The sequence below is a fragment of the Pseudofrankia coriaricola genome, assembly GCF_032027725.1.
Classification (GTDB): Bacteria; Actinomycetota; Actinomycetes; order Frankiales; family Frankiaceae; genus Pseudofrankia.
On record NZ_JASNFO010000024.1, the window covers coordinates 1 to 57,671 of the forward strand.

A 57,671-nucleotide genomic window follows, 5' to 3' on the forward strand; every position below is an offset into this window, starting at 1 on the left:
CCCCCGGCCCCCCCCGGGGGGCCGCCGGCCCGGGCCCCCCCCCGCGGGGGGGGGGGGGGGGCCCCGGCCCGGCGGGGCCCCGCGCCTGGCCACCGCCGGCTCCGGTGCCCACCAGGCCCGGCCAGCACGGGCCCGGCACGCTCGGGAGCGACGGCGACCAGGTGCTGTCCGTCGGGAGGATCTCCATAGACCTGCGGGCGCGGGAGGTCACCGTCGCCGGGCGGGAGACCGCGCTCACCCGCAAGGAGTTCAACCTGCTCGCCCAGCTCGCGGGCGCCCCGGGCGTGGTGTTCCGGCGCGAGCAGATATTCGCCGAGGTGTGGGGATACAGCTCGGAAGGCGCCTCGCACACATTGGAGGTCCATATTGCGTCACTGCGCGCAAAGCTAGGACTGCCCGGGGTGATCGAAACCGTCCGCGGTATCGGCTACCGGCTGAGCACAAAGGCCGTCGGCTAAACGCACAGGCCGTCGTTTACATATCGGTAATCTTTCCGTCCGGCCTTCGGCCCGGCCTCGGCCCATGCCCGCGCACAACCGCGCCGCCTGACGTTCCCGGACGTCGGCGTGCGAGGATAAAGCATGAGAGTCACCGTGGGCCGGGCGCGCCCGTCCGGCCTGCCGCCGTGGCGTCGACTGGTCGTGCTGGCCGTCGTTCCGGCGGTTGTTCTGGTGACGGCCGGGGTGCTCGCCTGGATTCGGTTCGACGGCGGCGGCCCGCAATATCGACGGGGACCCGTCACGGTCTTCACCGGAGGCACCGGGGGCATCTACTACCGGTACGGCACGGCGCTGTCGGCCTCGATCAACGGCTCGCTGCCGGGGGTAAGGGCGACGACCATGATCACGGGCGCCGCGGTGGACAACCTGCGGAGGGTAGCCGCCGAGCCGAACACCTTCGGCTTCTCGACGATGGACGCGGCGACGGCCGCGGTGCGCGGACAGGACCCCTTCAAGAAGGCCGCCCTGCCCGTCCGGGCTGTCGCGCGGATCTACGACGAGTACATCCACCTCGTCGTGCCGCGCGACTCCCCCGTCCGGACCCTCGCGGACCTGCGCGGCCGGCGGGTCTCGACCGGCGCCCCCGGCTCGGGCACCGACCTGGTCGCCACCCGGCTGTTCACCGTCGACCCGGCGATCGACCTGGCCGACGTGACCCAGCGGAGGCTCGGTGTCGACGAGTCGGCGAAGGCGCTGGCCGACGGCACCATCGACGCGTTCTTCTGGCAGGGCGGGCTGCCCACCATCACGGTCGCGGACCTGGCCAGCCGGTTCCCCGTCTGGTTCGTCCCTCTCGACGGGCTGGTGGGCAGGCTGGACGACGTCCAGGAGTGGGGCGCCGAGTACCGGCGCGGCGTCATCCCCGACGGCGCCTACGCCGGCGTCGGCGCGACCCCGACCGTGGCGATGGCCGACCTGCTCGTCACCAGCGTCGACACCGACCCGGGACTCGTCCGCGAGGTGACCCGGATTCTCTTCGACGCGCGGGAGACGATCGCCCGGGTGGTGCCGGTCGCGTACTCGCTGGACCCGCGCAGCGCCGTCGCGACCGGGCCGGTGCCGCTGCACGAGGGGGCGGCCAGGTACTACCGGGCAACCAAGGTCTAGGGCCGTCACCGGCCTGGTCCACCCGCCGTAGGCCGCTCAGGGCGAGTGCCACGCCACGGAGAGTGGGAATGTTGGTTCGCCGCCGCGCAGGGTAGGGCAAGGTCGTCAGATCTTGGAGGGCCAGCGGCGGGGTCACCCGCCCCGACCCCGCGCCGGCCCCGCCGCTCGGGCCACGCCACGAAGGGAGACCGATGAGTACCACGATCAAGGACCGGCTCTCGCACGTCACCGAGGCCGTCCCGGTGAGCGGGATTCCCGACGCGGCCCGCACCGCCGCCGACCGCGCCGGGCACGCCGTCGCCGACGCCACGGCCAAGGCCAGCCATGGGGTGGCCCAGGCGGGGCACACCGCCGCGACCGCCACCCGGGACGCCGGCAGCGCGCTGGCCAGCAAGGTGGCCGAAGCCTCGAGCGCCGGCGCCGACTCGGTCAGCCGGCAGGCCGGCAAGGTGGCGAAGGTCCCGGCCCGGACGGCATCCAGGGCCGCGGCCGTCTCCGGTCGCGCCGGCCGGCGGATCGAGAAGGCGCGCGGCGCGGCGGAGCTCTCGGCTGAGCGCGCCCGCGCGACCACCGAGCTGCGGATCGAGAAGGCCCGGTCCGGCCGCGCCGTCCGGTCCGAGCGCAAGGCCCGGCAGCGGGCCGACAGGGCCCAGCTGGTGCTGGAGAACCGGCTCGCGAAGGCCGAGCGGAAGCTGGCCCGGGCGCACCAGCGCCGCCGCCGCGGCATGGTCACCGTGCTGCTGCTGGGCGGCGGCGCGGCGGCGACCGTCGCGGCCCGCAAGTACCTGCCCGGCTCCGGCCAGCAGGGCAAGGCGGACACGCTGGCGGGCGGCGGTCGCGACGAGGACCTGACCGGCTCGACACCGACGCCGCCGGTGACCGCCAGCGCGGGGACACCGGCCGGAGCCGAAACTGGGACGTCCGGTCGTCCGTCGTCGGCCTCGTCCACGCCCGCCACCGGCTTCCCGGCGTCGATGAACGAGGAGATGGCCTCGGAGGCCACCGCTGGCCGGCTGGAGGAGATGCCCGGCCTCGACTCCACGCCACGCCGCTTCTGACCACACGCCTCTGACGAGGTGACGTCCGCCGGCCACGGCGACTGGGCACGCCCGACCGGCCGGGTGCACGCGCACCCGGCCGGTCGTTTCGCGTTCGAAGCCGCGCGACGACGCACCCCTATGGCTTGACGCGCCGGGCTGAGCCGCCCGCCGCCGTCGCTCACGCACCCGCGGTCCTGGGCGTGAGGGTGCCGTTACCAGCGGCCACCTGTTCAGGCGTGGCTACGGCGTGCTGCCGCTGTCGGCCTGCGCCGCCGAGATCGAGGCGAAGCGGCTGCGTCACGCGCCGCTGCGGGAGCCGGCTCTCACCCAGCAGCTGGGCACCGCCGTCACCGGGCATCTCGAACTGCCGCGTGGCTTCGCGATCAGAGTCAGCGAGATCATCCGGGAGGAGGCCGTGCGGCTGGTCGAGTCCGGTGTCTGGAACGCGCGGCTGTGCCCGCCACGCCGCGGCAGCTACGTCGCCGCCCCTGGCGAGCTCGGGCTGGCCGGAGGCAGCCGCAGCGTCACCACGAGGCCGGCCGGCTCGCCAAGCGCGTAGCGGATGTCGCCGCCCGAGGCGGCCAGCAGGGTCGTCGCGATGCTGAGCCCGAGGCCGGAGCCGCCGATGTTGACGTTGCGCCGGCTGCGCCAGAAACGGCGCCCGATGCTCGCCAGCTCGTCGACGGTGACTCCGGGTCCCTGGTCGCTCACCCGGATGAACACGTCACCCGCCGGCTCACCCAGGTGACGCGCCACGGGGCGGGTGGCGGCGACGGTGGGGAGGTGGGCGGCGAGCAAGGTGGCGTCGCGGGCGGTCTGGCCGCCGCCGTCGCGCGCGGCGTCCGGGCCGGGTGCGTCACCGGCGGCGCCCGGCCCGCCGGGACCGTCGGGACCGTCGGGACCGTCGGGACCCAGGCTCACGGTCACTGTGACGGTCGAGTCCAGCGGGGAGAACTTCAGCGCGTTGTCGAGTACCGCGTCCAGCGCGCCCTCAAGGGCGTCGACGTCGGTCACCGCCGACACGCTGGTCAGCCCGGTCACGTCGACGCTGACGCCGCGGGCGTCGCCCATCGGCCGCCACGCGGCGACCCGCTCGTCGACGACGGCACGGACGTCGATCTTCTCCGGGCGCGCCACGTGGTGCTCGGCCCTGGCCAGCGCGAGCATCTCGTCGAGGACCCGGACCAGCCGGCGCGCCTCCACCCGGGTCTCCCCCACCTCCTCCTGCCACTGGTCCGGCAGGTCCATCGCGAGGTTCTCGATCCGCAGCAGCAGCGCCGACAGCGGGTTGCGCAGCTGGTGGGAGGCGTCCGCGACGAACGCGCGCTGCGCCTCGACGGCGTCCTCCACGTGGCCGGCCATCTCGTTGAACGACAGGGTCAGCCGGCGCAGCTCCAGCGGCCCGGCGCTGCCCAGCACCCGGGCCGAGAGCCGGCCCGTCGCGATCTCGTGGGTGACCAGGCCCAGGTCGTGCACCGGGCGCAGCACCCAGCGCGTCAGCCGCACGGCGGCTCCCACCCACAGGCAGGTGACGACGACGGCGGCGGCCAGCAGCCACAGCCACCAGCGCAGGATCCGGCCGGACAGCCGGCCCGTCGGGGAGATCGTCACCGCCGCGCCGACGACGTCCCTGCCGGAGACGACCGGTTCGGCCACCACCAGCGGGCGGTCCTGCCAGGGCCAGATCTGGCCGGGGTCGCTGGACCGGCGGCCTCGCAGGGCGCCCTGCAGAGCGGGGCGCAGCTCCTCCACGCGCGCGTCGACTCCCGGGCTCGACGCGGCGCGCACGTCCTCGTTCAGGTCGACGACCACCGCGGCGATCCCGTACAGCTGCTCGTAGTGGGTCAGCTCGTCCCGCAGCTCCTGGTCCCCGTCGCCCGCCGGCGCCTGGCCGGCGATGCCCGCGAACCGCGAGGTGTCCGCGAGCCGGTCGACGAACATCTGCTGCTGCTGGCTCTGCGCGACGCTGCGCCCGAGGGGCACACCCAGCGCGGCCAGCGTCGCCGTCATGAACGCGAGCAGGATCGTGAGCAGCCTCGTGCGCATGCTGGTGCCCTGGCCTTCTGTCAGTGCCCCGCGGCGGCCCCGGGGCCTAGTCCGGTCAACGGGCCGCGGGGCGAGCGCCGGTGACGCCTCGGGCGGTCAGGGCGGTACGCAGCTCGCGGACGGCGACGTGGTGGCGCGACTTGACCGTGCCGGTCGGGATGCCGAGCGCGGCGGCGACCTCCGCGTGGGAGCGGTCGAGCCAGTGCAGGTGCACCAGGGTCGCCCGCTGCGGCGCGGACAGCGTCTCGAGCGCGGTGGCGAGGATGTGGCGCAGCAGCACCGCCTCGAGCTGGTCCTGCCCGGCCGGATCGGACAGGACGGGCAGGTTGTCGGTCAGTTCGAGCGGGCGGGTGGCCCGCCGGCGCAGCCAGTCGACGGCCACGTTGTGGGCGACGCGGAACAGCCAGCGCCGCAGCTCCTCGTCGCAGGTCAGGCCGGTGAGCAGGTCGGCGTGCCGCCAGGCGCGCAGGAACGTCTCCTGGACGATGTCCTCGGTGCGCCCCGGGTCGCCCGGCAGCAGCCGGGACACATAGCGCTCCAGGGCGGGGCCGCAGTCACGGACCAGGTGCTCGCCGAAGTGCCGCCGCCGGGCCGCGTCGGCCCGTTCTGGAGCGGGCGCGGGCACGCTCGTCATGGGCAGTCCCTCCGCCGGGCGTCCGGTGTCAACGGTGGCCGAGCTGACGCCACGTCAGGCTACGGTCACGCCGCCGGGCGCGGACCGATTTGAGAGGGATTTGAAGCTCTTACGCCGAATATTTACCTGTTGGCCAAGAGAGGGCCCGGCCAGCAGCGCGTCGGCCGGTGAAGAGCCGGCCAGCGGCGCCTGTCAGTTCGACGGGACGTCGTCGGAGACGAGCCGCAGCAGGTCGTCGGTGCTCGGGTCCGTCAGGTCCGCGACCCGCTGGGCCTGGATCTCGGTCATCCGCTGGAACACCTGCCTGGCGAGCCGGCCGTTGCCGAAGCCGCGTACCCGAGGGACCCGGGAAAAGTACTCGACGACCGCCGCGCGCGCCGGCTCGGTCAGCTCGTACTCGTGCTGGGCGCACTGCGCCGTGACGATGCCGGTCAGCTCCTCGTCGGCGTAGTCGTCGAAGGTGATCGTGCGGGTGAACCGGGACGCGAGACCCGGGTTCGAGTCGATGAACCCGGACATCTCGCCGGGATAGCCGGCGACGATGACGACGGCCCTGTCACGGTGGTCCTCCATCAGCTTCACCAGGGTGGCGACCGCCTCCTGGCCGAAGTCGTTGCCCACCCCCGGCGGGACCAGCGCGTAGGCCTCGTCGATGAACAGCACCCCGCCGAGGGCCCGGCGGAACACCGCCGTCGTCTTCGGCGCCGTGTGGCCGATGTACTCGCCGACCATCGCCGACCGGTCGGCCTCGACGAGGTGGCCGCGCTCGAGCATCCCGAGCGCGGTCAGCAGCCGGCCGTAGAGGCGGGCCACGGTCGTCTTGCCGGTGCCCGGGTTGCCCGCGAAGATCAGGTTTCGGGACAGCGGCGGCGCGGCGAGCCCGGCCTCCTGCCTGCGGCGCACCGTCTGCATGAGCTTCACCTGCGCGCCGACGTCCCGCTTCACGCGCTCCAGGCCGACCAGGCCGGCGAGCTCCGCCAGCAGGTCGTCGAGCGACTCGACCGGGGGCGCGTCCGGCAGGTCGTCCGCCTCTCCGTCGGCCCCGGTGCCGCCCCGGCCACCCGCCGCGGCCGTCGCCGGCCCCGTCCCGCCAGGGCCCTCGGCCGCGCCGTCCCGGCCGGACGCGGGGATGTTGACGGTCCGCACCCGGGTGACCGTGCAGCGCTCGAACGTCGGCGCGCCGCCGTCGGCGAGGCTCAGGTCGGTGTCCGTGTCGTGGATACGCAGGCCGGCGACGCGGGGCGTGGCCCGGGCGCCGACGTGCAGCGCGGGGAACGCGGCCGCCGTGATCTCGCCACCCTCGAACGCGCCGGCGGCGTCGTCGCCGACGAAGACGCCGTTCTTGCCGGTGCGCGCCACCCGCAGGCCGCTGACGGTCGGGGCGGCCGCGCGCCAGACAACCAGGCCGGAGCCGGTCGCGTCCGCGATCTGGCAGTCGGTGATCTGGGCCTCGCCGCGCTCGGCGACCACCACACCGGCGGCGCCGGTGCGCTCGACCCGGCATCCGGTGAGCGTCGCCTTCGCGCCCGAGCCGATCCGGATGCCCACGTCGGCGCTGTCGGTGACGACGCAGCCGGTCGCCGTCGCGGTGGCCGGCGCCGCCGCGTTCGCGCTGATCCCGACGCCGTTGCCGGCCAGCTCACAGCCGTGCGCGGTCAGCGTCGCGTCCTGCTCGGCGTGCAGCGCCGACATGGCCGCGCCGCTGACCCGGCCACCCTCGACGCGGACCGCGGCCCGGCCGACCGCGTGCACCCCGTGCTCGGGAGTGGTCCGCAGGTGCGCGTCGACGAGGGTGACCGACGAGGCGCCGGCCGCGTGGACCGCGCTGTAGCCGGCCTCCTCGATGGCCAGGCCGCGAAGGGTGGCCAGGCCCGCGTCGGCGACGAACACCCCGTTGGCCGCCGGCCGGAACACCCGGCCGCCGTCGGCCGTGATGACCGCCGAGCCGCGCGCCACCAGGGCGGAGGTGCCGACGCGCTCCAGCACGCAGCCGGTGAGCGTCACGACGGACGCCCCGGCCGCGACGACGCCGGCGCGGGCGGGCGAGCGCAGCCGGCAGCCGGACAGTGTCACCGTCGCGGCGCCCTCGACGAGCAGCCCGTCCGTGCCGACAGCCTCCAGCTCGCAGTCGTCGGCGACCACCTCGGGCCCCGGCCGCGCGGCGGTGCCATCCGTCTCTCCGGAGCCGTTCGCGTCTCCTCGGCCATGGACGTCCCCTGAGCCGCTCCCGCCGGTGGTGGGGCCGGGGGCGGCGGCCGCGGCGCTCGCGCCCGCCGCCGCGCCCACGCCGGGCGCGCCGGGGAGCCCCGGCGAGGAGCCGAGAACGCGGACGCCCTCGGTACCGGCGCCGCGCACGGAGCAGCCGCGCAGCCGGACCGTCGCCGTGTCCTCGACGAGCACGCCGCTGCGGCCGGTCCCGGTGATCTCGCAGCCGTCGGCGCTCGCGGTGGCCTGGCCGCGGGCGCGCAGGCCGGAACCGGTGGTCCGGGAGATCCGGCAGCCCCGCAGGGTGACGGCCGCGCCGGCGCTGGCGACGACACCGGTGCCGTCCACGTCAGTGACGACGCAGCCTTCCAGGGTGGGCCCGCCGGTGCCCGCGGCATGCGCGCCGGCCAGCTGGGCGCCGCTGATCCGGCAGTCGCGCAGCGTCGGCGAGGCGTCGCCGACGATCTCCACCCGGCCGTTGACGATCTCGCACCCTCGCAGGGTCGGCGCTCCCCCGTCGATGACGACCGCGGGCAGCGACGGGTCGGTGCCCACGATGACCAGACCGGACAGCACCGCCGAGCCGCGCAGGACGAGCGGGCCTCCGCCCGCGAGCCACACGGTGCCGCCGCCGGCCGCCGCGGCGAGCGTGACATCCCCGTCGATCAGGAGGTTCTCGGCGTAGCGGCCAGGCGGGAGCGTCACGGTCTGGCCGGGCGCGGCCGCCTCGAGCGCGGCGGACAGAGGCCCCGACACAGGCCCCGGCCCCGGTACAGGCCCCGGCACGGGCACGGGCGGCGGGCCGAACGGGGCTGGCGCCGCCCATCCGCCGGCTCCCGCCGGGGGAGCCTGCGGGGGGCTCGCCGCCGGCGCCGCCTGCTGTCGTGGCCTTCGCATCCTGTGGTCCGCTGTCCTTCCGCGTATCCGCGGCCGTCGCGTCGTCCGCGTGCCGCCTACTGGGTGCCGACCGGGAGTTCAGGCCCTTCGCCGAGCGCCGGGCCATAACCGCCTGAACCTCATTGTGGTCCCCGGCGCGCGGGAAGCGCGGGCCGGGGCGCCGGCAATCCGCATGGCGGCGCACGGCGCGCCAAACCGCCGGCCGTATAATCGGGTCGAACGGGCGTGACGTCCAGCCGGAGCACCCTCGTCTGAGCGGGCGACGGCGGCTCCCGGCGGGTGAGAATCGCTGGCGAATGACGGGTTGGTGACGTGGTGGAGCAGCTCGACGGGTGGCTGCGGCTGGCGAATCTGAAAGGGTTCCTGGTCGCGCTGTCAGAAATAGTCGACTATCGGTTCGGCGAGCTGGACTGGGGCGCCGTCGAGACCGGTCTGGAGGCTGGGCCGGATGACGACGAGTGGTTCACCTATCCGCTCGTCGGCCGCATTGCCCTGGAGATCGCCGTCTCCCGGACCCAAGAAGAGGGCGATATCGACGTCAGGCTGCTGTTCCCCGCCGACGAACCTTGTCTCGGGAAACAGATCGAGGTCGCCTGGATGATTTTCAACCGTTTCGAGATCTCACCGACCTTCGAAATGATCGACTGAGGTCGTCGTGTAACGCCGCGCGGGCGGCCGCCGGGGGCGCCGTGCCACGGTTCGGGCGTCCACCGCGGGAGTCACCCGAGAAGGGCCAGCGCGGCCTCCAGGTACGGATTCTCTGCGTCGGGCGCGGCCGTCCAGGACGCCAGCCGCGCCTCGTCGGGCGCCGACGCGCCGCTTGGGACCGGCGCCGGTGTCGCGGTCGGGGTCGGGCTCGGGGGCTCCGTCGATGATGGCGTGGCCGTGGGAGTGGGAGTCGGGGCCGCCGTCGGGCTCTGGGTGGACGTCGGGGTCGGAGTCGGGGTCGTCGTGGACGTGGGAGTCGGCGTCGGGCCTGGGGTCGCGGTCGGGCTGAGCGTCGAGGTCGGAGTCAGGGTCGGGATCAGCGTTGAGGTCGGGATCAGCGTCGGTGCTGGGACTGAGGTCGAGGTCGGCACCGGCTGCGGTGGGACCGAGGTATGCCCGGACGTCGGGGGCGGCTGTGTGTTCCCGGGATGCGGAGCCGTGGACGGCGTCACGGTCGGCGCCGGCGCGGGCGGGCTGGTCGGCGACGGGGTCCCGGGAGGCGTCGGCGGCACGGACTGTGAAGGGGACACCGACGGGGAAGGCGACGGCACGGGGGAAGGCGGGGGTGGGGGCGGGGCGCTCGGCTCCTCGAGCAACCAACGCTTGAGGAACAGGCTCAGCGTGCGGTCGGCGACCCGCTCCCCCGCGATCCAGCCGACCTCGGCTAGGCCGCCGACGTGGAAGAACCGCCCCGAGGCGTAGCCGTGGACGAGGCTGCGCCCGAGGCCGATCGGGAGGCCGGTGATGAGTGTGCTCGCGGCGCTCTCCCCGGGGCTGGCCCACTGCCACTCGTCGCCGAACAGGCCCCCCACCGTCCAGCTGCTCGCCGCCGAGAGAAGCGGGTTGAAGACGGCCCCGTACGCGCCGGTGTCATAGGTGAGGCCGCGCCACCGCGGCGCGTACTCGTTGCCAGCGAACTCCGTCTCCCAGTCGTCCCTGGGAATGTGCCGGTTGTAGGGGAAGCCGTTGTCGACGTTGCCGAAGCCCTGGCGCCACCGGCCGAGGCCGCCGATCTGGTGCAGCGTCGTCGCGCCGGTCCGGAACGCCCCGCCGACCAGTGAGTTCAGCACGGTCTTCTCGACCCACTTCCAGCTGAACGGGTCGTCCTTGTGCTCGCCGGCCATCCCGTTGAACACCAGCTGGCTGGCGAACCGGGCCGGGAAGTCCAGGAGGACGTCCTGCGTGTAGTCCAGGAGCGCCCGGCGCGCGACCAGCAGGCTCCGCGGGATGAACTCGCCGACCAGCCCGTCCCCGGCCCGGTACTGCCGCATGTTGAGGTACCGGTTGACCCGGTTCCAGCCCCTGATCTCGTTGAGCGCGCCCCGGTAGTCCATCTCGCGGCCGGCCAGGTCCCAGTGTCCCTGCGGGGTGGCGACGACGCGTCGCCGTCCCAGCGGGTCACGCTCCCAGACCCGGCCGGAGAGGGTGCGGATCCGTAGCAGATCGCCGTTCTCGTTCGTCTCCCGCCACTGCCCGTGGAAGGTCTCGGTCTCGCGGTACCGGCCGGGGAGGTTGACCCGCTCCCGGATGACCTGGCCCTGGTCGAGCTCCCGCCAGGTGCCAAAGCCCGTCTTCGCGGCGGTCGGCCGGCCCACCGGGGGCGGCGGGGGCGGCGGGGCCCCCGGCGTGCCGGGGTCGGGTGGCCTGGGCGCCGTGTACTCGAGGACCCTGCCCGCGTTCGACTCGCGCAGCACTCGCTGGCCATCGACGCTGAGGTCCTGCCAGACAGGGGCGCGCGCCGGGATGCGGCCCATCCCCGCGACCGGCTCGGTTCCCCAGACAGGTTTCCCATCGGCGCCGGTTCCGTGCCCCCATTGCCGCGTGGCCTCGGTGCGGCCCACCGGGGCGCCGTCGCCGTCGAACACCTGCGAGCGCCAGCCGGTGCCGTCGTGGAAGGTGCGCAGGGTGGTGCCCTGGTCGAGGGCCCGGCTGTCCCGCACGAGGACCCAGACGTTCTCGTCCTTGCCACCGTTCCTGACGGTCACCTCGAGGTAGTCCCGGAAGGACTCGTCGAAGTGGTCGGCGAATCGCCGGTCGAGGTAGCTGGTCGGGCGCGTGTTGCGCGCGCTGATCCGCGTCCCGGCGAACTCCTTCGCGTCGACGGCGAGATCCTGTCCGTTGACCCGGACCCTCAGCTGGATGCCGTCCTGGTCGATCTTCCAGGCCCATCTTCCCCGGCTCGGGTGGCCGTGACCGGTGACCGTCACCGTGATCGGGTTGCCGCCGGCGTCCTGGACTCGCCACGCGTCGGTCCGGCCGACCAGCTCGCCGTTCGTGTCCCGGGTGACCGAGACGGTGCCTGGGCTGTCGAGGTTGACCGCGGTGTGCGACGCGCCCTCGGCGAGACCCAGGTCGTACACCGGCCGGTGCCCGGGCAGGTAGGTGACGACGTCGCCCGCGTCGCCGACCGTCTGGCGGACGACGACCTCCACGCCGTTCTCCGTGACGGTGTCGACCCAGTGCGGCCCGCCGCTCGGGAAATGGCGCGCCCCGGCCGCCAGCACCGTGCCGCCGGGCGCCGTGCCGTCCAGCTCCTGCCAGAACAGGTCGCGCCGGCCGGCGTAGACACTTGGGTCGGGGTGTGCCATCCAGCGCGTGCCGCCGGCCTGGCCGACCACCCCCGCGTCGGCGCGGCCGATCTCCAGGACGTTGCCGTTCTCCAGCCTCCAGGTCCCGCGCGCGAAGTGGCCGTCGTGGGTGAAGTCGGAGAAGGTGCCGTTCGTCCGGTCCCGCACCGTCCGCACCCCGCTGGCGACCTGGTTGCCCTGGGCGTCGCGCTCGATCCAGCGAAACGCCCGGAAGCGGCTGTCACCGATGTCCCAGCCGGGCGCTGGATCGCCGGGGGCGCCCCGGCGGAGCCGGATGTCGCTCGGCCTGGGGAAGTCGACGTCGCCGATATCGCGACGAACCCGCCACCAGCCCGGTTCGTCCGCCGGGCCGACCGCGCCCAGATCCTGCCTGGCCGTCCAGAGCTGTCGCGGCGGGCGCAGCTCGGCGTACCGCTGCAGGTCCAGCGCGTGGCCGCCGCTCATCGCCTCGCTGCCGCGGGTCAGCTCGCTCTGCGGGGAGAACTGCGCGAAGCGGTCCGTCGGCCGGCCGGCGGCGTCCAGCTCGTGGACCAGGTAGTCGAACGCGTCGCGCGGGCGGTGCGCGCCGACGAAGGGGAAATGGCCTTTCCCGAACACGGCGGGGTAGTACCGCTGCGCGACCTCGCCCGTCGTAGCCCGGTCGACCCAGCCACGGCCGTACCGGACCCGCTCACCTTCCGCGACGAGGCTGTGGTCGGCGCCGAAGCGGTGCCAGCCCCACCGGCCGGACACCTCCTGCTCGGCGCGCACCAGGCCGCCGTCGGGCAGGTTCAGGTACTCGCGCACCCGCGGCCCCGTCGGCCCGAGCAGGCCCGCCTGATGGTCCCACCACATGCCGTCCGGGATCTCGTCGTACGTGCGGTAGCCGCGCCTGGCCTCGAAGTGGTCGAGGCTGCGCCCGGTGTCACGCCACTCGATCCAGTGGTGCCGGCCCCTGGCCCTGCCGAAGACCTCCAGCAGGTTGCCGTTCGAGAGCCGTTCGCGGACGTAGGCGGCCGTCCTGTACCGCGAGAGCGGGTCGACCAGCCGCAGCTCGCCGGCCCGGCCGGTCACGACCTCGCCCCTGCCGCCGTAGTCGGGTGTCCGGGTCGCGCCGCTGGCGTCTCCCGGGATCGGTTCGCGCCGTTCCCAGGTCCGCCCGGCGTGGTCGATCTCGAACGTCGCCCCGGACCGGTCGCCGCCGCGGGCGAACGCCGACACGCGCTCGCGGCTCAGCGTCCCGTCCAGGTCGTACAGCCGGAAGTCGCCCCCGTGGCGGCCCGCGGTGGTCGTGACCCGGACATGGGTACCGTCCCAGGCCGCCTCGGCCCCGCGGACCTGGACGAACCTCGCGGGCCCGGTCCCGCCCTGGAGGCGCGCGAGCACCTCGACGTCGAGGTCACCCGTCGTCGCGTTGCGCGCCGCCCGGATGACCAGGCCGCTGTCCTGCCCGTGGGCCGGCCCCAGCCGGATGTTGTCCAGCCGCGCCGGCTGGCCGTCAGCGCGCAGGACGATCGTCATGTCGCCGTTGGTGAGCTCCCGGCCGCCGCCCGGAAGGGCCTGGGCCTGCCAGCCCGGCGGGGCGGTGTGGGCGGCGGCCCCGGGGCCGCCAGGCCCGTGACCGGAGGGCGGCGCGCCGCCGGCGGACGCCAGGTGCTGCTGCTGGGGCTGATGGTGCCAGCCGGCGCCGCCAGCCGGGGGCTGCGCGGGGGCGGTGGGGTGACTGCCGGCCGTGGGGTGACTGCCGCCCGCAGGCGTGGGGTGACTGCTGCCGGTCGGCGCGGGATGGCTGGCGCTGGTCGGCGTGGGGTGACTGGCGCTGGTCGGCGCGGCATGACTGGCATTGGTCGGCGCGGGTGGAGGGTGGGCCACCGTGCCGTCGGCGGCGTAGCGGTAGGAGGTGCCGTCGGCGCGGGTGATCGTGCCGCCGCGCTCGGCGGCGGCGTGGGCCAGGCCTTCCTCGACGGTGCCGTCCACGTGGCGGAGGGTCGCCGTGCCGGCGGCGTGGTCGACGGTGAGGTGGGCGTAGAGGTGGTGGCCGGGGTCCTGGAGGAACCTCCCGCTGCCGGTGAGCTGGCCGGCGCCGTCGAACTCCCGGAAGTCCGCGACGCGGGCGCCCGACCCGTCCAGCAGCACGACGTCCTCGAAACCGGTCACGTCGGCGAGGTCGTCCGTGGTCAGCGCCGTGACACGGACGCCGTCGCCCTCGATCTCCTCGAAGGCACCACGGTAGACGTCACGGGCACCCGGATCGATGATCCGCCCGAGCCGGCCCTCGGCCGCGGTGGTGACCGTCAGGTGACGCCCATCCGCCAGGAACCGCGCCTCCGTGCCCGCCCAGGTCACCGGCGAGGCCGCGAGCGCGTGCGGCGGCCTGGAGGGCCAGGCGTGGACCATCCGCCCTCGCCGGGTGACCTGGACCCAGTGGGTGAGCTCGCCAGTGTTGCCGCGGACGCCGACGGGTCCGCCCTCGATGAGAACCCGGGCCTTGTTGCCGACCCACAGGCCGGCGGCGTCCGCGTAGGCCGCGGCGTCAAGCGTGACCCTCTCGGCGTCGACGTGGCGCAGGAAGAGGCTCTTGAGCTCCGGGCCCGGAGAGTTGGCGAGGTGCGGCGCCATCTTCGCCGGGCTGACGGTGTAGACGCCGTTGGTCCAGTGCCCCTCCGGGCTCATGCGCGGAACGGGCAGGCTGTGGCTGAAGGTGGTGAGGGCGACCGGCGCGTGGGCGCCGTCGGCGGAGACGAGGTGGTAACCGCCGTGCGGGTCGGCGGCGAGCCGCAGGTCGCCGGTGACGCCGCCGTCGGCGTGGTGCCAGACCGCGGAACCGTCGGCCGCGACCTCGACATGCCCAAGCGGCGTCCCGTCCGCGGCGGCATGGGTGATATGGGCCTCGGTGAGCGTCCCGCCAGCGTCGAGAGAGAGATGCGTGCCGTCGGGCCGGTGCAGGTGGAACCCGCCGTCGCCGTGCGGGGTGTAGCGCAGGTCGCTGCTGACGGCCTTGCCGTTCGGCTCGAACCAGGTGGTCGTCCCGTCGGACCTGATCCGGGTACGGCCGAGGGCGTCCCCGTTCTCGAGGGTGTGACGCAGGTTCGCGTGCAGGATCTTGCCGTCGGCGTCGAGCTTCATCCGGTTCCGGCCCGCGGTGAGGGTCACCGATCCGTCGGCGTCGCGCGTGACGGCCCAGGGGCGAGGGTGGCCGGCGATCCGGGCGGTGCCGTCGGCGTGCAAGAACACGTCGAACGCCGGGTCACTGCCCACCGACGCCACCAGCCGGCGTGGCTGGGCCGAACCGCCACCCCCGGGCACGCCTTCGGAGGGATCCGGCGCCGAGGAGGGCACCGGGCGCGGTGGCTCGCCGGGCGGCTTCTCCCCACCACCCCCCGAGCCCGCCTGGGGCCGTTCGCCCGCGGGCGGCTCCGTGACTGCGGAGTGCTCGGCGCCACCGGGCGACCCGACGGCGCCTTCAGCCGTTCCCGGGGGCGGGTCGGCGCGCGCGACGGCGCCGGCGGACGGCGCCTCCGCGGCGGTGCGGGCGGCCGGCGCCTCTGCGGCGGTATGGGCCGCCGGCACGTCCGCGGCGGTCACGGCCCGTGCCGCGTCGCCGCCCGTTGCTGGGCCTGGCGTCGTCAGCTCGGCGTGGGCGTGGGCGTGGGCCAGGCGCGTCTCGGCCGCGCGCCGGTCGACCATCGCCGTGATCATCGCGTCGGGGTCGCGCGCGCCGGCGACCACCGCGGCGTCGAAGGCGGCGTGCGCCTGTGACACCTCCTCGGCGGCGCGCTGGTGCGCCGTCGCCGCGTCCACCAGCTCACCCGGCTCGCCAGCCGCGGCGTCCTGCCGTGCCCAGTGCCGTTGCTGGGGCTGCTGATGCCAACCGGCCCGGCCATCGGACGTCGACGCGCCCGCGCCCACCAGCGGCCGTTCCGACGTGCCGGCCCCGGCCGGCGGCCGGAACTCGGGCCGGACCGGTAGGCCGACCCCGTCGGTCGACGCCGTGGCGGCGGCGGGCCGCGCGCCGTGGCGCTGGGCGGCGACGCCGGCGGCCTCCGGGCGGCGCGCGGCCTCGTCCAGACCGGCCCCGCCGTGGCCGGCGCTGGCCGCGTCAACCAGGTGCCGGCTGCCGGCCGGCCCGGTCTCGGCGAGCAGTTCGGAGGTGTCCGGCGTGTGCGGAGCCGGCTCCGCGAGCCCCCGGTCCGCCGCCGACGACGTGCCATGCGCCCGGGCCGGCGTCTCGTCACCCGCGTGGAGACCCTCGCGAACTCGATCCGGCGTGGTGGCCGTTCGGCTGGCGCCGTCGGGCAGGCCCCCCAGGTCGTGGGTGGCCCCGGGGCCGATCCGTACCTCCGCGCCGTCGAACGCCATGTCCCGGCCCGTCGCGGCGGCGGGAACTGACGAGGCCGCGCGGGCCTCGGCCGGCAGCCTGGGCGCCGCGTCGAGCGGGGCCGTACGCGCCGCGCCGAGCGTGCCCGTGCGGGGCGCGTCGAGCGCGGCCCGCGCGCCGGGCGCCGACACGGCCGTGTCGGCGCCAGTGGCCCGGGTGACGGGCGCGGCGGTCTCGGCGCGGGAGAAGTCGATCGCGAAGGTGTCGCCGCCGGTGCGCAGGGCGGTGACGTGTTCCGCGTTGGTGATGAGCTTGTGCTCCAGCGGTCTGAAATCCGCGAGCGCCTCCCCGAGGCGCCTCGCGGCGTGCACCTGCCCGAGCAGGTCCACCGCGTGCGTGGGTGCCAGGTGCGCCGCCCCGAACACCGCCGCGCCGCCCGCGGGAAGCGACATACGCCCCGTGGCCGCGAGCGCGCCGGTGTCGGCGAACGCCCGCGCGCCGGCATGGCTCATCGGGCTCGCGAGCTGGCCCGCCGCGGCCGCGGCGCCGTGCGGGAGGATCAGGCCGGACGCACCCGTGGCGAGCGACGCGGACGCTCCGGCGGGTTCGAGCAGCGTCGCCGCGCTCGGGCCGAGGAGCGGGTTGTGGCCATATCCGAATCCGAGCCCCGATCCCGTCACGTGTCCGCCGGCCGCCGAGAGTGCGTGCTCCATCCCCGCGCCTGGGTACGGGCCGGCCGGGGAGTGGATGCTGAGCAGCGCGTCGCCGAGGTGCGCGCCGGTGTGGGTGGCGGCCCCGGCGGCGCCGGGGAGATAGTCGGCTAGGCCCAGGTACTTCGGGATCTGGAAGCCGCGGCCCAGGATGGCGAGGTCGTGAGCGCCCCAGACCCCGAGAGCCCCGATCTCGTTGGCTTCGAGCGGGGTGAAGATCCGTAGCCATTTCAGGTCGTGGAACTGGTTGGCGAAGCCCGCTTTCGTGCTCTGCCATGGGTGCAGTGCCTTGAGCTGGGCGAGCTGTTTGGCGGCGCCTGCCTTCAGGCCCTGCCAGGGGTGCATCGCCGTCAGCGCCTGCCAGGGGTGCAGCGCCCGCAGCGTCTTCGGCAGTTCGACGAGGGTCACGAAGCCGCGCAGGGCGAGCACGCGGGCGGCGTCGGCGGCCTTGCCGAGGATCGCGACGACGTCGTACGCCTTGACGACCAGGAACGGCAGCGTCAGCGCCCGGGAGAAGTCCCAGGCGCTGATGGCGACCTTGCCCGCGCCCTTCAGCAAGTCCAGCGCCCCGGAACCAAGGGCCTTCCACGTCTTCAGCGCCATGAGCGGCTTCGTCGTCGGCGCCACCGCCATCAACAGGCCGAACAACAAACCCCAGCCATTCGTGTCACCGTTGGCGTAGTCGACGACCGCCTTCGCCGCGAGCACCACGTTCAGCGCGAACGCGAGCAGCCCGAGCGGGCCACCGACGACGAGCGCGACCAACGTGATCACGATCGCGACCTCGTTGAACGCATCCCAGAACTGCTGACACCCCGTCTTCGGCGAAACAATCGCCCTCGCCGCCTCGCGGATCGCACTCGTCGCCGACGACGCGGCCTTACCCAGATCCGCCTGCGCGTTGATGGCGTCCGTACGCAACCCCGCAAGCGCCGGATCATCCGGCGCCAACCCCTCCGCCTGCGCATGCGCCGCATCCGCACGACCCTGCGCGTCACGCATCGCCCGGATATAACTACGCACAGCCGGCTCTGCCTGCTCAAACGCACTATGCACACCGGCGATGAAATTACGGATCGCACCGTTCACCGTATCCCGCAGATAATCCGCGGTCTTACCGACGAACGCCCCGTCGCCGGTACTGCGGACAACCGCGGTCAACTCGTCATGAACCCTCGACGCCTGCCAACGCATCTTCCACATGAAATCCGCGACACCCACCAACGCATCCGGATCACCCGGCGTCGGATCCCGCTCCAGGTGGAGCCGCGACCAGTCGGTCGGCCGACCACCCACCCGCGCCTCCCCACCGCGTCGGCGTCCGGTCCCCTCGCGTTCACCGCGAGGTCGCCAGAAGTTCCGCTATGGTCAACGCAGCCGAGCCGGCCGAGGTTCATTCGCCGGCCAGCGTGGGTTCACCCTGGCGGCCGGGTTTCACCGTGACCCGGTCAGACGAGCAGCGCGAGCGCGGCCTCCACGTGCGGGTCCTCGGAGTCGGCCGCTATGGGCCGGATCACCGGGTGCGGCCGGCCGGGGGGCGCCGGTGACGCGCCGCTCGGCGTCGGGGCTGGTCCTGTCTGCGACGGGCTCGACGTCGGCGTCGGGGTGGACGGGGACGTCGGCGTCGGCGTCGGCGTCGGCGGGGTGCTGGGCCCGGACGTGGCACTGGCGGTTGGGGTCGGCGAGGGCGTCGGGGGTGGAGCTGGGCTCGAGGTTGGTGTCGGCATCGGGCTCGACGTGGGAGTCGGGGTCGGGGTGGGTGCCGGAGTTGGGGCAGCGTGCCGGGCCGGGTCGAAGTACTGGTCGTAGAGGTACCGCCCGGCAAGGCGTTCGAAGGTGCGCTCCCCCAGGATGAAACCGATGTCGGCCAGGCCGCCGCGGTGGAAGAACCGGCCGGAGGAGTACGCGTGGGCGCCGGTGCGCACGGAGCCGATCGTGCCGCCCACCGCGAGCGAGCTCAGGGCGTAGGCCCCGCCCTCCCGCAGGGACTTACCGAGGTCGCCGTTCGACGTCACCAACGCGACGCCGGTGTTGGCCAGGAACGAGATGGCCGGGCTCGCGAGCAGCGTCGACGTCGTGTAGTCGTAGGTGATGGTCCGCCAGCGCGGCGGGTTCTCGTTGCCCGCCCACTCGTTCGACCAGTTCTTGTCCTGGTTGTACGGGTTGCGGGTGTAGTGCTTGCCGCCGTCGACGTTGGCCAGGCCGTCGCGGTATCCCTTGAGCGGGCCGGGCTCGTGCAGTGCTGTCACGCCGCCCTTGAGCACGCTGTTGATGCCCGCGCCCAGAACGCCGCCGCGCAGGAACTCCGCCAGGGTCATGTCCCGGTGCTCAGTGGCCTGGAAGTAGATCTCCTGGGAGAGGGTGCGGGCCGTGAGGTCGATGGTGAACTCCTGCGCCCAGTCGAGCGTCAGCTTCGTCCAGACCCGCCGGGAGACGGGGATGAACTCGCCGGCGAGCCCGTCCGTCGCGACGAACTGGCGGCGGTTGGCCTCTCGCAGGTAACGGTTCACGCCGCGGAACTCGTTGGTCGCGCCGCGGAAGTCGATCTCGCGACCGACGATCTCCGTCCGCTCGCCGCCGGTGATGCGGTGCCGGCCGAGGGCGTCGCGTTCGTAGATCCGCCCGCTCAGCGTGCGATGGCGCAGCAACTTCCCGCCGGCGTCGGTCTCCCGCCACTGGTGGTGGAAGTTCTCGGTCTCCCGGAAGATCCCCGGCCGGTTCGCGACCTCGAGCCGCTGGCGGAACACCCCGCCAAGGTCGAACTCCCGCCACTGGCCCCAGCCGGACGGCATGTCGGGCGGGCGGGGCGTGAGGTACTCGCGGACGCGGCCCCCGGCCGACTCCCGCAGCACCTGGCCGTTCGCGTCGACGTCGCGCCAGTCGGCCGCGGCGCGGCCCGCCGGCGCCTCGGCGGACCAGCGGCCGGACGGGTCCGAGGAGCCCCGCGGCCGGAACTCACGGGTGGCGGCGGAGGTGGCGTCCTCGACCCCGTCGGCGTCGTAGCGCGCCGAGTGCCAGCCGCCGGCGTCGTCGCGGTGGGCCCGCAGCGTCGTGCCCTTGTCGAGCGAGCGCAGGTCGCGGACCAGCTGGAGCTTGCCGTCCGCGCCGGCGACGAAGTCGCGGTACGAGTCGTCCCAGGCGCCGGTCCAGCGCTCGGCCCGGCCGCTCACCCGTAGCCCCGCCGTCCCGTCGGCGTGCTCCCAGGCCCAGTCGGGCCTCAGCGGGTCGCCGTGCCCGGCGACGACGGCCCGGCCGCCGCTGCCTGGCCAGGTGTCGGAGCGGGCCACGACCTGGCCCATCGTGTTGTGGGTGACCGAGACCGCGTCGGGGTCGCGCGGGAGGGGCCGCCCGTCCACGAGACGGGACGGGTCGTGGACCGGCCGGCCGCCGGGGGCGTAGGTGACGACGTCGCCGTTGTCGGCCGCGGTGTGGCGGACGACGACCGTGCGGTCGCCGCCCGGCGCGTGCTCGGTCATCGTGTCGACCCAGTGGTGGCCCCTCTCGGCGAAGTGCCGCTCGCCGGTCGCCACGACGTTCCTGTTCCCGTCGAGCTGGCGCCAGCTCAGCGTGCGGCCGCCCTCGCCGGGGACGCCGCCGGAGACGGAATCCCAGGTGCCGTCGGCGCGGCGGCCGATCTCCACCGTGTGACCGTTGTCCAGCTTGAGGGTGCCGCGCACGAGGTAGCCGTCGACGGTGTAGTCCGAGAACGACCCGTCCGGCCGAACGGTGCGCGCACCGGAGGCGGCGCGCTCGTCGACGACCAGGGGGTCGCCGCCCGGCAGCCGCTCCGTCCAGCGGTACACCTGGAAACGGCTGTCCCCGCGCAGGAAGCCGGCGTTCGGGAAGTCGACCGCGCCGTAGTGGCCGAACCGGGCGAGCCGGGACACGAACCTGCTGCCCCGGCCATCGAGACCCTCCGGCGTCTTCCACAGCTGGTGGGGCGGGCGCTGCTCGGTGAAGCGGGTGAGTTGAAGCCCGTTGCCGTTCGCCAGCCGTTCGAGGGACGCGGTCTCCTTGCTCTGTGGGGAGAACTGGGTGAACTCGTCGCGTAGGTGGCCGGCGTCGTCCAGGTGGTACTCGACGTAGTGGAAGGCGTCGCGCGTCCGGTGCATGAAGTAGCGGTATTGCTGCGCGACCCGCTCGGTCCCGCCCGTGGGGTGGTACTGGTCGACCCAGTCGCCCATTCGCCCGTGCCAGTGCCGGACGCGCCGTCCCGTGAGCACCTCGTTGCCGGTGCTGTCGTAGCGGTGCCAGCGCCAGCCCTCGCCTGGGTGCCGGTCGGCGCGCACGATCCCGCCGTCGGACATGTGCAGGTACTCACGCTCCTTGCGGCCGAACACGTTGATGTCCCACCACATGCCGTCGATCTCGTCGAACCGGCGCAGGCCCCGGCCGGCCAGGTCGCCGAGCAGGCCCTTACCGAGCCGGTCCCACTGAAGCCAGTGCAGCCGCCCGCTGACGTCGCCGATGTGGCCGCCGCGCTCGGCGAACAGCTCGAGGTAACGGTTGCCGAGCCCCCTGTCGGCGGGCAGCGTCGCACGGATGTAGAACGTCGTCCCGTCCGCTCCGGCGAGGACGAGCTCCCCGGCCCGGCCGCGCGCGACCACGCCCTCGGCGCCGTAGGCGACCTTGCCGCTCGGCCCGGACAGCCGAACGCCGTGCTCGTCGACCCGCCTCCAGGTCCCGGCGGCGTGGTCGATCTCGAACCGGGTGCCGTCCGGGCGGCCGCGGCGATCGAGCCAGCTCACCCGCTCGGACAGCGGTTGGCCGCCGCGGTCGTAGACCCGGACGTCGCCGTGGTGAGGACCGCCGGTCGTGTCGGTCACGCGGTACCTGTCGCCGGCCCGCGTGACGTCGACGCCGTCGATCGGCCGGCCGTTGCCGTCGTGGTAGCGGGGCGTCGGTGGGCCGCTCGGGTTCGGGTGTTCCCGGATGTGCCCGTCGCCGAACTCGCGCTGGGGGCCACGGGGTGCGTGGCTGGCGCCGGCCGCGGCCGAGCCCGTCGAGCCGTGCGCGCTGGCCGACGCCGTGGCGTGCCCCGGCACGGACGCCGAGCCGTGCGCCCCGCCCGGTACCGAGGGATGCGCCCCGCTCGGTGCCGAGCCGTGCGCCCCGCCTGGCGCCGAGGGGTGCGCCGAGGTCGGCGGGTGCCCCGCGCCTGACGCCGGAGCATGCGTGGACGTCGAGCCATGACTCCCGGACGAGGTTTGACTATGCGCCTGTACGGGCCCCGAACCGTGCCCGCCGGCCGACGCGGGGGCATGCGGCTGCCCTGGCGTCGAGCCATGGGTCGCTGGCTCCGGCGCGAGGTGCCGGAGGGGTTCGGGGCGCGCGGCCGGGTCGAGGTGCGGGGCCCTCGGGTGGCCCAGTGCCGCCGCGCGCCGGCGCAGCAGCGCGTCGCGCAGGTCGAACAGGCCGTCGCGCAGATCGAACAGGGCGTCGAGCTGCACCGCGCCGGCGTCGCCGCGCATCGCCTCCAGTCGCGGGAAGAACTCGTGGGCCCAGTCGCGGGCCGCCTGCATCCGCTCGACGCGCGTCGAGGCCGGGATGAACTCGCCCATGAGCCCGTCCGTCGCGAGCAGCTGCCCGCGGCCCGGGCCGCCCGGGGACGGACCCCGGCCCGGGAGCCCACCGGATGGGCCGGACGGGCCGGGCTCGCGGCCGACGATCCGCGACCGCCCGAACGGGTCACGGTCCCAGATCCGCCCGCTCATCGACCGGTAGCGCAGCAGTCTCCCGTCGGGATCGGTCTCCCGCCACTGCCCGTGCCCGTGCTCCGTCTCCCGGAACACGCCCGGCTCGGTCTCCCGGCGTTCGCGCAGCACCGTGCCCAGGTCGTGCTCTCGCCACTCACCCCATCCGGACGGCGCGTCGACCGGTCGGGGCAGGCCGCGTTCCACGGCACGCCGCGCCCCTGGGTTGAGCAGGTCGTCCAGCTTCTCCCGCTCGTGCCAGCTGTACTCCAGGATCCGGCCGTCGGCGGACTCGCGGACGACCAGCAGGCCGTCCTCCGTCGGCACGACGTCGCGCCAGTCGGCCGCCGCCCGGCCCGGGGGCGCGTCGGCCGCCCAGCGGTCGCCCGGCGCGAGACCGTCGTCGGCCCGCCTCCACTGGCGGGTGGCCACCCGCCCGGGCTCCGCGACGCCGTCGGCGCCGAACCGCGCCGAGCGCCAGGCGCCGTCCGCGTCGCGGTAGGCCCGCAGTGTGGACCCGTCCTCCAGTGAGCGCAGGTCGCGAACCAGGCGGAGCTCGCCGTCGGCGCCGGCGACGTAGTCGCGGTAGGACTCGTCCCAGGCGCCCGTCCACCGCTCGCCGCGTCCGCTGACCCGCGGACCGGTCGCGCCGTCGGCCTCCCACATCCAGTCGCCCTGGCGAGGCTCGCCGTGCCCCCTGACCATCGACAGCCCGTCGTCCACCGCCCAGTGGTCGGTGCGGGCGATGACCTGGCCCATCGGGTCGCGGGTGACGGAGACCGCGTGGGGATCCTGGGGATGCGGCCCGGTGTGGGTCCCGGTGGAAGGCGGCTCATACCGGGGCCGGTCCCCGTGGGCGTAGGTGACGACGTCGCCGCCGTCGCCCGAGGTGTGGCGGACGACCACCGTGCGCTCGCCGCCCGGCCCGGGTTCCGTCGCCGTGTCGACCCAGTGGCGGCCGTCGTCGGCGAAGTGCCGCTGGCCCGTCGCCACCTCCGTCTCGCCGTCGAGCTCACGCCAGCGCAGCGGCGCGCGCCCACCGTCGCCGGTCCGGCCGTCGAGGACCGACGCCCACCGGCCGTCGGCGCCGCGGCCGATCTCCAGGAGGTGGCCGTCGTCCAGCCGGAGCGTTGCGCGCACGAGATAGCCGCCGGCGAAGTCGGAGAACGACCCGTCGGGCCCGACGACCCGCACGCCGCTGGCGAGGGCCTCGCCGCCGGCGGGCCGCTCCGTCCAGCGGAACACCTGGAGGCTGCCGTCGCCGCGCAGCCAGGTCGCGTTCGGGAAGTCCACCGCCTCGTGCCGGATCCCGCCGGTGGCCCGTGCGACGAGCCGGTCGGCCTGCCGCTCCAGTTGCTCCGGGGTCGTGCCCGCACGGCCGGGCGGCCGCCACTCGGCGACGTGCCGGATCCCGAGCTCGCGGCCCCCGGCCACCTCCTCGAGACGCTCGGTCATCGAGCCTCGAGCCGAGTACTGGGTGTAGGCGTCGCCGACACGGTGATCGCGGGCCATGCTGTAGACCGAGTGGTCGATGGTCAGGTCGTGTTCGAGATAGTGGAACGCGTTCCTGGGCGAGTTCGCCCAGCCGAAGTACCGCTGAGCGAACGCCCCCGAATCGGCGTGCCGGTCGGCCCAGCCGCCCCAGCTCCAGTAGCGCCGCCCGTCCATGACCTCGATGCCGTCCTGGTAGCGGGTCCAGAACCAGTGCCTGCGCGTGTACCAGTGGTCGCGCGGGCCGCTGTCCGCGCGGACGATGCCGCCGTCGTGCGTCTCGACGTAGGAGCGGACCTTCCGGCCGAGGCCGCCGACGTCCGACCACATGCCGTCGATGTTGCTGTCCACGCGCATGCCGCGATCGACCAGGCGGCCACCCAGCTCGCCGTAGTACAGCTCACCGGGGCGCGCCAACCCGCCGGGGCGCACGAAGTCCTCGGGGCGCATCGACTCGCGGATCTGCCGCAGGTCGCCGCCGCGCAGCAGCTCGTCGAGGCGCCGCTCCGCGCCGGGGAGCCGCTCCTGGGGGATGCGCTGCAGATCGCCCGCTCGTTCCCACTCGAGCCAGTGCGGCCGCCCGCTGACGTCACCGAGACGGCCACCGCGCTCGCCGAACAGCTCCAGCCAGCGGCTGTGTGCCACCTCCCCTTCCCAGCGATCGGGAAGCGCGGCGCGGACGTAGAAGAGTGTCCTGTCGGCGTCTCCGTCCCCCCGCAGGATGAGCTCGCCCTGGCGGCCGCGGTCCACGAAGCCCTGGGAGCCGTACGCCGCTCGACCGCCCTCGCCGACGAGCTGGTCGCCGTGCGAGTCGAGGCGGGTCCAGCGCCCGGCCTGGTGGTCGATGTCGAACCAGGTGCCGTCGGGGCTGCCCCGACGGCTCAGCCAGCTCACCCGTTCGCGGGCGAGCCCGCCGTCGAGGCCGTGCACCCGGTAGTCGCCGTCGTGCGGGCCGCCGGAGATGTCGGTGACGCGGTACCCGTCGTGGTCGCGCACGATGGCGAAGTCGTCCGGCGGCAGGCCGAGGTCGGCGTGACCGCGCGGGATCGGCTCGCCGACGCCCGGATCCGGGGCCCGCCCGTCGCGCGACGCCGGGACATGACCCTCTGACGAGACATGGCCCTCGGACGGGACATGACCCCCGGACGGGCCGTGGCCCTCCGCCGGGACGTGACCCCCGGCCGGACCGCCGTCGCCCGGCTGTGACGTCCCGTCCGCGGACGCCTGGTGCTGTTGCAGAGGCTGCTGACGCGGGCCGAGGTCCTCGCCCCCGGGGTGCGCGGGGCCGGCGGAGTCGGCGCCCGCGGCCGGGTGGGCGGCGTCGGCGGGCATGGGTGGCGGGTGCGCGACGGTGCCGTCGGCCGCGTACCGGTACTCGGCGCCGTCGGCGCGGGTGATCGTGCCGCCGCGTTCGGCCGCGGCGTGGGCCAGGCCCTCCTCGACAGCGCCGTTCGCGTAGCGGATGGTCGCCGTGCCGGCGACGTGGTCGACGGTCAGGTGGGCGTACAGGTGGTGGCCGGTGTCCTGCAGGAACGTGCCGCTGTGGGTGAGGTTGCCGGCCGGGTCGAACTCGCGGAAGTCGGCGATCCGCGCGCCCGGCGCGTCCAGGAGGACGACGTCCTCGAAGCCGGTGACGTCGGCGAGGTCGTCGGCGGTGAGCGCGGTGACGCGGGTACCGCCGCGGTCCAGCTCCTCGAACGTGCCCCGGTAGACCTCCCGGGCCTCGGGGTCGATGATCCTGGCGAGCCGGCCCTGGTCGGTGGCCGTGACGGTGAGGTGGCGCCCGTCCGCGAGGAAACGCGCCTCGACGCCGGCCCAGGTCACGGGCGAGGCCGCGAGGGCGAGCGGCGGCCGGGAGGGCCAGGAGTGCAGCGTCTGCCCGTGCCGGGTGACCTGGATCCAGCTGGTGAGCTCGCCGGTCTGGCCGCGGACGCCGACGGGTCCGTTGTCGATGAAGACCCGGGCCTTGTTGCCCACCCACAGCCCGGCGGCGTCCGCGTAGGCCGCGGCGTCGAGCGTGATCTTCTCGGCCTCGATGTGGTACAGGAAGGTGCTCTTCAGCTCCGCGCCCGCGGACCCGGCCATGTGCGGCGCCATCTTCGCCGCGCTGATGGTGTAGCGGCCGTTGGTCCAGTGCCCCTTCGGGCTGATGTACGGGCGGGGCAGGTCGTGGCTGAAGGTGGGAAGGGGCACGGGCGCCTGGACGCCGTCGGCGAACACGAGGTGGAAGCGGCCGCGCGGGCCCGTGGCGAGGCGCAGGTCGCCGGTGACGTGGCCGTCGACGTGGTGCCAGGCGGCGGTGCCGTCGGGGGCGACCGTGACGTGGCCGAGCGGCGTCCCGTCCGGGGCGGCGTGCGTCAGGTGCGCTCCGGTGAGCGTGCCGTCCGCGGCCAGGTCGAGGCGGGTTCCGTCGGGCCGGGTCAGGTGGAACCCGCCGTCGGGGTGGGCGGTGTAGCGCAGGTCGCTCGTGATCGGCCGGCCGTCGGGGTGGAACCAGGCGGTCGAGCCGTCGGCCCTGATCCGGGTACCGCCGATGGCGTCCCCGTTCGCCAGGGTGTGGCGCAGGTCCGCGCGGACGAGCGCGCCGTCGGCGCCGAGGATCATTCGGTTCGGGCCCTCGGTGAGGGTCAGCGTGCCGTTGGCGTTGTGCGTGACGGCCCAGGGCCGGGGATGGCCGGCGACCCGGGCCGTGCCGTCGGCGTGCAGCGTGACCTCGAACGTGGCGGAGCGGTCGGCGCTGACCGAGACCGCGAGCCGGCGCGGCTGGGCGGCCCCGCCACCGCCCGGCACCCCGTCGGAGGGGTCCGGGGACGCGGGGTGGACCGAGCGCGGCGGGCCGCCGGGCGGCTTCGCGCCGCCGCCACCCGCGCTTGCCGCGGGCTGATCGCCTTTGGGCGCCCCCGGGGCGGCCTGATGCTCGGCACCGCCGTGCGTCCCGGCCTGGCCGTCGCCGGCCGGCGTGCGCGGCTCGTCGCCGGCCGACGCGTGCGGCTCGGCGTGCGCGGCGGCGCGGGCCGGCGGCGGGTCGGCGTGCGCGGCGGCATGGGCCCGCGGCGGGTCGGTGGCTGTCAGGGCGCGTGCCACGTCGTCGCCCGTACCCGCGCCGGCGCCCGCGCCGCGGCCCAGCGCCGTCAGGTCCGACTCGGCCTGGGCTAGGCGCGCCTCGGCGGCGCGCCTGCCGACCAGCGCGTCGAGGAGCGCGTCCGGGTCGTGCGCGCCGGTGACCAGCGCCGTGTCGAAGGCGGTGTGTGCCTGGGTGACCTGCGCGGCGGCCCGCCGGTGCGCCGCGGCGGCGTCCGCCGCCTCGCCATGACCGCCGTCCCCCGCCGCGGGCGCCGCCCGGTGCTGCTGCTGGGGCCGCGGATGCCAGCCGTCAGCCGCGGTCGTGTTCGCGGCTGTCATGGACTGCTCTGGCAGGTCGGCTCCGCTCGACGCCCGGAACTCCGGGCGGACCGGGACGCCGACGAGGTCTGAGGCGCCGGTGGTGGCGGCCGTCTCGGCGCCGCGGGGCTGAGCGGCGGCGCCGGCGGTCTCCGGGCGGCGCGCCGCGGCGTCGAGACCGGCCTCACCTCGGCCCGCGCTGGCCGAGTCCACCCGGTGCGAGGCCCCGGCCGACCCGGCTGTCCCGGCCTCGTCGAGCGAGCCACCCGGCGCGCGCGCCGCCGGCTCGGCGAGCCCACGCTCGGTGAGCCCATGGTCGGCGAGCGCATGCTCGGCGGTCGGCGTACCCGGTGACGGGGCGGACGCCGTCCCGGCCGCGGCTGGATCGCCGTGAGCCCGGTCGAGCTCGCCGGCGGGGGCGGTTCCCCCGTGCGCGCCGGGCCGGCCCTGGACGTCGCGGGTGCCGGCCGGGCCGATCCGCACCTCGGCGCCGTCCATGGTGATCTCCCGGCTCACCGCCGAGCCTCGCGGCCCGGGCGCGGTGGCCGCCGGCGGCCGCGACGCCGCCGTGTCGACCGGGGAGGACCGAGGGGGCTCGGCGTGGGCGGTCGAGCCAGGTGCCGACAGCCGCGAGTCCGTGGCGGCGGTGTGCGCGGCCGACGTCGCCGGTTCGGCGTCGGTGAAGGTGAACGCGATGCGGTCACCCCCGCCTCGGGTCACGGCGACGGGCACGTCGCCCGTCAGGATCGCCCGCTGCTCGATCGGCCGGAAGCCCGCCAGGCTGTCGCCCAGGTGCCCCGCCACCCGGGTGGAGCCGAGCAGGTCGACCATCCCGGTCGCCCGGGCCATGTGCGCCGGCACGAACGCCGACAGCGCGCCCGCGTGGGCGGGCAGCACTCCGGCGGCGGCGAGCCCGCCGGCGCCGGCGACCATCGGGACCCCGGCCTGGTCCACCAGGCCCATGAACCCGCCCGCCATGCCGGCGTGCGGCAGGATCAGGCCAGAGGCGCTGGTCGAGTACGCGGCGGACGCGCCAGCTGGTTCGAGCAGTCCCGACAGGCCCGGTTCGAAGTTGAGCCCGTGGCCGGACGCGCCGAACAGGCCGCCCGAGCCGAGCGGGCTGGTGGAACCGAGCAGACCGGTGGAACCGAACGGGCTGGTGGAACCGAACGCGTGGCTGCCGGGCAGGAACAGCCCATGATCCATCCCGCCGGCTCCCGACAGACCGACCGGACCGTGCCCGCCGAACAGCGGATGCCCACCGAACGGCAGGAGGCCAGTGGACGGCGAGTAGACACCGGACGGCGGGTGGCCGCCGAGGCCACCGGCGACGTGGGCCCCGCCCGCGATGCCGTCGACGACGTAGTGGGCCGGGTTCAGGTACTCCGGTATGCGCAGCCCGCGTCCCAGGACCGACAACTTGAACGCGCCCCGCAGGCCGTAGACCCCGATCTCGTTGGCCTCCAGCGGCGTGAAGATCCGCAGCCACTTCCCATGGAGGAACTGGTTGCCGAAACCCGCCTTCAGGCTCTGCCACGGGTGCATCGCCGTCAGTGCCTGCCAGGGGTGGAGGGCCATCAGCGTCTTCGGCAGCTGGACCAGGGTGATGAAGCCGCGCAGAGCGAGCACCCGGGAGGCGTCGGCCGCCTTGCCGAGTACGGCGACGACGTCCCACGCCCTGCCCATCACGATCGACAGCGTCATCACCCGGGAGAAGTCCCAGGCGGTGATGGCCACCTTGCCCGCGCCCTTCAGCAGCCCCAGCGCTCCCTCGCCGAGCGCCTTCCACGTCTTCAACGCCATGAGCGGCTTGGTCGTCGGCGCCACCGCCATGAGCAGGCCGAACAGAAGGCCCCAGCCGTCCGTCTTGCCGGTGGAGTAGTCGACGACGGCCTTGACGGCGAGCACCGCGTTGAGCGCGAACGCCAACAATCCGAGCGGGCCACCGACGACGATCGCGACCAGCGTGACCACGATCGCGACCTCGCTGAACGCGTCCCAGAACTGCTCGCACCCCGTCTTCGGCGAGACAATCGCCCTCGCGGCCTGCCGGATCGTCTCCGTCGCCGCCGACGCCGCCCTGCCCAGATCCGCCTGCGCGTTGGTAGCGTCCGTGCGCAGCCCCGCGAGCGCCGGATCATCCGGCGCCAGCCCCTCGGCCTGCGCATGCGCCGCGTCCGCACGACCCTGCGCGTCACGCATCGCCCGGATATAGCCACGAACAGCCGGCTCCGCCTGCTCGAACGCGCTGTGCACACCGCCGATGAAGTTACGGATCGCACCGTTCACCGTGTCCCGCAGATAGTCCGCGGTCTTCCCGACAAACGCCCCATCACCCGTGCTCGCGACGACACTTGTCAACTGGTCGTGAACGGTCGTGGCCTGCCAGCGCATCTTCCACATGAAGTCCGCGACACCCACCAGCGCATCCGGATCACCCGGCGTCGGATCCCCATCCAGGTGCAGCCGCGACCAGTCAACCGGCCGACCACCCACCCGCGCCTCCCCACCGCCTCGGACCGATGCCGCCCGCGACCAGGGCGGCCGGGATCCCGCCCTGGTCCTCGGGTTGGATCCGGTCCGCGACGCCGCTCCCGCGCCGCGAACCTCCACCCTCAATGGTCAACATGTCCGGTTCGACTGAGATTCATCGAATTTTTGATGAACCTCGGCCGATGAACCTCGGCGGTATCGCCCGCGTTGTATTGAATGGCAGCTGGCGCGGGCCGGGCACCGCGCGAGGAGGGACGGGCCACATGCGGCTGCGGGATATGCCGGCCTCCGACCGGCGGCGGCTGCCGCGGGCCTCGCGGGCGGGTGGCGCGTCATGAGCCGGCCGGCAGACGGCGGGGGCGGCAGCGGCCCGCCCGACCTGGTCATCGACTACTCGCTGCTGCACCGGCTCGCCGGCAACATGAAGACGCTGCGCACGAACGTCGAGTCCGACCTGCGCATGTCGGGTGGCATGACGGTCGCCAGCGAGGCCGGGCCGGTGAGCACCGGGCACGTCGGCGACTCGTACCTGTACGGCGCCCTCCTCGCCTTCTACCGGGCCACGCAGGGGCCGTTCAGCGACGCGCTCGACGCGCTGGACCAGCTGTCCAACCTGTTCGGCGGCATCGCCGACGCCTACTTCAACATCGACGCGGACCTGAAGTCGAGCGGGCTGGACACCCTGGCGCAGATGGCCGGTGGCGACTGGCAGTCGCAGAAGGCGGCCTACGACGACTACCTGAAGCGCAAGGCCGACGGGACCTGGCCGGACGACCAGCCACCGCCGCCGAAGCCGGCGGACAACCCGTCCGGGACGCCCGCGCCGGGCACCCAGGTGACCTACGACGACCAGGGCCGGGTCCTGACGCAGACGACGACCGTCACCACCTCGGACGGCCAGAGCTACACCAAGACGGTCACCTATGACTACGGCGACGGCAAAACGTCCCCCGAGTACAGCGCCACGGTCACCTACGCCGGCGGCGAGACCATGACCCTCAACAAGCACAACAACGCGGACGGCTCCTACACGGTCACCAGCGTCACGGACGGAAAGACATCGACGTCGACGGTCATGCCTGTCGGAACCGACGGCTCCTACAGCCAGCGTGACGTCAACCCGGACGGCGCCGTCACCAGCACCGTCGTCGGCAACGACGGGTTCGGCAGCTTCATGAAGGTGGTCACCAACCCGGACGGCAGCATGGACATCTACACCGGCGACCCGAACACGAACTCCTGGAGCCAGCCGGCGCACGTGGATCCCCCGACCCCCGCGCCCGCGGACAGCGACCCGAACCTGCAGTGGACCGGGCCGTAGACCGCTCGCATTCCTCGAACCGTTCCGCACATCGAAACCTCGAAGGAGGCCCAGTGGCCGACATCAGTGTCAACTACGAAGCCGCTCAGCTGGTGGCGGGCAGCCTCAACGGCGCCGTCGAGAACATCGTGCCGCAGCTGGTCGCCCTGCAGGGCGCGGTGAACGCCCTGCTGACCAGCGACGGCGGGCTGTGGATGCAGAAGTCCAGCCCGGTGCTCGCGCAGAACTACCAGACGTTCAACACCTCCGCGACGAACGCGGTGACGAGCATCAACAGCTTCGCGGCGCAGTTCAACGGCATCGTCGCGAGCCTGCAGACGATGGACACCCAGCTGTCCGGCGCCAAGTAGCCGACGACCGACCGACCGGACCGCGGACAGCGAGGAGGCCGAACCATGGCGGACGTCAAGATCGACTACGCGCAGGTGAACGGGGTCGCGAACCAGCTGCAGACCCAGGGCGGCGACATCCAGGTCCAGCTTGGCGCGCTGCAGCGGCAGGTCGCCTCCCTGCTCACGCCCGAGGGCGGGCTGTGGATGGCGCTGTCCAGCCCGGTGCTGAACGCCAACTACGAGAACTTCAACACGTCGCTGACGCAGGTCATCGCCAGCATCGGCCAGTTCGCCACGACCTTCCAGACGATCGCGCAGAACTTCCAGCAGATGGACCAGAGCATCGCCACCCCGGGCGCCGCGGACAGCTGAGCGGCCGAGCTTTGCCGGCCGGTGTCACCCTGCCGGGAGTCGGGCGACGCGTCGTTGGACGGCGTCGATTCCTGGCACTGGTGGGCGGCCGATGAGGTTCGCCAGCGTGGCTGTGGGTGTGCCTGCCCAGTCGCCTCGGAAGTCGGCGTACAGGTCGATCAGCTGCTGCCTGGCTGCTGGCCGCAGACTGGAATGGGTCAGGTAGTTGCGATACTCGTCGCTGCTTACCGCCTGGAAGGGCACGCCGGCCAGCTCGGCAAGCTGGTCCCAGGTGACCTGGTCCGGGCCGGTGAGTTCGTGGACGAGGTGGTCGTGCCCGGGCCGGGTGAGAACGACCGCCGTCGCCACGGCCAGGTCGGTGACGGCCGCGGGGGTGGCCGAGGCTCCGGCCGCGGGTGCGACCAGCGCGCCGCCGGCCTTGCCCCAGATGACGTCGCGGGCCAGCGCGTCAGCCAGGCCATAGCCCAGGCGCAGGATCGTCCACGCCGTCCCCATGGTCGGTGCGATCGCTTCGAGGTTCTTGTAGTCCTGGATGACGGGCACCGTGGCGCGGTCGAGGTCGGGCCAGCTGGTCAGCACGATCCGGCCGACACCGGCATCGGCGGCGGCGCGGAGAGCGGCGGTGACGCGCGGGAGCCGGAGGGCCGGATCCGCGCCGAAGAAGGTCGCGTTGACCAACACCGTGTCGACACCGGCGAGGGAGGCGCGCAGCGTATCCGGGTTGTCGAAGTCCCCTGACCGGTAATCCACACCCGGCAGAGGCTGGACCCTCGCGAGCTCGCGGACCGTCCCCACGATCGGCTCACGGGTCTGTGTGCCGAGTGCTTCGAGGACGGCGCGGCCGAACTCGCCATTGCCGCCGGTCACGGCGATCGTCATGGTGCCTCCTACGATGTAACCGGGGTGCGTGCCCCGGAAATATACGGGGCGATTGCCCCGCTTACAAGGAGGCGAGGAGACGGTCATGGCCGAGCGGGCCCTGCGCGCCGACGCCCTGCGCAACCGCGCGAAGATCCTCGCGGCCGCCAGCGAGGCGTTCGCCAGGCATGGCGCGGACGTGCCCCTGGACACGATCGCCAGCCAGGCCCGGGTCGGCCCGGGCACGGTGCATCGGCACTTCCCGACCAAGGAGTCGTTGCTCGCCGCGGTCGTCACCGCTCGTCTCGACCGCCTCGCAGACCATGCCGAGACGCTCCACGGCGATCCGGCGGCCGACTTCTTCGACTTCCTCACCGAGCTCGCCGCCGAGGCACGGCACAACCTCGTGCTGACCTCGGCGTTGGGCGGCACCCTTGGCGCCGAGGGCGACAAGGCCGCCAGCCGTCTGTCACGCGAGCTCGAATCACTGCTCCAGGCCGCCCAGCGAGCGGGCGCGGTTCGCCGTGACCTGACCACCGCCGAGCTACACGCGGTCATCAGCGGCGCGCTGGCCATCGAGCAACGCCTACCGGCCGACCGCCAAGGACTTGGGCTACAGGTCGTCCTCGCCGGACTGCGCCCAGCGGACCAGTAGCAACGGATCCCCGGGCTGTTGGTCGATGGTCAGCGCAGGACGGTGTGCGGGATGGTGATGGTACGTAGCGCGCCCATCGCGTCGACGACGTGGCCGCGGCCGGGGCGGATGCCGGTGCGCAGCAGGCTTTGCGGGATCCGGGTGCCGATCAGGTCGCCGTCGACGGAGCTCTGCGGCGAGAGCAGCACACCCTGACGGGAGCGCTTCGCCTCGGCGAGCCAGCCGCCGAGCGCCTGGCCAAGCGTCTCACCGCTGCCGGCATAGGCCAGCCCAACACGGCGGTGGCGCCCCGGGGCGACCACGGCGCGCCGCGGCGGGGGCCGCGGGGTGTTGTGCCCCTCGCGCCCCCCCGCGCCCCCCCCCCCCCCGCCCCCCCGGGGGCCCGCCCCCCCCCCCCACGACGGCGCGCAGCGGCGGCTCCAGCGGGTTGTTGTACCCGAGCAGGTCGACGTCGTCGACGAGCACGGCAACGGGCCGTCCGCCCCCGGTCCCGCCGGTCGTCGCCGCTCCGATCTCCGCGAGCGCCGCGGTGAGGTCGTCACCGCTGAAGACCGGCCCGGTGAGCAACCGGACGTCGGCGTGCGCCGCGAGCCGGCGCAGCGGCGACTCGCGCGGCGTCACGACCACCAGCGCGGTGCCGCCGGCCAGCAGCGACACACCCAGTGTCGCCAGCGTCGTGCTGCGGCCCGAGCCGGGCGGCCCGACGACCAGGAAGGTGTGCGACCGGCCGGCGAAGTCGACGACCACCGGCCCGGCGTCGTCGCCGCCCAGGCCGAGCAGCGCGCGCAGCGGCCGCCGGTCAACCTCGGCGACCTGCCCGAACGCCTCGGCGAACGTCACCGTCTCGGGCAGCGCCGCGACCGGGAACGGCACCCGACCGGACGGCGCTCCGCCAGCCCTGGCCACGCCGGCCTGGACCCCGCCAGTCCTGGCCGTGCCCGCCTCGGCGGCGCGCGCGGCGACCCCGATCCGGCGCAGCGCGTCGGCCTGCGCCTGCCCGGTCGGGTCGGGGGCCAGCAGGGCCACCTGCACCTCGGCCTGGTCCTCGGCACGCCAGCCGCGGCCCGGCGGGACGACCGCCGGCACCCGGGCCGACTGGAGGTGGATCGTCGAGTAGTCGGAGCGCTCGGTCATCCGCAGGACCAGCTTGCTGTCGACGAGTGGGGCCGCCCGGCCGGTGAGCAGCGCGCGCTCGGAGGTCGCGACGACGTGGACGCCGACGCCCGTGCCCTCCCGCAGCAGTGCCAGCAGCAGCTCGTAGAGCCGGCCGCCGTCGTGCTCCCCGAGCGTCGCGGTCAGCGAGTCCCAGCCGTCGATGAACAGCACCAGGTGCGCCGGCCGCTCGGCCGCCGGCAGCACGCCGCGCAGCTCCGCGAGCCCGGCGCAGGAGTGCTTGCCCAGCAGGGCCTGGCGGCGGGACACCTCGGCGGCGAGCCGGTCGAGCAGCCGGGCGAGCCGTTCGAGGTCGCTCGCGGGCACGACGGCGCCGGTGTGTGGCAGCTCCGCGAGCACCGCGAGCGCCCCGCCCCCGGCGTCGACGCCGTAGAAGTGGACGTCCGCGCTGGAGACCGCCCCGGCGAGCGCGCCCGCAAGGGTGCGCAGCACCTGCGAGCGGCCGGCGCGCGGCGTGCCGATGACGCAGAGATGCCCGAACGTGGCGAGGTCGCACATCACCGGGGCCTGCCGCTGCCGCGCGGGGACGTCCGCGAGCGCGTAGGGCACGGCGGGCAGCGCGCCGGTGCGCGCGGTCGTCGCGCGGTCCGGCCCGGTGTAGCCGAGGGCGCGCACCCGCTCGGCCAGCTCGTCGACGAGCAGCCTGGTGCCCAGCGGCGGCAGCCACGGGCTCGGCCGGGCGGCGGCGCCCTCCTCGTCGCCGGCGAGCACCGCCGCGGCGCCGATGGCGTCGACCAGGACGTCCAGGTCGGTCGCGGCCGCGTCCTCGTCCAAGGCGGCGACCGGCTCGGCGGCCGTGAACGGCAGCGGCCGGCCCAGGCCGATCCAGCGCAGCGGCACGGCCTCGACCGGCCAGCTCCCGGGCACCAGGGCGGAGCCACCAGCGGCGCCCTCAGCCCCGGCAGTCGCGCCAGCGCCGCCCGTCCCAGCGGCCGCGGACACGCCGGCCGCCCCAGCGGCTCCAGCGGCCCCAACCGTGCCGACCGCCCTGGGAGCCCCAGCAGTCCCAGCCAGGGCCGGCGGCCCTGCCGGGGCGGGCAACGAGGCCGTCGTGTCCACCTGCTCGCCGCCGGTCGACGCGGGCCGTGGCCAGGCAGCGGTACCGGCCTTCGCCGGCTGAGGCTGAGCACCGATGTCGGCACCGGCCGGGACGCGGGCGGGCATCGGCCCGTCGTAGCGACCGCCCGCGTAGGCCGTCTGGAACGGCACCGACGACCGCGCCGCGAGCCGGACGAGCGCCCGGCCGGGGATCGCGGCCGGCACGAACGCGGCGTCCTGGGTGTCGATGACGTCGGAGCTCTCGTGGGTGTCGGTGACCCGCAGCGCGATCCGCAGGTTCGTGTTCGCCCGGATGTCGGCGGTGACCGCGCCCCCCGGGCGCTGGGTGGCGAGCACCAGGTGCACGCCCAGCGACCGGCCCCGCTGGGCGAGGCTGACGAGGCCGGGAACGAACTCGCGCACCTCGCTGACGAGCGTCGCGAACTCGTCGATGACGATGACGAGGCGGCCGAGTGACGGCAACGAGGAGTCCTTGGCGCGCAGCATCCGGTAGTGCGCGAGATCCTTGGCCGCGGTCGCGGCCAGCACCTCCTCGCGGCGGCGCAGCTCGGCCCCGAGGGACTCCAGGGCGCGGACGGCGAGCGCCGCGTCCAGGTCGGTGACCATCCCGAGGGTGTGCGGCAACCGGACACAGCTGTGGAACGCGCTGCCGCCCTTGTAGTCGACCAGGACGAAGCCCAGCTCGTCCGGGTGGTTGCGGGCCGCGAGCGACGCGACGAGGGTCTGCAGCAGCTCGGACTTGCCGGCGCCGGTGGTCCCGGCGACCAGGGCGTGCGGACCGTCGCGGACGAGGTCGAGCACGAAGGGCCCGTCGAACCCGGTTCCCAGCGGGAACGCGGTCGTCGCGGGGCGGGCGCCCCAGGCGCCGGCGATCCGCCTGGCCATCTCGTCCGGCCCCGCGTCGGCGAGGCCGAGCAGGTCCAGCAGCCGGACCTCGGGGGGCAGGCCGCCGGAGTCGTCCGGGGTGACGTCGCGCAGCGGGCACATCGCCCGGCCCACCTGGTCGCACCAGGCCGGCGTGACCAGGTCCTGGCGCACCCCGCGAAGCTCCGGGGCATCCGACTGGCGGACGGTCAGCCCGTCGCCGTCCACCCGCACGACCGCGGCGCACTCCTCCGGCAGCAGCCGCTCGTCCGCGTCCAGGCACAGGGCGAACACTCGGACCGCCGGGCCCTCCTTGAGCACCTGCACCACGCCGGGAACGTCGCGCAGCCGCCGGGCGCCGTCGAGGACGACGACCACGTCCGGCTCCCGGAACAGCACCTGGCCCATCGTCGACCCGCGTGCCTTCGTCCGCGCCTTGACGAGCGCGACGAGCTCGGAGACGCGGTGCGCCACCGTCTCCGGGTCGGTGCCGACGAACGCGTACGGCGCCCCGGCCGCCGAGCCGTCGGCGGGGTTCGGCCGGGCGTGCGGCAGCCAGCGCACCCAGTCCCAGCGGGCCTCCCCCAGCACGTCGGCGAGAATCTCGACGCGTACGTCCCGGGGGCTGTGCAGGACGCAGGCCTGCGCGACCAGCCAGCGGGCCAGCCCGCCCACTGTCCCGGCGGGGCCGGCGACGCCGATGACCCCCCGGCCCGCCAGGTCAACGAGCACGGGGACGTCGGGGACGGTCCAGCGCACCTCGCGGGAGTAGCCGTCGACCGTCGGGTCATCGACCTCGATCAGGGACGGCTGGTCGGCGGTCCCGACCCGGAGCACCAGATGGTCCGGGTCGGCGCGGCGGCGTTCCCACAGCCGCCCGCCCGGCCCGGTCGCCGTGAGCCACGCGGTCGCCGGGTCGGGCGCCGCCAGGCCCCTGGCCTGCTGCTCGGCGGCGACGGCCGCGGCGAGTTCGCGGTCCACCTCGGCCCGTCGGGCGCGGTAGCGGGCGGCCGCGACGCGGAACTGGCGGCGCCCGCCGCGCCGGTCGGTGTACCAGTTCGCCACGCCCATGAGAGGCGCCATCGCCATGATGATCAGGAAGTACGTCGACCCGAAGAGCCAGACGAACGCCACGCCCATCACCAGTGGCGACAGCATCATCACCATCGGGATCGGCCGGCGCGTCGGCGTCGACGGCGGCGACGGGTAGCGCTGCCGGGAGTAGAGCAGCGGCGGCACGATCCGCGGCGGCCGGTTGAAGTCACGCCCCACGACGTCGAGCGAGGGGGTCACGGCGGCGTCCGGCTCGAACGGGTCGACGAGCCGCAGCAGGGTGTCACCCACGGCGAGGTCCATGCCGACCGGCCACGGCGACGAGGACGACGGGCGACCGGCGCCGCCCCGACGGGCGGTCGCTCGGCCGGCGGTCTTGACGCCCGGACTGTGCTCGCTCGCGGCGGTGGTGACGCCGTCGGGCGCGGCCGCTGAGCCGGCCCGGCCGGCCGAGCGCCCGGGCTTGCGGCGGGGGTCGCCGTGGTGGTTGACGTTCGTCGCGAGGTGGTGCTCGTCGGTCCGGCGGACCGGTGGCGCGAACGGCCGGGCGAGCCGCGTGGCGTGCCGGCGAGAGTCACCGGCCGAAGCCGGGGTTGGGGCCGGGGCCGGTGGGCCGTCGGGAGCCAGCCAGCTCACCCAGGTGTCGCCGGTGTGGCCGACGTGCAGCGTCGGCCCCCGCTCGGGCAGCCCGTCGAGCCGGATCGCGCAGTCGGCCGCCGAGCCGATGCCATGCACGCCCGGACCCACGGCCCACACCTGGCCGGCGTACGGACCGCCGACCGCGCGCACCTCGTACCAGTGCGCGTCGGAGGCCGCGAGCGGCTCGCCGCCCGCAGCGGGGCGCGCGGCGTCCCGCCACGGCGGCGCGGGCCCGACGGGCCGGGCCGGGCCGCCGACGCCGAGCCGGGCGCCACCGGCCAGACCGGACTCGCGCAGGGTCGCCCGCGGATCGAGTGGCGCACCGTCAAGGTAGAGGTCAAGCCCGCGAGGGCCCGCCGTGGCGCCCGGGACGGCCTGGTGGTCTGGGGCGGCCTGACTCGGAGTGGCGCGGTCCTGAGCTGTCGGCTCCGGACGGGCCGTGTCCGAAGTGGCCTCATCCAGAGACCAGCGATCCGGAAAGGCATCGTCGGCTGGCGGGGGCGGCGGGCCCGCGGCGAGATCGTCGCCGAGGTCCCGGGCGAGCCCGGCGGCGACCGTCGCGATGGTGCTCGACGGCCGGGCCGCCAGCGCCACGTCGAGCTCGGCGCCGGACGGGAGGGTGACGGTCAGCGGCACCGAGCCCACAGACGACGTCGTCATCGCGCCGCCTCCCTCACCGGCGGCGTCGCCGACGCCGCTGTCGCCGTCGTGATGGCCGGGTCGGCGGCGTCCGGTGTCGCGTCGGGTTCGGCGAAGTCGGACGCGTCGACCGGGACGGCCACCCCACGGTCTCGTCCGGGCCTGGCCGTACCGGAGCCCGGCGGCGCGTAGTGGCGCGGATCCGGCGTCGCCGCCGGCACGGCCGGAGCAGCGACGGGCGGCGGTGACGTGGACGGGGACGGCGCGCGGAACGGTCCCGGCGGGACCGGCGGCGCGGCCGGAGCCGCTGGCACGGCCGGGGCAGCGGCGGCCGGCCGTGACATGGGTGGCGGCGCGTGGAAGGGGCCCGGCGGCGCGGAAGGCGCCGGTACGGGAGCCGGCCACGCCCCCGGAGCGCGCCCCGCCGCGGGAGCCTGCGGTGGCCCGGGGAACGGAGGCATCGGCAACGGCGGCATGGGCACCGGGCTTCCCGTCGGCGCCGGCCAGGAGTGTGGAACCGAAGGCGCGGGAACCGGCCCGGCCCAGGCGGGCGGCGACGGCGCGTGCAGGGGCGCGGCGGGGGCCTGCTCCCCCGCGGGCGGCGTCCAGGAGCCCGGAGGGACCTGGCCAAGGGGCGCGGGGCCTGGTTCCGTCGTGGTCTTCCGCGCCGGCGCGGCCGTGGTCATCGCTCGCCGGCGCACGGCCGCGGGGCGTAGCACCCGCGCGACCGCGCGCTCGAGCGGCGCCGAGTCCACGGTGATGCCGAACTCCGGTGCGGTCAGCCCCCCCACGTCGTCAAGCACCAGCCGGAAGCCGGCGCCGGACCAGGCGCCGGCGACCAGCACCCGCACCGCCGGGTCCCGCCGGGCCGCGGCGGCGAGCAGGCCGGCCTCGGCGTCGTCGGGCCGGGCGCAGACCAGCACGATGAGCGAGGAACGGCTGGGAGTGTCCGTCTCCGGCCGCGGGCCGGCACCGGTCGATGTGCTCGGGAGCTCGCCGAGCGCCACGGCGAGCGTCGGACCGCCGTAGCCGGGCAGCACGTCATCGGTGACGACCAGCCGCGCCGGGCGGCCGGTGGCCGGCAGGCCGGCGGCGAGCTGCGCGGCGATCATCGCGGCGAGGCGCCGGCCGGCCTCGGGCGGACCCTCGATGGCACCGACAGCGGGAAGCGCGGCGAGGTCGAGCAGGACGAGCGCCCGCTGCCTGCCCCGCCCGGACACGCCGACGGCGACCAGGACGCCCGGCGCGGGCTCGTCCGGCACGCCGCGGCCAGTAGCCAGCAGCTCTGCGCGGCCGGCCGTCCATCGACCGGGGCCGGCCGGGCGCCAGGGCGAGCCCAGGCCACGCCTGGCATCCCGCGAGGACGGGTCATCGTGGCCTCGCGCCGCTGCGCCCGGACCAGGCCGGGCGGGCCGCAGCGTCGCGCCGACAGTCACCTGCGCCGGACCGGCGGCCAGCAGATACGCCCGGCCAGGCGTCCGCGCGCCGGCCACCGCGGCGAAAGAACGATCCCGCAGCGCAGGCACCTCGGCGTCGAGCAGCGCGGCCGCGGCGAACCGTACCCGCAGCCAGTAGCGTGCCGGCCGCCAGGCCGCGGCAGCGAGGCCGACGACGGCGCCGCGCAGCGAGCGGGCGAGCCAGGCGACGGCCCGCTTCCAGCCGACCGCCCTGGAGAATGCCTGGGCTCCGACCAGCGCCAGCACGACCGCCACCGCGACGGTCAGGCCGACAAGGATCGCGTGCCGGTGGGTGGTGAACAGCCCGGCCGGGCCGAACAGCGCCGCGCCGGCGGTCACGGTCGTCACCGGCGTCCCACCGGCCCCTTCGCCATCGGCGGCGCGTGCGGCCCGGGCGGCGTCGGGTTGGTCGTCAGCGGACGGATCGTCGGCGCCGGGACGGTGGGTGACGGGACGTGGCTGTCGGAAAGGCTCGCGTCGTCGACGCCGCCCTGCCTGCCGTCGTCCACGATGGTCCGCCGCCCTGGGAGATGTCCGTTCCAGTAGGGCCGTCCAGGTGGCCGGCCCTGTCACGGGGCGGCCGGGAGGGGGCCGCTCCTCGGCGGGCCGGCAGCCTGGGTGCCGCGCCCAGCGGGCTCGACGGCCAAGGTCACGACCAAGCGCCTCAATCTGGACAATACCGAGCCGGCCTCGGCCTGTCCGTCTGCGTCGCAAAGCCCTTGGGTGAACGTTGGCGCGCGTCAGAGCTTTACGCCCGCTACCGGCCTCCGGGGTGCCGCCGCGGTGGCGACCGGAACCTGATGGCACGGCCCGCGACGGCGAACGGCCGGCCCGCCGCGTTTCTGCCCGGCTCGCGGGCGCTGTCGCCGCGCCCCCCGTAAACGACTCGTCGCAGTGGGCGTGGACTGGTTGGCTGTCCGCTGTGCGGGTTCTGGTGACCGGGGACCGGGGGCTGGTGGGCACGGTGGTGACGGCCGCGTTGACGGCGGCTGGGCACCGGACAGTGGGTTTCGACCTGGCGGACGGTCATGACGTGCGCGACGCGGCGGATCTCGAGCGGATGGCCGCGGGCTGCGACGGGATCGTCCACCTGGCCGCCGTCGACGAGCCGGTCGACGATCCGGATCTGGCGGAGTTCGGGCCCGCCACCACCGGAACGGACGCGGTGGTGTTCGAGACCAACGCGCTCGGGACCGGCAATGTGCTGCGGGCCGCCGAGCGGCGGGGTGTCCCCCGGGTGGTCGTCCTGAGCAGCGTGGACGTGCTGGGGTGCTTCGGCGGCCGAGGCAGGCCCGACTACCTTCCGCTCGACGACCGGCATCCCACCCGCCCGGCGGGGGCGTACGGGATGTCGAAGTGGCTCGCGGAGCGGATGTGCGCGGCGGCCACCGCCGCGACCGGTGTGTGCACGGTGTGCCTGCGCCCACCAGGGGTGTTCACCGAGGAGATCTACGCCGGGATACGGCGGGCCAGACGCGACCATCCCGACTTCGAGTGGTCCCCGTACTGGGAGTACGGCGCCTTCCTCGACGTGCGGGATCTCGCGTCCGCGGTGGAACGGGCGCTGACCGCGCCGCTTGCCGGCCATCACCGGCTGCTGCTGTGCGCGGCGGACATCTCCTCGTCGAACGACCACGCCCGCACCTTGGCCGAACGGCTGCTCCCCGACGTCGAGTGGCGGGGCGGGCCGGAATACGAGACCGACCCGTTCCGGGCACTGGTCGACGCGTCCGGCGCCCGCGCCCTGCTGGGCTGGGCACCGCGGCACCGCTGGCGTCCTCCCCACAGGGTGTAGAACGCCGCCAACAGAACGACGCTCGACCGGCTCGTCGTCGGGCGGGGTCCGCCGACGCGACCGATGAGTTCCGCCTCGTCGCGTCGTCTGCATGGTGGGAACGTCCCATTCCGCGCCTGCGAGAGTCCCGAGCTGAGACGACAGGAGCGTGCACACCATGGCCGAGGAGAACGTGAGCGCCACCCTGACTGTCGCCGTGCCCGCCGCGAGGGTGTTCGCGGTGCTGGCGGACCCGACGACCCATTCCGCGATCGACGGCACCGGCTGGGTTCAGGAAGCCGCCGACCAGGCGCCGCTGACCGAGGTGGGGCAGATCTTCCGGATGGGCATGTATCACGCCGACCATCCAGACGGTGACTACCGGGTGGTCAACAAGGTCCAGGTGCTCGACCCGCCGCGCGCCATTGGCTGGCTGCCGGGGACGGAGAAGGGCGACGGTCACCTGGACTTCGGCGGCTGGATCTGGCGTTACGACCTGGCGTCACTCGGCCCGTCCGAGACCGAGGTCACGCTCACCTACGACTGGTCAGCGGTGCCGCGGTTCATCCGGGAGTACCTCCAATTCCCGCCGTTCGGCCCCGAACATCTCACCAACTCGCTGCACCACCTGGCCGAGCTTGCCGCACCGACGGTCTGAGCCGCTGCGGCCGCGGCGATATCCCTATCCCAACCCCTGAACCGCCCGAGTCGCCGCCGCGGCCGGAAACCGGCATGGTGACCATGGCGCGACACCTCAAGATTTCACCAGTTGGGCGGACCTGCGGGGAACACGCGCGGATAGCGGATGTTTTCCACAGCCTGCGGTTACCACTACGCTCCGCTGCGCCGGTTACACCTGAGTAGTCCCTGTCAGATTTCCCTTCGGAGACACGTCAAACATCGCGAACATTCGACGACCGCCATGACTCCGTCACCGTGACAGGTGGTGCCCCGTCGGGCGAGCACCGTCGACGCCATCAGGCCATCGGTTTTCTGATTATGGCGACCGCGGTGACGTCCGGCGGTCTCCTGACTGGTTGCCAACCAATGCCGGGAGTTCCCCTCCCCATCGACCAGCGACAAGCACGACCGCCCGTCGCAACCTCCGACCCTCCCTGTGAGGAGCCATCGTCAATACCTGTGGATCTGGCGTGCTCGTCGTTTGCCAATCAGTTACTTCGGAGCAGCCGTGCGGCGGTCTGGGCGGGAGTCTCGTTGCGGGTGTAGATCGTCCGTGTCGCGACCAGCTCGGTGCCGCGGTCGTCGAGCCAGTGGGCGAGGAAGTCGTGCCCGTCGACGATCCAGGATCGGCCTTTGCTCGCTGTGCAGCGTCGCCGTAGCACGGTCAGTGAGCCCTTGCGCTCAGGGGAGGGAAGGAGACGGACCACATCTCGGCAACGGCTCAGTGCGGTGCGGACCGTGACCAGGTGCCGGTGATCGGTGTAGCTAGTGTGGCCTGCGCCCAGTGCAATGACGGCGTCGGGATGATCTGCGGCAGCACGGGCCACGGCATGTGCTCGGGCCGGTTCCCATTCCACTTCGGCCGCAAGGCGTCCGACCGCGGCGATGCGCTCGCGGAGTTTGGCGATGCTCCATCCCACCTCCGCGTAGTACCCGTCCGCGGTGGCGTCCAGATCGACGAACGGTTTGTGCGTCCTCGCTGCAAGCTCTCGGCCGAGGGTGGTTTTCCCAGCGCCGGCCGGACCGACCAGAACCATCCAGGGTGCCTCAGTGGCCGCCGGTCGGCTCACGCGGCGATCACCTCATCGCGTTCTACGAGGCGACCCCGTTCGAAGCGCGCTCCGGCGCGGACGAGGGCGACGAGGTGGGGCGCGTTCACGGCCCGCCACCGCTGCTGGGCGGACTCCACCAGCTTGAAGACCATGGCCAGGGCGGCGGTGCGGGAGCCGGCCCCGCGGGTGACCTTGGTCCGCAGCCTCACGGTGGAGAAGGTGGACTCTATGGGGTTCGTGGTGCGCAGGTGGATCCAGTGCTCGGCGGGGAAGTCGTAGAACGCCAGCAGCTGGTCCTGGTCGGCGGTGATCTTCTTGACGGCTTTGGGGAACTTCACGCCGTAGAGCTGGGCGAACGTCTTGATCGCCGCCTCGGAGCGGTCGCGGTCCTCGGCGTTGTAGATGTCCTGGATCGCTTTCTTCGCTCCGGGCTGCGCGGACTTCGGCAGGGAGTCGAGGACGTTGGCCGTTTTGTGAACCCAGCACCTCTGCTCGCGGGTGGTGAGGAACACGTCGGCCAGAGCCTTCCAGAAACCGAGCGCGCCGTCACCAACCGCGAGGACGGGGGCACGCATGCCCCGGCGGGCGCAGTCGCGCATCATGTCGGCCCAGGATTCGGCGGATTCGCGGTAGCCGTCGGCGAGGGCGACCAGTTCTTTGGAGCCGTCGGTGCGGACCCCGACGAGGACCAGAACGCAGCCTTTGGCCTCCTCCAGACGGATGTTGAGGTGGATGCCGTCGGCCCACACGTACACGTAGTCGGCCTGGGAAAGGTCACGGTTCATGAACGCGACGTGATCGGCCTGCCACTGCTGGGTGAGCCGGGTGACCGTGGCCGGTGAGAGCCCGGCCGCCGAGCCGAGGAACTGCTCCAGCGCCGGGACGAAGTCCCCGGAGGACAGCCCGTGCAGGTAGAGCAGCGGCAGCACCTCGCTGACCTTCGGGGACTTGCGGCACCACGGCGGCAGGATCGCCGAGGAGAATCGCTTGCGCTCGCCCGTGGTCTCGTCGACCCGCTTGTCGTTCACCCGCGGCGCCTTCACCTCGACCGCCCCGGCCGCGGTAGTGACCTTCCGGGGCTGGTGGTAGCCGTTGCGCACCACCAGTCGCCGACCTTTGCCGTCTTGCTGGTCGGCCAACTCGGCTATGTAGGCGTTGACTTCGGCTTCCAGGGCCGCCGCGAGCATCCGCCGGGCGCCCTCCCGAACGATCTCGTCTATCAGGGAGCTGTTCGGCATGGTGCCGTCGTCGTTGACTACGCTGAGCACGGACGTGCCTTCCCGACCGGTGCTGCGAACACCGGCCTACTCGATGACCATCAGTCGATCACTCGGGAAGGTACGCCCTTCGCACGCTTCCCGAGCTCGATCCACAGGTCTTGAGCATGTCTCGCGGACTCCCGCTGCCCTCCCCTCCTCTGGTGGCTGGTCGGGGTCCGGGGCAGCGCCCCGGTGCGTAGTAGGCACTACTCCTTATGTCGTGCGCCTTGTTCGGTAGGGACCGTGACTGTCTGAGGTGGTACCGGCAGGATGGGCGGATGACGCGGCGGTGGGTGCAGTCGGCACATCATCGACCTGGGCGGCGGCGTTCCGGTCACCGCCCACGAGCGACAGTGCGGGGCCTGGTAGCGGGAGCGCTCATCCTCGGAGTGGTTGTGTTCGTCGGGTTCCTGATCGCGGCCCAGGTAAGGATGGATCGAGCTGGCTGCGGCGCGGTCGATCCGACGGACCCAGGCAACTACAGCGCGGTGTTTCTCGCCAACGACACCCCGCGGTTGGTCGTCGTCGACGACTGCCAGGGCGGCTATTGCAGATCCGATCAAGGGTCGATGCCGCTGGCGCCAGGCGAGCGAGTCGGGGTCGACGCCGCATGCGCGGCCAGCGGCGACGCCATGACGTCGTGGCGGGTAGCAAGCGCTGACGGGACCGTTCTGGGCTACGTCGCGGTCGACACCCCCAGGAAGCGCGACGGCCTTGTCTACCCCATCTCCCGCGTGAGCCACAATCGGTTCACCGCAACCCCTTCGCTCTGACCCCCAAAGGTGCACGGTCGGACCACTCAGGTCGCCGACGTCCACACTCCAGGTCGAGCGTCGGGCCGACGCCCCGACGCGCGCGGGTGGGGTGGCAGTCCCGACGCGCCGGGGCCCCGGGGCGCGGCGGGACTGACGGGGCCCCGCCCGTGCGTGGCGCGCGTGGCGGACCGACGCGGCGGCCGAAGGCCGCCCTTGAACCTGAAAGGATTTAAAAAACCTGAAAGGACTTTCTACGACAGCGATCTTCGCTCGACGATCTTCGCCCGCGCTGCCAGGCGGAACCACGACGCGGAGATCGACACTGACGACCTCGGCGCCCATGACGGCTCGGGAGTGCCGTCGCAGACCGACGCGCCTACCCGGCCGACACGGCGTCCCAAGACCGACGTCCAAGTAGCAACCGCTCCGGCGGGACGGACGGACCCTGAGAGGAGAGGGCAACCGGTCCACCGACGTTCACACCGGCCCGTGCCGCCCGCTCGCTCAGCTGATCGATACCGACGGCGTCCACCACCGTCCGGCGCCGTCCGCCGGCTCGGGTACACCGTTGGGTGCACTGGCACCCGCCCTGGCCAACGTCGTTCCCTCACGCTCGGCACGATCGGCGACCGTCCCGGACGCCCGGCCGACACGGAGATCATGAGATCATTCGTGGTCCGTCCGCGTATGTCCGTGGCCGTCGGCTGGTCCAGGTCGCGCGGCTGGCGGCGTCCACGGACGTCCACCTTCGTCCGCCGTCGTTCGCCGGCCTGGCTGCCGGCACCGTACTGACCACGGCGGTCCGTGAGCTCTTCCTAGTCGCCGTGCCGGCCTGTTGGACGCGGTTGGTCCCCTACTGGGGAAGTGCTTTCATCGGATCGCACATCCGCCTTTGTTTCCTGGACCTTTAGGCGATGCAGTTGTTGCCCAATCGCCGAACTCACGAAAATGCTCGGCAGCACGAAATAGCGTTCTAGAAGCCTCAGCTCTCCGAAGGGCCAGAGAAATAGAGCGACAGCTCCGTAGGCTACGACGAGGTAGAGCACCCAGCGAAGAATGAGTGCCGGGTGAGCCCGAAGAAGCCGCAGCATTGTACGAGGCCCTATCGCCTTCTTTAGGTCATCTCTAAGCCATCCGACAGGCGTCCGACGTCCTCGTTGCTCGCGATGCCGACCTGCGGGAGGTTCCGTGAAACTCGCACGATTGTGGGTACGGCGTCCGCGGCCTCTCATAACGCGAGCGTCCCACAGACGCGGAAGGTTCGTGGAGTTGCGGACGATGCTGCCTTGCAAAGTCACTCTCGCCTGTCCGTCGATGTCCGGGCTCGTTCGTAGTCGTCCACTGTCGTCCGCGGGCTTGGCTGCCACCGTGGCTGCCGCTGCGCCCTTGGCGTGGTCGGAGAGGCCGGGCCATCCCACCGACCCGACGCTCCCCCACCGTCCACAACGTCCGCAGTCGTTGCTACATCGGGCTGAACGCCAGTGGGCGGCGGAGGTCGGCTCGTTCGATCATCCGTCGGCGATCCGTCCAAGCTTCAGCGGCACCGAAACGCCGCTGCGTCTAACCTCGCAGGACGTGACGAACCGCCCCGAGGGCTCAGACAAGCGTCGCCGGCCAACCCGGACGATCCCGCTCCAGTACCTGTGGGGCCGCGCTCCCCGGATCGACCTCTACGCGGATCGCCTCCGCCTGATCCTCCCGATCTACTTCGGCCGCAAGGCCATCGAGGTCCCGCTCGACCAGGTGGCGGTCACGCCGGTATACCTGTCCTCCGAGAAGCCCTCGATCATCGCGGATCAGGGAATCACCGAGGACGGGCTGTCTATCCCCTACCTGTTCACTCGCTTCACAACGCTGCTTCGCGACATCCCGGGCATCAGGCCGCCGAACCTGATGCTCGTCTTCGCCACGCCGGCACGGGTCCCGCCACTGCGCAAGCTCGAGTACACCCGGGTGTCGCTACCGTTCGGTTACATCTCGTCACGAGCCGAGAATGGGGTAACGATCGACGGTGCGCTGCTATGCGTCACGAGCCCAGACGCTCTCCACCAGTTGGCAGCCAGCGGCGTCGAGGCCGTCTCCGACTGGCGGACCTGGCTACGTGCTCACCCCAGAAACGACGTCGCCATCCGCCAGGACCGAAAGGCGGCCGACCAGCACTTCGTGGACCTGACCCGAAACCTTCTCGTCGTCTGGGTCCTCTTCCTGGCCGCCGTCGTCGCCGCCATCGTCATCTACAGCCTGGCAACCTAACCATCTGAGCACGACCCCTGTCCGTACGGCTACCGCTGAATGCACACGATGATCGAGTGGATACTCCGGAGTGAACCGACCTCTCCGCGCACGAGCCATCGCTCGACGCAATTGCCCTCGGCTGACGGCAGGGCGGACCGCGACCAGCCCCCCGATTACAAGATCGGTCCGGACGGTCCGTTGATGTCCACGCTCGTCCGTCGGTCCTGCTCACAGCCATGCCGCGTCCACCGCCGTCCGCTCCCGTCGGCCGGTGTCCGTGGGCTTGGCTGTACGGATGGATGCACCAGCTGGCCATCTCGGCGTGGCACGCCTCTGGTTCAGCAGAACGTCTCGAATCGCAGGAGGTCCATCCGCACCGGCGCGCGACAGGTCCGGAACCCAGCACCTGGGCGAGCACCTGGACAACGGCCACCCGGTCCCATCATGGTTGCCACCGGGTGTCGGTCATCATGGCGCCTATGCCCCGTACGCGGCGGTCCCCGGGAACGCAGACCGTCCTGGACGTGCTGCGCAGCGGGTTTCGACGACCTGACCCGGACGCCGTGACCAAGCTCATCGACGAGATGGACGCCGGCCGGCTCGCCACACAGCCCGTCGCGGTCTCCTGTTACCTCCGCGGCACCGCGAGCGCCCTCCCGCGCCGCTGGCAATACGGCGTTCTGATACTCGACGGCCACAGCCTGACCTGGAGGCGGTACATCACAGGTCAGCGCGCCCCCAGACGCGTGCCATCCCACCTCGACGTGGAGCAGGTACGCGACGTCAGCGGCGTCGAGGGCCTTCACCTCAAGGCCGAGCTGTTCCAGATCATCGTCGGCAGTCGTCCGCCATACCTGGTCACGGTCCTGCCCACGTCCGCCGGCGGCGACGCTCGTCCGTCGGTGCCCGCGGGCTTGGCTGTATCAGCCGATCGTCCAGGAGCCTCACAGAAGCTGGGACTCGCCAGGGGCATGTAGAGCCGATCCGACCGTCCCGTACCCTGTCGCCGTGAGCATGATCGGGGAGTACCTGCGAGTCACACCGAGCCAGCTGGACCAGGCCGTCAAGGATCCCGAATGGGCACTCGATCTCGCCGAAACGATTCGCGATTCACAGGACGAGAGCAAGCCAACGCCAGCTGAGGCACTACATTTCAGTACCTACAAGACATGGGATCTGCTCGCATTTTTGTTGCGGCGATCATCTTTCCCCGTAGATATCATCCACGGCGAGGAATGTTTCGCCGAAGATGAAGACTGGGGTTATGGACCTCCACGGTATCTGCCAGTAGAGCGGGTCAGGCTAGCGGCAGAGATCCTGCAGCAGACCACCTATGACCAGCTGATTCGGACGGTCACCCCCTCAGAAATTGCCGATGCCGACATTTACCCAAAAAGCGCGAACTCCGCAGACTCCCTAGAATGGGGGCGTGACTATTTCATTCCCCTGACGGCCTTCTTCCAAGGCGCAGCCGCGGCCGGCCACGCGGTACTGGCCTGGCTCGACTGACCAGGCATGCGAAAGGCCTGCGTTACAGCTCAGGCCCACCGGGTGTGAAGTTGCCACTCATCCGACGAGCTCCCACGGCGGCCCCGAAGCATCCGGTCCGAAGTCCTCGGCGAGCCGCCCACTTCTCCTTGCTCGAGTGCCGCGACCGCCGATGGGCCCCTAGCGCCCGCTCTCATGATGTAGATCCGGGGCCTGCGCGAGTGCTGCCGCTACCCAGGTGAGCCATCGGTGGAGGGTGCTGAAGTCGGCGTCGGTCAGGCCGTGGCGGGGGTCGACTCGGTGGAGCAGGGCCGGTCCTCGATGGTGTGCCATGACCCACGTCCGGTCGGGGGAGGTGATCTCATCGTCGACCCAGGCGAACGGGCGGCCTGCAGCCCAGGTGACCAGGGCGCGGGTTTTCCAGTGCAGGCCGTGGCGTTCATCCCATGCGTCGAATTCGGAGGGTTCTGGCCAGGTCACGACGGCCAGTTCAGGCAGTCCGAGCCGCGGCGCGACGTAGTCGTTGGCGTCGGCCATCCACGTGGTGGCCCAGACAAGCTCACCCGGCAGGGCTGCCAGCCGGGACCCGTGGCCGGAGTTGATCCTCGCAAGCAGCGGGTTCGCCTCCGATGACGCTGATCCGCAGCCGGGTCCGTGGTTCGGATAGGCGCCCGCCGGGGCGCCGAAGGGAATGAGTGGCCCGTCCACATCAAGGAAGATCAGCGGCTCGCCTACGGAGCTGTCCACGCTCACACCATAGGGCTGATCGATGCGTCGAAGCCCCGAGCGGTAGGCCGTGGCTCGGGCTCCGATCTGCTTCAGCCAGGCTCTCGCTCCCAGGGAGTCGACCCTGGCGCGCCGGCTCGGTCAGACGGTGACGTTGGCGGTCAGGAAGTCGTTGAGGAGGCACCCGATCCGTAGACCTCGGCGGGCCGTCCACGAGCGTCCATCGGTGTCCATCGGTGCAGGTGACGGGCTCGGCGACGTCCACCGTCGTCCACTGACGTCCACCCCCGTTGCGGTACAACTGCCGTACTTCTCGACCCCGTGCCTCGGGCTACCTACGGTGACATCCGGAGGGCAGGGATCCGCGCGGCGATCCTTTCTAGGTTCGGATGGGGGAGCCGAAGCGGAGGACGTTCCCTTCAGGGTCGATGACGGCGCCTTCGCGTTGGCCCCAGTCGGTGTCCTCCGGGGAATGGATCTCGACTCCGGCGGAGCGCCACTCGGCGGCCAGGTCGTCGGCGTCGTCGACGAACAGGTACGCGCTGCCGCGAAATTCCGGATGGTGATCTGTGACGACGCCGAGGTGGATTTCGACGCCGTCGCGCGTGGCGTAGCCATAGCCGCCGCCCTCGTACCGCCGAGTCGTGAAGCCAAGTCGTTGGTAGTGCGCCAAGGTGGTGGCCAGGTCGCGGACGGGGAAGATCGGCGCTATGCGCTTCAGGCTGCCCACGGGACGAAGGGTAGCCACCTTCGTATCGAGGCCGAGCTGCGGCCGGCCGCCAACCGCCACACGTCGCGACCTGGTGCAGGCCGGGAATCAGATCCGTAGTTTGATCCGGATCTTCCGGGGACGTCCGTGGATGTTCGCCGTGTCCGGTGAGCAGGGAGGCGCCGTCCGCCGACGTCCGCCAGTCTCCGCGCTCGTCCGCCGGCTCGGCTGTCAGCTTGGCTGTCACTCCAGGCGGTCACGGTTTGGCCCGGGGATGTACTGCGTCTCGCCTCAGGGGCGCCGCAGTTAGCGCCGTCCGCCGGTATTTGGTCCCATGCGACGACTACGATCCCGCGCGGAGGCTTGAAGCGGGCTGCGCGTCGGTCGTGGAAGGTAAGGTGCCGCGCGGGGTGACGGGCGGCGAGTACGTGGCACCGGCGGAAGACGTGTTCGAACGTCAGCATTCGGGGTCGCTGTCGAACCCGCAGTTCGCTGGGCTGGTGGGCCAGGTCGGGCTGCATGCGCGGAGGGGTGCACCGTGGGCCTGCCGGCTGCTGTACCGATGGCTGGCAGTGGAGGAGTCCGACACCCGGCGGGTCATCCTACTGAAGACGATGATCGAGGTGGGCTGCCGGGACTGCCCGCTCGACATGCTGACGAGGCTGGTCGCGGTCCCACACACGGACGTGTGCCAGGAAGCCGCGCACCTGCTCGTGCTCGCCGGCCCTTCCGGGGAACGTGCGCTGCTCGCGACGCTGGGCCGGCTCCGCGGCTATCTACTGGCCATCTCGCTCGGCCAACTCGCATCCGGCAACGGGCCGCTCGACGTCGCCACGGTCGCCAGCTACGCCAACCACCCCAACCAGCACGTCCGCCTGGGCACGCTCGGGACCCTCGCGGTCCGCGGCGACGGCACCTGCACCGGGAAACTCGCCGCGGCAATCGACCGCTCCGACATACCAACCCGGGACGCGGCCCTGACGGCGCTCGTCACCATCGGCGGCCCGGACGCCGTCGACGCGGTCTTGAAACGGCTGTCCATCGACGCAGCGCGCCGGTCCCGACCGGAAACCCTGACCGTCGAACTCGCGCTGAACTACCTCGGCCAGCACGCCCAGACCCGCCCCGACGCGCTCACCCACGCCCGCACCCTCATCGTCGACCACTGGCACCGACGCGACGAAGCAGAAATCGCCTGGATCCGCAAGAATCTCCCGCAGGTCGCCCCGGAGACTCCGGAACCGATCAGCCCACCCTCATCCCAAGCCGCCGCTGGTATGCGCCGCCCGGTTCTCGCCCGCCTCCATCGGATGATGCAGGACAGCATGTAACGGCGGGCACCTCACCCCGCGAGCAAACGGCTTGATTGTCTCGCAGCGCCGACGGTCGAACACTTGGATCCAAATAACGACCGTTGCTGCGGGCACGCACGGGTGGAGGCCCGACCGCCGACCCACTCCTGGTCCGGCGCTTCGCCATACCGTTTCGCCACCGTCGTGAGTCCTTGCGTCACGGAGTGCTACACGGCCCGGCCCGCCAACCGCCCGACTACAAGATCGTCCCGCGTAGTCCATGGACGTCCACAGTCGTCCGCCGAGCCTGGTCACAGCCCTGCCCGTGTCCATCGGCGTCCACGCTCGTCCACCGGTGTCCGGGGGCTGGGCTGTACGAATGGCTGTACAACCGGCGGTGTCCGGTTGCCGCACGACCCGCTGCTGGCCGCCAGTCGCGGAGCGTCGACAAGCGCGACAACCGCAGCGGGCCGTCATGCGTCAGAACCCTCGACGTCGATTTTATCGAGGCCGAAGCCGAGGCCGCAAAAGCCGGCGCCGTATATTTGAAGGGGAGTCCACAAGCTTGCATTTCTCGCCGTTCGCGGCCACGGCCTTCACGAGACTGCTTGCAAGAAACGTCAGAGCCTCGTTCACAATCTTTTGCGATCGGCGAGGGGAAAGCTCCTTCCGGATGGCATAGTGCAGATTTTCAAGGCTCATGCAGCCTTCGCCGATAGGATCTTCGTCGTTTGCCTCCTGATAGAGAAGTGCAACGATCTTCGCGATGAGTGCGACGGAATTCTCGGCGGCGTCGTAGAGTTCATCTATCTCGGCCAGGCTATTACCGGGATGCTCAAATAGACCCTTCAGATCAAGCAAGGTCAGAGGGGTGCGTTGGTGCCGTTCAAGGAGCCCTATCAGTTCTTCAACCGTTAGCAGTGCATCGCCCGCATGACCGCCACGGCGGGCGAGATAGACGCTGCCCATGCCGCCATCACCAAGACGACCGAGCACGGCGTAGGGGCCCAGAACGCTAGGGTCGGACTCGTCGAGCGGCGCCACGTCCGACAGCCCGATCAACGTTACCCCCCGACCGGAAGACCCAGGTCCGATTCTTTCCCCAGACTGAAGGGCTTCTTCTGTATAGGCAGTTATATCCCATGGAAAACGGCCCACGAGCGCCCATGGGCGATGCCCATGGCGTGCCTGTCTCTGAGCTGGGGCGTTGTGACAACCACTAGCCTCGAGCTTTCGCGGCCTGGGCTTGGGCGATCGTGGGCTGTCCTCCGAGCCTCGTCGATGTTGAGTTGTGGTGTTCGGCCGGGTTGGTCCGTGGCCGAGTGTCCCGCTGTCGCGCGGGGTGGGCGCTCGGTCCACGTCCGGGAGTTCTTCCAGGTCGGTGGGGCAGGGAGGTCGCTCCGGTTATCCGGGGGTGGGCAGGGCGCGCAGCCGGCTGATCGCCTCGACGGCCAGCGGCGCGAAGGGGTGGTGCGCGGCTGGTGCCGCTTCAGGCAACGTTGGCCCGGTCGACGATCCGGCGTAACCGCTGATCTTGGGCGTGCTGGTTCCGCCAGATGATGTAGCGGCGGATCATGGATGCCTGGGCGCGGTGGTTGCGGTGGTCGGTGCCGTCCAACGGGAAATAGCGCAACGCGGTGAACTGGGCCTCGATCCGGTTGAGCCAGGACGAGTAGGTCGGGGTGTAGGCGATCTCGACGTTGGCAGCCTGGGCCCAGTCACCCACCCGGCTGTCGGTCTTCGTGGTCAGGTGCGGCGACTAGCCAATGGCAGTGCCCGCGAACAGAGGGCCGCCGGCTGGCCAGGTGGGCAGGTAGGCAGCCCCCTGCGCTGCCGGCGCTGTGTCGGGCACTGTCTGCCCACCCGCCACCGCTGAAGATCGCCAGATCTGTAGCCGAATCCGAATATGGCTCGCCGTTTTACTGCGGGCACTGGTTGTCGAAGTCGCGGCAGTATTCCACGACGTTCGGCGCGGTGCGCTTGGTCCGGCGCCGGTGGGCGCGGCTGTTGGCCGCCGCGCTGTCGGGCCGTCCGCTGGGCCTGGACGGCGATGGCGGGCCGTTGGTGCTCGATGAGTTCGGCCGTCCCGACGGGGACGAGCGCACGCTCATTGTCGGGCAGTGGCGCTACGTCGGACGGGGCCGTGATCCTGCTGGGGCGGAGGATGCGCCCGGGGCGGGGCCGTGAGTCGGCGGCGCGGGTCGGGGCCGTTGGCTGGACAGATCGTGCTGCCCTTCGACGACCACGAAGAGACGACCGGCGCAGCGAACCTGGCGGGGCTTATGGCCGCCGAGAGGACGAGTACCGCAGGTTCCGGCTCGTTGTCTGTCCCTGCTGCGGCGGTCGCGGAAGACTGCGCGCGACCGGTGGGGGTGGGCGGGTGGGACCGCCTCCCGCCAAGATCCGAAACGGCCCGTCAATGCGGTGCGGACAGAGTAGCGGCGGCGGGGCTCGGTTCCGCGGAACCGGACGGCGCGCAGGTGACGGTTCCGGACTGGGTGCCTGCCTCGGCACGGGCGGACTATCTGGCGGGCTGGCTGGCAGGTCGTCGGGCTGCGGTTGCGGCGGGTCCGCTGACGGATGAGGTGGCCCGGGACGTGGTAGCGATCATCGACGGGGTCAGTCGGCCGGTCCAAGCTGCGGATGCGGCCTGACGCACATCCGGTCCTCTGCCGGTAGGTGATGATCCGCCATGACGTCGATGCGTTCCATCACCCGGGCCAACAGGCGTCGCCGCTGCGCCAGCGTCATGTCCGGCCACTCCTGCGCAAGCTGGAGCAGCCGCTCATCGTCACCAGGTTTTCCCTTTATTCCGCTGGTGACTGTCCCGGCTGCGGACGTGCGTAGTCCGGTCGGATGCCCAGGCGCTGTTCGTCGGGGAGCACCGGGTCGAAGACGATGGCGGCATCGATCCTGCGGCCGTCTTTCGGCATCAGGGGCAGCGGGACGCGGCCGGGTAAGGCGATCGCGCAGGCGTCAGCAGGGTCAGAGGGAGCTCGCGTAGCCGGCGGTAACGCGCATCGTCTCGCCGGTGACGAAGCGGGCCTTGTCGGAGCAGAGGTAGAGCATCGCGTCGACGATGTCCTGCTCGGTGCCTTCGAGGTCGAGGAACTGGTGGTGCCGGTGGCCCTCGATCATCTGCGGGGTGAACTCGTTCCGGATCGTGTCGGTGACGTGCAGGCCCGGTGCCAGCGCGTTCACGCGGATTCCGCTGGGCCCGAGCTCGCGCGCCCAGGCGAGCGTGAGCGCGCGTACGGCAGCCTTCGTCGCCCCGTAGGCGCCCATGCCGTTGAACGCGGCCGACGAGGAGATGTTGAGGATGTTGGCGCCTAGCCGGCCCTGCAGGTGCGGTCGCGCGGCGAGGGTCCCGATCATCACGCCCATCACGTTCACGTCGAAGAGGCGACGCAGCTTGGATACAGGGAGCTGCGCCCAGTTGACGCCGTACTCGAGCGAGTGCAGGCCGGCGTTGTTGATGAGGATGTCGACGCCACCGCCGTGCAGGGCGGCGACGTCGGTGAGCACCGCGTCCCAGGCCGCGTCGTCCGCGACGTCGAGGCGGTGGGCGGATGCCGCCTGGCCACCCGCCTCGGTGATCTCGCGAGCGGCCTTGTCGACCTCGGCTTTATCGACATCGGTCAGGACCGCGTGCGCGCCGAGCTCGGCGAGCGCCCGACCGAACGCGCGACCGAGGCCGCGCGCGCCGCCGGTGATGAGCGCGACGCGTCCCTCGAACTGGGTGACCCGATCAACCACGACCGCCTCCGCAAGCCAGCATATTTGAACTCAGTCGAGATATTGATTAGGTGGTGATCGCACAATCCCGCCTAGGCGTGCGGACAGGGCTGAAGACCATGTCCCGATCGGGGACGGTCTGGCTCGGAGCGCCAGCCCGCACTCATGGGCTCGACGCCGCCGGCCGCGGGACGGCGCGCCACCGCATCGCCGGAGAGGCGGTCGATCCAGATGCCGCGATCATTCCCTATCGTTACTCAAACAACCCTCGACGAGGTCATGTTAAGGTGCGTTTGTGGAACGTCTCTACTCGGTGGATCGGGTCGCCGACCTGCTGGGCCTCCATGTGCGGACCGTGCGCGGCTACGTGCGTGACGGACGGCTGAAGGCGGTGCGGATCGGCAAGCAGTACCGGATCGCGCACGAGGACCTCGAGGTCTTCACCGGCCGTTCGGTGTCGACACCCACCCCGGAGACGGCCGCGCGCCAGCGGCACGTCGAGGTGTCGAGCATCGTCGAGGTCGAGGCGATCAGCGTCGACACGGCGAGCCGGGTGAGCACCCTGCTCACGGGCGTCGCGGTGCATCGGGGAGACGCGCCCGTACGGATCGAAACGGTCTACGACGAGGAGCGGGCTCGCATGAAGATCGTCGTTCTGGCTGACATCGACGACACCGTGCGGCTGCTCGAGTACGTCAAGGCGGTACTCGAGTCATGAGCGCCACCTACAAGGCCGGCGACGTCGGTCGGTTTTCGTTGTCCACTCGCACGCATCGCGAGTAGGCGTTCACTGGGCTGGCCACCTGTGGACGTGTCTTCTCCAGAGAATTCGGTACCTCGAGAGGGAGAGATATGCCCGCGCACGATGGACGGCTGATGAGAGCAGCGCTCCGTGAAGATCTCGTCACCGCGATGAAGGCACGGAATCGCGATGCCGTCACCGCGCTTCGCACGGCCATCGCCGCCATCGACAACGCGGAGGCGGTGGACGCGCCCGGTCACGGCCAGCCGTGGGCCGGTGAGCACGTCGCGGGCGCGCGGGCGGGAGTCGGCGCGACCGAAGCGGAACGTCGTGACCTGACCGCGGGCATCGTGATCGCCATTCTGCGCGCGCAGGTCGGCGAACGTATCACCGAGGCCGAGCGTTACGAGGCACACGGACAAACGGATGCGGCCGACCGGCTCCGCCGGGAGGCAAAAACGCTCATGAAGTACGTGCGGGAATAGCGGAAGCGTCGAGCACCCGGCCCGGCCGCCAGGTGCGGGGACTCACCCGACGCGGACGACGCTCTTGCCGCGGGTGGCACCCCCCGCCAGGTTCGCGATCGCGGTCTCGACGTCGCCCAGTTCGTATTCCGCGGTGATGTCGATGCGCACCGCCCCGTCGGCGACCAGGCTCATGGCGCGGGTGGCGCTGTCGGCCAGCTTCTTCGGGCTGGTCTGGCTGGCCAGGTTGCTGTTGTACGTCATCAGCGACTGCCCCCGGGTCAGCAGGTCGTTGGCCGACACGGTGACCGGTTCGAAGGTGGCGATGTTGCCGTAGGCCACGATCCGGCCGTGCGGGGCCAGCCGCTCCAGGTTCGCGAGGCGGGTGGGGCCGCCGATCGGGTCCAGAATGGCGTCGAACGTCTCCCCGTCCAAAGCGTCGGGGAACTCTTCACGCACCAACACCTGATGGTAGCCGAACTGGTGGGCGTAGTCGACCTGGTCGGCGTTGCCGACCACCCCGACGATGCGGGCCGCGCCCGCCGCG

Annotated in this window: 38 protein-coding genes (1 of these 38 running past the window's edge); 19 read left to right on the forward strand and 19 right to left on the reverse strand. The window is 72.8% G+C overall.

Annotated features, from left to right (window positions below; genetic code table 11):
- Window positions 1-104: 104 nt before the first annotated feature.
- The 4 genes from QOZ89_RS13595 (at window position 105) to QOZ89_RS13610 (ending at window position 3,206) form a co-directional block, all read left to right on the forward strand.
- The gene (locus tag QOZ89_RS13595) at window positions 105-458 is read left to right on the forward strand and encodes a winged helix-turn-helix domain-containing protein (RefSeq protein WP_312623942.1); all 354 of its coding nucleotides are present in this window, start codon (window positions 105-107) and stop codon (window positions 456-458) included.
- A gap of 123 nt (window positions 459-581) precedes the next feature.
- Complete coding sequence (locus tag QOZ89_RS13600; protein WP_312623943.1) at window positions 582-1,607, forward strand: TAXI family TRAP transporter solute-binding subunit; 1,026 nt, start codon at window positions 582-584, stop codon at window positions 1,605-1,607.
- 191 nt (window positions 1,608-1,798) lie between these two features.
- Window positions 1,799-2,665: a hypothetical protein gene (locus QOZ89_RS13605; protein ID WP_071048494.1), complete on the forward strand. Its 867-nt coding sequence runs from the start codon at window positions 1,799-1,801 to the stop codon at window positions 2,663-2,665.
- Between the two features lie 229 nt (window positions 2,666-2,894).
- A complete protein-coding gene (locus tag QOZ89_RS13610) occupies window positions 2,895-3,206 on the forward strand; it encodes a type 2 periplasmic-binding domain-containing protein (protein ID WP_071048495.1) in 312 nt (103 codons plus the stop codon).
- Here the strand turns inward: QOZ89_RS13610 and QOZ89_RS13615 are convergent.
- The 3 genes from QOZ89_RS13615 to QOZ89_RS13625 form a co-directional block, all read right to left on the reverse strand.
- Window positions 3,122-4,693 (reverse strand): sensor histidine kinase, encoded by a 1,572-nt coding sequence (locus tag QOZ89_RS13615; RefSeq protein ID WP_312623944.1) that lies wholly within the window; start codon window positions 4,691-4,693, stop codon window positions 3,122-3,124. The two genes, QOZ89_RS13610 and QOZ89_RS13615, sit on opposite strands and share 85 nt — an antisense overlap.
- Window positions 4,694-4,748: 55 nt before the next feature.
- Window positions 4,749-5,327, reverse strand: a complete 579-nt coding sequence (locus QOZ89_RS13620; protein WP_312623945.1) for a sigma-70 family RNA polymerase sigma factor — start codon at window positions 5,325-5,327, stop codon at window positions 4,749-4,751.
- A gap of 192 nt (window positions 5,328-5,519) precedes the next feature.
- A complete protein-coding gene (locus tag QOZ89_RS13625; RefSeq protein ID WP_312623946.1) occupies window positions 5,520-8,288 on the reverse strand; it encodes a right-handed parallel beta-helix repeat-containing protein in 2,769 nt (922 codons plus the stop codon).
- A 456-nt stretch (window positions 8,289-8,744) separates the two neighbouring features.
- Between QOZ89_RS13625 and QOZ89_RS13630 the strand changes: the two genes are divergently transcribed.
- Window positions 8,745-9,077: a hypothetical protein gene (locus QOZ89_RS13630; RefSeq protein WP_131803939.1), complete on the forward strand. Its 333-nt coding sequence runs from the start codon at window positions 8,745-8,747 to the stop codon at window positions 9,075-9,077.
- 71 nt (window positions 9,078-9,148) lie between these two features.
- On the opposite strand, the gene QOZ89_RS13635 is transcribed toward QOZ89_RS13630, so the two are convergent.
- Together QOZ89_RS13635 and QOZ89_RS13640 are read right to left on the reverse strand one after the other, a co-directional pair.
- Window positions 9,149-18,028 carry a hypothetical protein gene (locus QOZ89_RS13635; protein ID WP_312623947.1) on the reverse strand — a complete coding sequence of 2,960 codons (8,880 nt, stop codon included), beginning with the start codon at window positions 18,026-18,028 and terminating at the stop codon, window positions 9,149-9,151.
- Window positions 18,029-18,180: 152 nt separating this feature from the next.
- Window positions 18,181-29,793, reverse strand: coding sequence for a hypothetical protein (locus QOZ89_RS13640; protein WP_312623948.1), 11,613 nt, complete (start codon window positions 29,791-29,793; stop codon window positions 18,181-18,183).
- Window positions 29,794-30,124: 331 nt separating this feature from the next.
- Between QOZ89_RS13640 and QOZ89_RS13645 the strand changes: the two genes are divergently transcribed.
- Genes QOZ89_RS13645 through QOZ89_RS13655 form a run of 3 tightly spaced genes read left to right on the forward strand, consistent with a single transcriptional unit; the run spans window position 30,125 to window position 31,815 of the window.
- Window positions 30,125-31,111: a hypothetical protein gene (locus QOZ89_RS13645; RefSeq protein ID WP_312623949.1), complete on the forward strand. Its 987-nt coding sequence runs from the start codon at window positions 30,125-30,127 to the stop codon at window positions 31,109-31,111.
- 53 nt (window positions 31,112-31,164) lie between these two features.
- Complete coding sequence (locus QOZ89_RS13650) at window positions 31,165-31,461, forward strand: hypothetical protein (protein WP_071048503.1); 297 nt, start codon at window positions 31,165-31,167, stop codon at window positions 31,459-31,461.
- Between the two features lie 45 nt (window positions 31,462-31,506).
- Window positions 31,507-31,815, forward strand: coding sequence for a WXG100 family type VII secretion target (locus tag QOZ89_RS13655; protein ID WP_071048504.1), 309 nt, complete (start codon window positions 31,507-31,509; stop codon window positions 31,813-31,815).
- Between the two features lie 24 nt (window positions 31,816-31,839).
- Here the strand turns inward: QOZ89_RS13655 and QOZ89_RS13660 are convergent, their stop codons facing one another.
- Window positions 31,840-32,694, reverse strand: a complete 855-nt coding sequence (locus tag QOZ89_RS13660) for an NAD(P)H-binding protein (RefSeq protein ID WP_071048505.1) — start codon at window positions 32,692-32,694, stop codon at window positions 31,840-31,842.
- Between the two features lie 85 nt (window positions 32,695-32,779).
- Here QOZ89_RS13660 and QOZ89_RS13665 point away from each other — a divergent pair, with 85 nt between their 5' ends.
- The gene (locus QOZ89_RS13665; protein WP_071048506.1) at window positions 32,780-33,328 is read left to right on the forward strand and encodes a TetR/AcrR family transcriptional regulator; all 549 of its coding nucleotides are present in this window, start codon (window positions 32,780-32,782) and stop codon (window positions 33,326-33,328) included.
- A 29-nt stretch (window positions 33,329-33,357) separates the two neighbouring features.
- Here the strand turns inward: QOZ89_RS13665 and QOZ89_RS13670 are convergent, their stop codons facing one another.
- The 4 genes from QOZ89_RS13670 to QOZ89_RS13685 are packed head-to-tail and all read right to left on the reverse strand — an operon-like array spanning window position 33,358 to window position 40,721.
- Complete coding sequence (locus QOZ89_RS13670) at window positions 33,358-33,630, reverse strand: hypothetical protein (protein WP_312623950.1); 273 nt, start codon at window positions 33,628-33,630, stop codon at window positions 33,358-33,360.
- Window positions 33,575-38,776, reverse strand: a complete 5,202-nt coding sequence (locus QOZ89_RS13675; RefSeq protein ID WP_312623951.1) for an FtsK/SpoIIIE domain-containing protein — start codon at window positions 38,774-38,776, stop codon at window positions 33,575-33,577. The genes QOZ89_RS13670 and QOZ89_RS13675 overlap by 56 nt, the downstream gene beginning before the upstream one ends.
- Window positions 38,773-40,560 carry a hypothetical protein gene (locus QOZ89_RS13680; protein WP_312623952.1) on the reverse strand — a complete coding sequence of 596 codons (1,788 nt, stop codon included), beginning with the start codon at window positions 40,558-40,560 and terminating at the stop codon, window positions 38,773-38,775. Before QOZ89_RS13680 ends, QOZ89_RS13675 begins: the two co-directional genes overlap by 4 nt.
- Window positions 40,557-40,721: a hypothetical protein gene (locus QOZ89_RS13685; RefSeq protein ID WP_157910482.1), complete on the reverse strand. Its 165-nt coding sequence runs from the start codon at window positions 40,719-40,721 to the stop codon at window positions 40,557-40,559. Before QOZ89_RS13685 ends, QOZ89_RS13680 begins: the two co-directional genes overlap by 4 nt.
- A gap of 413 nt (window positions 40,722-41,134) precedes the next feature.
- On the opposite strand from QOZ89_RS13685, the gene QOZ89_RS13690 reads away from it, so the two are divergent.
- Together QOZ89_RS13690 and QOZ89_RS13695 are read left to right on the forward strand one after the other, a co-directional pair.
- Window positions 41,135-42,007 (forward strand): NAD-dependent epimerase/dehydratase family protein, encoded by an 873-nt coding sequence (locus QOZ89_RS13690; protein ID WP_071048509.1) that lies wholly within the window; start codon window positions 41,135-41,137, stop codon window positions 42,005-42,007.
- Window positions 42,008-42,164: 157 nt separating this feature from the next.
- Complete coding sequence (locus QOZ89_RS13695) at window positions 42,165-42,644, forward strand: SRPBCC family protein (protein WP_206745008.1); 480 nt, start codon at window positions 42,165-42,167, stop codon at window positions 42,642-42,644.
- A 511-nt stretch (window positions 42,645-43,155) separates the two neighbouring features.
- Here QOZ89_RS13695 and QOZ89_RS13700 read toward each other — a convergent pair.
- A complete protein-coding gene (locus tag QOZ89_RS13700; RefSeq protein WP_131803943.1) occupies window positions 43,156-43,737 on the reverse strand; it encodes a shikimate kinase in 582 nt (193 codons plus the stop codon).
- Complete coding sequence (locus QOZ89_RS13705) at window positions 43,734-44,987, reverse strand: IS256 family transposase (protein WP_116271496.1); 1,254 nt, start codon at window positions 44,985-44,987, stop codon at window positions 43,734-43,736. Before QOZ89_RS13705 ends, QOZ89_RS13700 begins: the two co-directional genes overlap by 4 nt.
- A gap of 386 nt (window positions 44,988-45,373) precedes the next feature.
- Between QOZ89_RS13705 and QOZ89_RS13710 the strand changes: the two genes are divergently transcribed.
- The 4 genes from QOZ89_RS13710 to QOZ89_RS13725 all read left to right on the forward strand — a co-directional run bounded on the left by QOZ89_RS13710 (window position 45,374) and on the right by QOZ89_RS13725 (window position 49,477).
- Window positions 45,374-45,751: a hypothetical protein gene (locus QOZ89_RS13710; protein WP_312623954.1), complete on the forward strand. Its 378-nt coding sequence runs from the start codon at window positions 45,374-45,376 to the stop codon at window positions 45,749-45,751.
- A 1,557-nt stretch (window positions 45,752-47,308) separates the two neighbouring features.
- Window positions 47,309-47,986, forward strand: a complete 678-nt coding sequence (locus QOZ89_RS13715) for a hypothetical protein (protein WP_071048513.1) — start codon at window positions 47,309-47,311, stop codon at window positions 47,984-47,986.
- Window positions 47,987-48,447: 461 nt separating this feature from the next.
- Window positions 48,448-48,945, forward strand: a complete 498-nt coding sequence (locus QOZ89_RS13720; protein ID WP_131803946.1) for a hypothetical protein — start codon at window positions 48,448-48,450, stop codon at window positions 48,943-48,945.
- Between the two features lie 37 nt (window positions 48,946-48,982).
- Window positions 48,983-49,477 (forward strand): DUF1877 family protein, encoded by a 495-nt coding sequence (locus QOZ89_RS13725; RefSeq protein WP_083418536.1) that lies wholly within the window; start codon window positions 48,983-48,985, stop codon window positions 49,475-49,477.
- Between the two features lie 159 nt (window positions 49,478-49,636).
- Here QOZ89_RS13725 and QOZ89_RS13730 read toward each other — a convergent pair whose 3' ends face one another.
- The gene (locus QOZ89_RS13730; protein ID WP_071048515.1) at window positions 49,637-50,203 is read right to left on the reverse strand and encodes an HAD domain-containing protein; all 567 of its coding nucleotides are present in this window, start codon (window positions 50,201-50,203) and stop codon (window positions 49,637-49,639) included.
- A gap of 358 nt (window positions 50,204-50,561) precedes the next feature.
- Window positions 50,562-50,972 carry a bleomycin resistance protein gene (locus tag QOZ89_RS13735; RefSeq protein ID WP_198543217.1) on the reverse strand — a complete coding sequence of 137 codons (411 nt, stop codon included), beginning with the start codon at window positions 50,970-50,972 and terminating at the stop codon, window positions 50,562-50,564.
- A gap of 329 nt (window positions 50,973-51,301) precedes the next feature.
- Between QOZ89_RS13735 and QOZ89_RS13740 the strand changes: the two genes are divergently transcribed.
- Complete coding sequence (locus QOZ89_RS13740) at window positions 51,302-52,222, forward strand: HEAT repeat domain-containing protein (RefSeq protein WP_071048517.1); 921 nt, start codon at window positions 51,302-51,304, stop codon at window positions 52,220-52,222.
- 462 nt (window positions 52,223-52,684) lie between these two features.
- Here the strand turns inward: QOZ89_RS13740 and QOZ89_RS13745 are convergent, their stop codons facing one another.
- Window positions 52,685-53,227 (reverse strand): hypothetical protein, encoded by a 543-nt coding sequence (locus QOZ89_RS13745; RefSeq protein ID WP_312623956.1) that lies wholly within the window; start codon window positions 53,225-53,227, stop codon window positions 52,685-52,687.
- Between the two features lie 445 nt (window positions 53,228-53,672).
- Window positions 53,673-53,909 carry a hypothetical protein gene (locus tag QOZ89_RS13750; RefSeq protein WP_241841675.1) on the reverse strand — a complete coding sequence of 79 codons (237 nt, stop codon included), beginning with the start codon at window positions 53,907-53,909 and terminating at the stop codon, window positions 53,673-53,675.
- Window positions 53,910-54,157: 248 nt separating this feature from the next.
- Between QOZ89_RS13750 and QOZ89_RS13755 the strand changes: the two genes are divergently transcribed.
- The gene (locus tag QOZ89_RS13755) at window positions 54,158-54,370 is read left to right on the forward strand and encodes a hypothetical protein (protein WP_071048518.1); all 213 of its coding nucleotides are present in this window, start codon (window positions 54,158-54,160) and stop codon (window positions 54,368-54,370) included.
- Window positions 54,371-54,802: 432 nt separating this feature from the next.
- On the opposite strand, the gene QOZ89_RS13760 is transcribed toward QOZ89_RS13755, so the two are convergent.
- Both QOZ89_RS13760 and QOZ89_RS13765 read right to left on the reverse strand, forming a co-directional pair.
- Window positions 54,803-54,934 (reverse strand): hypothetical protein, encoded by a 132-nt coding sequence (locus QOZ89_RS13760; protein WP_274536514.1) that lies wholly within the window; start codon window positions 54,932-54,934, stop codon window positions 54,803-54,805.
- Window positions 54,935-55,168: 234 nt separating this feature from the next.
- On the reverse strand, window positions 55,169-55,939 hold the full coding sequence (locus QOZ89_RS13765) for an SDR family NAD(P)-dependent oxidoreductase (RefSeq protein WP_312623957.1): 771 nt from the start codon (window positions 55,937-55,939) through the stop codon (window positions 55,169-55,171).
- Window positions 55,940-56,213: 274 nt separating this feature from the next.
- Here QOZ89_RS13765 and QOZ89_RS13770 point away from each other — a divergent pair, with 274 nt between their 5' ends.
- Window positions 56,214-56,636, forward strand: coding sequence for a helix-turn-helix domain-containing protein (locus QOZ89_RS13770; RefSeq protein ID WP_071048520.1), 423 nt, complete (start codon window positions 56,214-56,216; stop codon window positions 56,634-56,636).
- 134 nt (window positions 56,637-56,770) lie between these two features.
- Window positions 56,771-57,145 (forward strand): GatB/YqeY domain-containing protein, encoded by a 375-nt coding sequence (locus QOZ89_RS13775; RefSeq protein ID WP_071048521.1) that lies wholly within the window; start codon window positions 56,771-56,773, stop codon window positions 57,143-57,145.
- A gap of 42 nt (window positions 57,146-57,187) precedes the next feature.
- Here QOZ89_RS13775 and QOZ89_RS13780 read toward each other — a convergent pair whose 3' ends face one another.
- Window positions 57,188-57,671, reverse strand: the 3' end of a protein-coding gene (locus QOZ89_RS13780) for a quinone oxidoreductase family protein (protein ID WP_312623958.1). Its footprint extends 485 nt past the window's final position; only the last 484 of its 969 coding nucleotides appear in the window; the start codon falls outside the window, past its right edge — the gene reads right to left on this strand; its stop codon occupies window positions 57,188-57,190.

Coding starts and splice junctions, on each gene's coding strand:
- QOZ89_RS13600 (WP_312623943.1), top strand. CDS start 582: ATGAGAGTCACCGTGGGCCGGGCGCGCCCGTCCGGCCTGCCGCCGTGG.
- QOZ89_RS13605 (WP_071048494.1), top strand. CDS start 1,799: ATGAGTACCACGATCAAGGACCGGCTCTCGCACGTCACCGAGGCCGTC.
- QOZ89_RS13615 (WP_312623944.1), bottom strand. CDS start 4,693: ATGCGCACGAGGCTGCTCACGATCCTGCTCGCGTTCATGACGGCGACG.
- QOZ89_RS13620 (WP_312623945.1), bottom strand. CDS start 5,327: ATGACGAGCGTGCCCGCGCCCGCTCCAGAACGGGCCGACGCGGCCCGG.
- QOZ89_RS13645 (WP_312623949.1), top strand. CDS start 30,125: ATGAGCCGGCCGGCAGACGGCGGGGGCGGCAGCGGCCCGCCCGACCTG.
- QOZ89_RS13655 (WP_071048504.1), top strand. CDS start 31,507: ATGGCGGACGTCAAGATCGACTACGCGCAGGTGAACGGGGTCGCGAAC.
- QOZ89_RS13660 (WP_071048505.1), bottom strand. CDS start 32,694: ATGACGATCGCCGTGACCGGCGGCAATGGCGAGTTCGGCCGCGCCGTC.
- QOZ89_RS13665 (WP_071048506.1), top strand. CDS start 32,780: ATGGCCGAGCGGGCCCTGCGCGCCGACGCCCTGCGCAACCGCGCGAAG.
- QOZ89_RS13675 (WP_312623951.1), bottom strand. CDS start 38,776: ATGACGACGTCGTCTGTGGGCTCGGTGCCGCTGACCGTCACCCTCCCG.
- QOZ89_RS13695 (WP_206745008.1), top strand. CDS start 42,165: ATGGCCGAGGAGAACGTGAGCGCCACCCTGACTGTCGCCGTGCCCGCC.
- QOZ89_RS13720 (WP_131803946.1), top strand. CDS start 48,448: ATGCCCCGTACGCGGCGGTCCCCGGGAACGCAGACCGTCCTGGACGTG.
- QOZ89_RS13725 (WP_083418536.1), top strand. CDS start 48,983: ATGATCGGGGAGTACCTGCGAGTCACACCGAGCCAGCTGGACCAGGCC.
- QOZ89_RS13760 (WP_274536514.1), bottom strand. CDS start 54,934: ATGACGCTGGCGCAGCGGCGACGCCTGTTGGCCCGGGTGATGGAACGC.
- QOZ89_RS13775 (WP_071048521.1), top strand. CDS start 56,771: ATGCCCGCGCACGATGGACGGCTGATGAGAGCAGCGCTCCGTGAAGAT.